Below are 57671 nucleotides of genomic sequence, written 5' to 3'. Positions count from 1 at the left end.
TTGCCAAGATCGTAATATGTAGCAACTTTGCTTAAAACCTGTGCTGTTTTTCCTTCAAATAAAAATCAACTCCCTAAAGGATATCTGAATATAATCCGAATTGATTAATCGAATGGCCTACTTCTAGTGTGTGTACTATGTTGGAAAAAGACGTATTTTTACGGCTTCCGTTTCCTTTTTAATTTTGTAGCGTATGAAATCTCTCCTTGGTATTTGTCTATTCTTTATTATGTTTATCAGCACTTGTTTTGCACAGCCCTTGACGGATTGGCAAGTGGAAAACTTGAAAGGTAAAGTCAAAACGCTAACGAGTATCGATCAGCCTCAGGATGGCAATGAAGCAAAAAAAGAAGTGATTTATTTCGATGAAAGTGGATTTTTCACCTATAAAATAGTGTATCGCGGAACACGAGCAGAAGGGGATGCGATGCCCGTAGATTATACCAAATTAGGTGAACTTCAGTATTTTGAATACCAAAACGATCAACGCCATGCGATGAGTCTAAATGCAGATGGAACTAAGGCAACGGATATTGTACAACTGTGGACTAATGCGCATATGTGCGAATTTACCTATATCTATTTTAATAAACCCGACAATAAAGGGAGCATGAGCTTGTCTTTTTCCAATCAAAATAAGGTACGCTCGATACACTTACTTATTTCGAATAAGGAAAATGGCGAAGTTCAACTAGAAACAAAGTCGCTCCATCAATACGATGCTCAGGGGTATGAAGTTCAACTAGAACAAAAAACACTGCAACCCTATGGAGATACTCGGGTATTGACCTTTCGAAATACCGTTTTTGACTCTCAGGGTAATATTGCTGAGAAACGAGTCTACGATGAAAACAATCAGCTGTGGAGTAAAACGACTTTTACTTATGAATACTACGAGTAGATCCGGTAGCATATAAAAGAAAAAACTTAACAGTGAATTAAAGCCAAAAGCATACTTTACCTCTACATTTGCTTGCATCAATCCATAAATGCAGATGCCCATGGTAAGCCATGCTAATGATTTTGATCACATCTTTCAAAAACACTGGGCTGAATTATACAGTTTTGCCTATAATGTGGTACGCGAAAAAGCCATCGCGGAAGATATCGTACAAGAAGTTTTTATCGATTTTTGGAATCGACAAGTCAGAGTCGAACACCCGCGCGCTTATTTGTTTCAGGCGATTCGAAATCAATGCGCCAAATCGTTGTACAATCGCCGTTTTGATTCGGTTCAGGTAGAGAAAATTGTCGGTTTAGTTCCGGATTTGGAAGACCTACCCGATGAAGATATTAAGACCCTCTTATTGGATGAAATCGAAAAAACAGCAACCGCCGTTTTACCCGATCGTTGCTTGTTGATTTTTAAAATGCGTTTTTATGAGCAACGCACCTATAAGGATATTGCTCATAATCTAGGGATTACCGAGAGTACCGTAGAAAACCAAATCAACAAAGCCCTAAAGTTATTAAGAGAATCTACCTCTTATATAGCGGATATCTCAGAGGCTATATGGATGATAACCCTCTTTAGTATTACCTAATTGTTTTGTAGTTTATCTAATCGTTAAGCCTTGTTTTTGGCGTAGGGGAAAGGGGGTGTTTCCCGTACTTCATTATAGTATTAGATCACAAGACTATAATGTATAAAAAATTTAAAACACTTTTATTGAAGTACCACAAAGGAACAGCTTCCTCAACGGAAGAAACTATAGTGGATCAATTTTTTAATGCGCTGCAAGTAGGTGGAGTTACAGCAGAAGAAACAAGACGAGATAGATCGCTATACCATCGTTTACATCGCGCACTACCCCATCAAACTAAACCAACTATTTTTAGAACAGCAGTCTTACGCTATACCGCACTTGCCGCTTGTTTGGCAGGAATTGGACTATTGTATTTTTTTGTTTTTGCACATCCAGAACCTCAATGGATAACGAAATCTGCCCAAAAAGGAGAGCAAATCGTTTTTCACCTGAGTGATTCTACTTTGGTGTATCTCAGTGGTGGAAGTTCATTACAATATCCCGCTCAATTTGAAGAAAATCAACGTATTGTTCAATTAAATGGCGAAGCTTTTTTTGAAGTAAAACGAACGCATTCTAAGCAATCTTTTCAAGTAAAAAGTGAGAACTTACATGTAAAAGTATTAGGGACAAAGTTTAATGTTAACGATGTAAAAGGAGAAACGATTAGTGTGAGTGTACACGAAGGAAAAGTTCAGGTGAGTGATGTCGAAGAAACGAAGAAGGTAATTCTACATGCAAATGAAAAAGTAGATTTTCTAACCAATCAACAACAATTTAAAGCTTATGCGATGGAAAAACAAGATTTAGATCAATGGCATAAGGGGAATTTAAAATTTAGACAAGCAAACATTCATGAGGTTATTCATGTGCTCAATAGAAGGTTAAACACCAAAATTAGGTGGAAAGGACAGGCAGTACCTACCTTGACCATATCTGGAGATTTTAAATACAATAGCATAGAGGAAATATTAAACAGTTTGAACTTTTTGTATGGAATATACCATGTGCAAAAGACAGATGGAACCATTGAAATAAGCGTAAAATAGAAAAAAACCTGCCTATAGTTGCAGCTATAAACAGGTCGATTATTTAAGTATCAACAAAATATTGATTAACCAAAAACCAAAGATAATAAAATGTATCTAAAATTATTTAAAAGTAGGAATATATCCTATCAAAAATGGATGTGTGTCCTAACGTTGAGTGGCACGTTCGGCACGGGGATTTACGCACAGCAAAATGCTATACTTCTAACAGGGGATGCTGATGGGCTGTCAATAGAAGAAGTTTTTGAAGATGTCAAAAAGCAAACCAATTACACAGTAATGGCCTCTGACGAAGTGTTGAAAACGAATAAGAAAATTGCTATTGCAGTAAAAGACCGAAACATTACCGATGTGTTAGATCAGGTCTCTAATGAATATGGATTGACCTACCAGATATCGGGTACGACAATCTCAGTAAAAGAACAACAAAACCACCAATTAATTAAAGGAGTGGTGAAAGATAAGGACGGCTTTACTGTACCAGGAGCAACTGTAACGATTAAGGGAACTGATAAAGGAGTTGCAACAGATGTTAATGGGGCATTTAGTATTACGGCAAACGTGGGGGTTGATGACATAGAAATTTCCTTTATTGGGTACAAAACTCAAATTGTACGAGCAGCGCAAAATATGAATATTATCTTACAAGATGATCAAACGAGTTTAGATGAAGTCATTGTTACAGCTTTGGGAATAAAACGAGAAGAAAAGCGCCTAGGGTATGCACAAGAAACAGTCAATGCGGAAAAATTAGCTACAGCAGTTGCAAATAACTGGTCTAGTGGATTAAAAGGAAAAGTTGCGGGGTTAAACATCGCTTCGGGAGGAACGGGACCTATTAACTCTCAACGTATTCAATTGAGAGGGAATACTTCTTTAGATGCCAGTAAAAACTACGCATTGATTGTAATTGATGGTGTGCCTATGGATCAGGAGATTAACTCAAATGGCTATAACAGTGCAGCATTTGGTAACGACTCTCCCGTAGATAATGGAAACGCTATTTCTGATTTGAACCAAGATGATATTGAAAGCGTAACAGTTCTAAAAGGACCAACGGCAGCGGCCTTGTATGGATCAAGAGCGGCAAATGGTGCATTGATTATCACCACTAAATCTGGAAAGAAAAACGATAAATTTGGAATCACTTATAATAGTTCAATCGCTTTTGATGTTATCAATAAATGGCCGGATTACCAGTATGAATACGGGCAAGGATCTGGTGGGTATTTCGATAAAAATGGGGAGGCCTATTATTCTTTCGGAAACTCTGCGGATGGACCAGATACAGGAAACCATCCTGAGGCTTGGGGACCGCGATTCCAAGACCAATACTTTTATCAGTATGATCCATTAACTCAGGGACAAACTGCTGAACGCACCTTGTGGAGACCTTATAAAAATAATAGAAAAGACTTCTTTGATACGGGAATTACTATAAATAATGCGGTTGCTTTTCAAGGTGGAAACGACAAAGGTTCCATGCGTTTAAATATTTCACATACTGATAACAAGTGGATTGTTCCTAATACAGGCTATAAAAAATATGGTGCGTCCTTCAATGGTAATTATCAGATTTCAGATCATATCAAATTATCCGCCGTCATGAATTACAACAACAGAAAGAGTGATAATTTACCTGTTCTAGGATATAATAACGGTTCCTTGGCTTATTTCATGATGTTCTTATTGCCTAATGTGGATATTAATTGGTATAAACCCACGTGGAAAGTAGGTAGAGAAGATAGAGAACAATTAAATCCTTTTTCTCCATGGTCGAGTAATCCCTATTTTATTACCAACGTAGATCAAAATACACTAGACAGTAATCAGTTTATCGGAAATGTAAAAGCAGATATTAAATTGACCGATAAGTTAGATTTTATGGGACGTTTGGCTATCAATAATCTAACACAATTTAGACAGACAAAACGTGGTTTTTCGAGCAAACGCCATGCAGAAGGTTTCTATGCGCGTCAAGATATATCAAGTAGAGAAATTAATGCTGATTTCTTATTAACTTATAGAGATAAGATTTCAGAAGCCTTGGATTATCAAGTGATGGCGGGAGCTAATCACATGTCATATACACATCGAAACTTGAGAACTTCGGTAGATGCTCTAGTAGTTCCTGGAGTTTATAAGCTCTCCAATGGTGTAAATAATCCTATTGTCAATACCTCAGATGCGTTGAAAAAAGTAAACAGCTTCTATGGTATGATGACATTTGGTTACAACAACTTTTTATTCCTAGACGTTACTGCTAGAAATGATTGGTCTAGTACATTACCTAGCGGAAATAATTCGTATTTCTATCCTTCCGTGAGTGCAAGTGCAATTCTGTCGGATATGTTTGTACTACCCACAACAATAGATTACTTAAAATATAGGGTGTCTTTTGCTAAAGTAGGAAGTGATACCGACCCTTATCAAATATCGAAATATTATGCGCAAAGTAATTTTCCAAGTTCAGCAACTATGCCAAGTACGCTGTACAATGCCGATTTGAAACCAGAAATTACTTCGAGTTGGGAAACAGGTTTGGAAATGAAAATGCTTCAAAATCGTTTGGGATTTGATGTCACTTTTTACAATTCAGATACTAAAAATCAAATATTGGTCTTACCAATGGATATTGCAGAAGGGTTTAGCTCTCAAGTGATCAATGCAGGAAAAGTAAGGAACAAAGGTTTAGAACTCGTTTTACATGGTACGCCAATTAAGAGCGGAGATTTTACATGGAATGTTTCTGCCAACTGGTCTACGAATAAAAATGAAGTACTAGAGCTAAAAGACAATTTGGAGGAACAAGTGTTAGCTACGGTAGTTAATGGCCGATTAATTGCTAGAGTTGGTGGAACAACGACTGCTCTATATGGACGCAATTTTATGCGTAGCCCAGAAGGGCAAATCATTTATAATAATGGAGTTCCTGTTCTAAGTGATGATCCTGAGTATATTGGTGATGTAGCGCCCAAATGGAAAGCAGGTTTAGTTAATACATTCAAATACAAAAATTGGCATTTTGGAGTGACGGTTGACGGATCTTATGGAGGAAAAATATACTCACATACCCATCACAAAGCCACAGAAGCAGGGCAGCTAAAGCATACACTCAAAGGACGTGAACAAGGAGAAATAATCGGGGAAGGTGTTGTGCTCCAGTCAGATGGTAGCTATGCACCGAATACAACCCCTATACGTGTAGACAATTACTACAGAAAATACTATGAATATCAGAATGTGGAGTCTAATACGTTTGACGCTTCTTTCTTGAAAATTAGAGAACTCTCTCTAACGTATGCATTTACTAAAAAACAATTGAAGCGCTTGGGACTAGAAGGCTTAAGCCTAACGGTATACGGACGTGATTTAAAAACGTTTACTGATTTTCCGATTTACGATCCGGAAGCCGCAACAATGAATGGTAGCGTAATTGTTCCTGGTATGGAAACAGGACAAATGCCTTCCACAGCTTCGTATGGTTTTAATCTAAAAGTAGAATTTTAATACACAATCTCTCAAATGAAAAAAATACTTTATATAGCCGCTTCGGTTTTCTTCTTCTACTCTTGTACAGAAAATTTTGAAGAAGTAAATACTAATCCCAATCTTATTGATCAAATTAGTTCGGGAACACTCCTCAACGAGATCCTTTACAATATGTCTAATAATAATGTTAGAAATTACTACGACATCACGGCAGAACTCATGCAAGTAAAACTGCCTTACCCTAGCTTTTATGGAGGTAGACATCGCTATGAAATTCTCGATAATACAGGTAATTCTCAATGGAATGCCAGTTATAAATGGGCTAAAAATATTAGAGAAATGTTAAGCATCGCAGAAGCCAACCCAAATGATGCAAACTACAAAGCCATTGGATTGACCTTACGCGCGTGGATTTATTCCAATTTGACTGATTCTTTTGGAGATATCCCTTTTTCTGAAGCATCCAAAGGAGATGAAGGTGGTGTAAAACCAAAATATGATACGCAGCAAGAAATCTACATGACCTTGTTGCAAGACTTAGAAGAGGCAAATGCACTCTATGCTCACGATAAACCGATGTTATACGGGAAGGAAATCTTATTTGACAATAACACAAGAAACTGGCAACGATTTACCAATTCCCTTCATTTGCGTTTGTTGTTGAGAATCTCCAATGTATATCCCGAGGCTTATACAAAAATGGTGACTTTATTGAGTCAAGAAGACAAATATCCCATCATACTAGATAATAGCCAAAGTGCAGCACTAAAGGTGACAGGAATCACCCCAAATTTATCACCTTGGTCTAGAGCCTTAGACTTTTCAAACGGTCAATCCGCTTCTGCCTTTTTTGTAGATCATTTGAATGAATTAAATGATCCTCGCTTAGAGATATATGCTACTGAAGCGAAAGATTTAGAAGGAAAGTCAATTGGGTATGTCGGAATTCCGAGTGCTTATGTTGGTGATAATTCACAGTTCAAGTTTTCTCCCTCCTATATGAATAATAAGCAAGTGGTCGCACCCATGAGTATTCCAATCTTGATGCACGCTGAGGTAGAATTTATCAAAGCCGAATTAGCTCAGCGTGGCTATTTCAACAGCAATAATGCAGCTCAGTATTATGTAAATGGAATTCGAAGTGCTGTTTCATATGTAACGGGAAAAGAAGTGCCTGCGTCTTACTTAGAGCAAGAAAAAGTGAAATACGATGGTAGTTTGGAGCAAATTATGCTACAAAAATATATCTCACTATACTTTACAGATTTTCAACAATGGTCTGAATATAGACGTACTGGCTTACCAGTGTTGCCTACCACTTCTTCTATGTTGAATGACGCTAAAATGCCTAATCGCTTATTGTATCATTCAGATCAAAAGGTATACAACCCAACGAACTATTCAGAAGCCAGTCAACGCATTGGTGGAGATAATATGAATGCAAAACTTTGGTGGACAAACTAGTGATGAAGAGAAGTGATTTTTTACGCACGATGGCTTTGGGGACTCTAGCCACGGCGATCCCTTTCGATATGCAAGCGAAAGGTACAGCAAAACCTAAGGCAGCAGATACGTTGAGCTTTGGAATTATTACGGATCTACATCAAGATCTAACCTTTGATGCTCCAGACCGTTTACAAGCGTTTGTCGATGAGATGAATCGAAAACAAGTAGATTTTATTGTTCAATTAGGTGATTTTTGTGTACCCAAGAAAGAAAACAAAATCATAGTAGATATCTGGAACTCTTTTCAAGGGGACGCTTATCACGTGATTGGCAACCACGAATTTGATGAAAATAAATCGTTGGAACAGATTATGGATTTTTTTGAATTAACAAAAAACTACTACAGTTTTGACCGCAAGGGGTATCACTTTGTAGTTTTAGATGCCAATGGAAAAATTCCGGGAAATGATAGTGTACGTTATCCTTCTTACTTTCATAAAGAACAGTTGGAATGGTTAGAACACGATTTGAAAACCACCCCTTTGCCAACGATTGTATTTATTCATCAAGGTCTGGATCACAATGGAGTACACAATAGAGAAGCAGTGCGTATTTTATTTGATAACTGCAATAAACAAGCGGGGTTTACCAAAGTAAAAGTTGTTTTTTCTGGGCATCATCACATGGATTATGCTAATGTTATCAATGGGATTCAGTATGTGCAAATAAACAGCGCAGTCTATCGTTGGTTAGGTGAACCCTATAACAATCAATCATTTCCACAGGAGGCGTATAAAAAATACCCGTATTTGCGCAATATGGGCTATTACAAAGAACCGTTATGGGCACATGTAGAAATAGAATCAGACGAATTGATCTTGACAGGAAAAGAATCCCCTTGGTTTGGAGATTCTCCCGTTGAATTAGGAGAACCTATTGTTTCGTGGAACTACGTTTCGGCCGCTAAAATATCAGATCGATTAATTAAGTTATAAGCAACATGAAAAAAATTATTCTAAGTATTGCCTTCTTATTCTCGTTGGCGGTTGGAGCACAAGATAAAGTAATTGGTTATGTCTATGAAGATGTCAACGCCAATGGCAAAAAAGATAAAAAAGATCGACCAATAGCCGAGGTCGCAGTGAGTAATGGAACAACGGTTGTATTGACAGACGAACAAGGAAAATATGAATTACCTCTGTCAGATGACAATCCAATATTTGTGATTAAACCCACTGGTTATCGCTTTGCTTTGGATGAGTACAATCTCCCAAAATACTATTATATGCACAAACCTAAAGGGGCTCCCAAACACTTAAAGTACAGTGGGATTGCACCAACAGGAAAGCTGCCAAAAGAAGTGAACTTTGGCTTGTTGCCTCAAACTGAATATAACGATTTTAAAGCCTTTGTCTTTGGTGATCCACAACCCTATACTATGGAAGAAATGGATTATTATAAAAGAGCTATTGTCGATGAGGCTAAGCAACATACAGCTGGTATTTCTTTTGGAATTAGTCTAGGGGATATTGTGGGGGATGATTTGAGTTTACATCAACCCTATAAAGAGGTAATGAAAGAAATTAACTTGCCGTGGTACAATGTGTTAGGTAATCACGATATGAACTACGATGTAGAAGAAGATCGTTATTCTGACGAAACCTTTGAACGCAATTTTGGTCCAGCTAATTATGCCTTTAATTATGGAAATGCCCATTTTATTGTATTGGATGATATTCTTTATCCACATCCAGTGACTAAAAAAGGATATTGGGGAGGATTTCGAAAAGATCAATTGGATTTTGTCCGTAACAATCTAAAGTTTGTAGAGAAAGATCGTTTAATTGTCGTGGCCTTTCATATCCCACTTTATGTAGGAGATGAAAAACACTTTGATGCACAAGCCAGGCAAGAACTACTCGATGCTCTGGCAGATTTTGATCACGTTTTGCTCTTATCTGCTCATATGCACATGCAAACCCATCAGTTTTATGGAAAAGAACATGGGTGGAACAAAGACCAATTACTACATGAGTACAACGTAGGAACCACTTCAGGAGATTGGTATTCAGGGGAATATAATGAAGATAATTTACCTGTATCTACCATGCGTGATGGAACGCCAAAAGGCTATGCTATCTTATCGGTTAAAAACAATGCGTATGTTTTAGATTACAAAGTAGCAGGAAAGCCCGATGATTATCGTATGGAAGTATTTATGCCTCAGGTTGTTGCAGATAAAAAAGGAGGAAACTCATTCGTTTATGCCAATGTATTTATGGGAACTGAATTTGATGTGGTCGAATATCGCATTGATCAACAAGAGTGGAAAAAAATGAAAAGAGAGGTAACCCTAGATCCTGCTTTGTATGCAAAAGTGCAAAAATATGATTTGTCTGATACACTTTTGGATGGAAAGAGACCTTCTAACCCTGTGAATAGCCCTCATTTGTGGAGTGCACGTATTCCGGCCAATTTAAGTATAGGAACACATCAAGTAGAAATTCGTACAAAAGATATGTTTGAACGTGTATTTTCTACTGTGAAAACATTTAGAGTGGAGTCAAGAACAAGTAAATAATACAAAAATAAGTCAAGATGAAGTAGAGTAATTTCATGAAGTGAAGTGTTAATTTGGTTGAGATAGGTGGGCATTTGCTCGCCTATCTTCGTTTGAGGGAGGCAAAAAAATAGTTGTGTAACAGTAGATATTCGAGTATTTTGCTACGATCAAATTAAAACCAGAAATCAATGAAGTTTACCAGCGCTTTTAGCCAATCAGTCAAATGCAGTTTATGGGCAATTGCACTAATGACCAGTAGCGTTAGTCTTGCACAGCAGCAAGATCCTATCGTAGAGGCCATCGTTAAAGAAGGAACCCACCACTCACAGCTCAAGGCGTATGCCTTTGAATTATTAGATGTGATAGGCCCGCGTTTAGTAGGGACACCTCAAATGATGCAGGCGCACAATTGGGTAAAAGAAGAATATCAAAAAATGGGATTGGAGGCTCGTAATGAAGCCTATGGAACCTGGAAGGCATGGGAAAGAGGAACGTCTCAAATTACGATGACCGCCCCTCGAATTAAATCACTAGAAGGTATGCAATTAGCTTGGAGTCCTGAAACGAAAAAAAATGGCGTTGAAGGAGAAGTCGTTGTCTTAGTAGATGCCCAATCGAAAGCCGATTTCGAAGCTTGGCTACCCTCAATAAAGGGAAAATATATATTGATATCTGCACTTCCCCCAAGTGGACGACCAGATTATCAATGGAAAGAATACGCCACGGCAGAGTCGTACGAGAAAATGAAAAAAGAAAGAGAAGCGATTGAACAAGCGTGGAACCAGCGCATAACCAATACAGGATATACGGCAAAGGAGCTACCTAAAATATTGGAAAAAGCAGGAGCTGCAGGTGTGGTAATGTCTTATTGGACAGGAATTATGGGCGCGAATCGAATTTTTGGCGCTCAAACCACAAAAGTACCTACTGTAGATCTTGCCTTTGAAGATTATGGTTTGCTTTATCGTCTTGCGGAAGGCGGAAAATCCCCTAGAATTAATGTCAATGTACAATCTAAAGACTTGGGAATCGCACAGACGTTTAATACAATTGCTGAATTAAAAGGAACAGAAAAAGCAGATGAATACGTTATTCTATCTGCTCACTTAGATAGCTGGGATGGTGGAACGGGAGCCACAGATAACGGAACGGGAATCATTACTATGATGGAAGCAACTCGCATTCTAAAACAAGTTTTACCCAACCCTAAACGCACCATTCTAATCGGAAACTGGGGAAGTGAAGAACAAGGACTAAATGGATCTCGTGCTTTTGTGGCAGATCACCCCGAGTTAGTAGATAAGATTCAAGTGGTTTTCAATCAAGATAACGGAACAGGTCGTATCGCTAATATAGCAGGACAAGGGTTTTTACATGCCTATGACTTTTTAGAACGCTGGCTTTCGGCAGTGCCTAAAGAATATAAAAAAGAGTTGAAGACCCATTATCCAGGGTCTCCCTCTGGTGGTGGATCCGACCACGTTTCTTTTGTCAGTAAAGGTATTCCAGGATTTATGATGAGTTCTCTCAGCTGGGGCTACGGAAACTATACTTGGCATACCAATCGAGATACCGCGGATAAAATCGTATTTGATGACGTGCAAAACAACGCAATTCTCATCGCTATTATGGCCTATAAAGCAAGTGAAGAACCTGAATTGGTGCCAAGAGAAAAAGTAAACCTTCCGATCAATGATCAAGGAGAACAGCAACAATGGCCCGTTTCAAAAGAACCACAACGCAACTCCAATAACTACTAGAAAAAATGCTTTTGCCTTTGGTAAAAGCATTTTTTTTACGCTTAATTTATAATGGTTTGTTAACGAATTGATTCGCGTTTTTATAACCTAGTGTTTTTTAGCAAGCAAACGACAGATATCATTGCGAATAGTTATATATTTATGCACCTAATTTTTTATTTCTTATGAAAAAATTAAATGTATATGTTATGATACTAGCTCCCATCTTAGGCTTTGCACAACAGCCTAATAAAAAGATCCAAGAGCTCTGGAAAAGTATCGAGCACAAGGAAGAACAGAGAGAAGTACAAAGTATGCTTCCAGAAGTACAAGAAGTGATCTCACTATCTCGTCAGTCAAAAGCCTACGCTAGTCTTTTGAAAGGAATGTTCTACGAAGCTAAAATCAATATTACAACCCAAGAGGATAAAGCGTATGACATCAATACTGTTTTACAAGCGTTTGAAGCGGAACTAAAAGCAGCATCAGGGGAGTACAAAGCTGTTCTGCAAGCGTATATAGCGCGGTTATATCAATTGTATTACGAGGAAAATGCTTATAAACTGAGCAATAGGACCACAGTTGAACAGCAAAAAGGCAACGACATTCGCTTTTGGACCAAAGAGGATTTTGAAAGAGAAAGTGCGGCTTATTGGAACGCAGCTTTGGAAACTGCAAAGAAAAATACAACGGCAACAGTAGGCGGTTGGAATGATGTATTTCTAACAACAGAACAGTACAACCTCGACTTTTCTAAACTTACTGTTTACGAGGCGTTGCGCATCGATTATGCCGCTTATCTAGCTGAAGGATTTGCCTATCGCGCTACTACAGAACAAAGAGAGCAAAAAAAGGCACAAGCCAAAGAAGTAGTTCAACAAGTGATTCAAGAGCTAACCAAAAAAGGACAAAGCGAATTAGCCGCTTATGTACAAGTGTATGCTTTGCACAATTTTGAACATCATCAGGAATTAGCTGAACGCAATAAGGTGTACCAAACACTGCTCAAACAAAACCCTAAGTCGGCTTTAGTCCACGAAGCAGTAGTTCAATTTATGTACTATGCCTACCAAGATAGTCAAGAACAAGAAGTAGAAGAAACTGCTGGAGCAACGCTATTGGCTTTTATTGAACAAACGATAGCGAAATTTCCTGGAACAGAAACCGCACAGCGACTAGAAACAATCAAAAAAGTAGTTGAAACCCCGTCTTTGGATGTGAGTTACAACGCATATGAATTACCTGAAGTGAGTTCTATTTTAGCGGTAACCCATAAAAATGTGTCAACGCTTCACTTTAAAATATTAAAATTTGAAGGAGATGATAAATCGTTTTCTATCAACGAGCCAAGCAATTTAGCAGGATACAAAAAAATTGCCTCCGATTACGAAAAAGTGACTGAATACACCATTGCCTTAAAATCTTTTACCGATTACAAAGCCCATACCACTCATGTGGAGTTAAAACCACTCCCTCCAGGACGTTATATCGTACTTTTGGCTAATCGCGATTTTGATTACCTCACAGAAGAAAAAGATGTGGTAAGCATGGCATTGATTAATAGTACCTCAAATGCCTTCTTGACCAATGGCAATAAGTTTAGATTATACGATCGTAAAACAGGACAACCCAAAGCCAATCAAGCGGTTTTCCTAGCGAATGGACCTAAAAAAGACCAGAGTAAAGCGTATTGGGAAACGATCATCAATACAGATGGTAATGGAGAGTTTACCGCTGATTTTATCAAAGAATATGCAAACTTATATTACGGAGTAAAAGGAGAATCGATCTTTTACTCAACTTATACCTTTCCAAAGAACAAAGAAACAGAAGATGGTACGGAAACGGTAAATTGGAATGCAAAAGTATTAACCGATCGAGCGATTTATCGCCCAGGACAAGTGGTGTACTTCAAGTCTATTGTCTTCCGTCAAAAAGGAAAAACTAGACAAGTGGGAGCCAATCAGTTGGTTACTGTTAAGTTAATGAATCAAGAAACCCAACAAGAAGTAGGGAAATTAGCTTTAAAAACCAATGAATTCGGATCGGTTCAAGGAGAGTTTATTTTGCCAACTACAGGTATGTTGGGCAGTTTTAACTTTGAGGTGCTGCTAAAAGAAGGAAATATAGAGGAATATGCCTCCATAAGTGTAGAAGAATACAAACGTCCGAAGTTTGAAGTTACGATGGATGAGGTGAAAGGTGTGTACTATTTCGATGAAAAAGTAGAAGCTAAAGGAAAAGCAATTGATTATTCAGGAGCTACTGTAGCCCATAGTACTGTTAACTATCGCGTTGTCCGAAACTCAGGTTATCGTTATGATATCCGAGGATATTATGGTAGACCTGGGCGTGAACAAGCTGTCACTGTTGCGCAAGGAGCAGTAGAAACAGATGCTACAGGAAATTTCACCATCACTTTTACTGCTACTCCAGAGCGAAAAGAGTACAAAGCAACTGATTTACGCGTGCATTCTTACACCGTTTACGCAGATGTGATGGATATCAATGGCGAAACACATAGTAGCACGCAAACGATCTATGTTGGCGATAAAAATATTAACCTTCAATTGCCAATCACGACTAATGAAATGGTATCAACCAAAGAGTTAGAGGCAATTAAAATTAAAACGAACAACCTCAATGGAGCGACATTCGCTGCCAAGGGAGAATTGAGTATCGTTGCCTTAGAAGCACCTTATGCTAGACGTATGTTATTGCCTTACGAAAACTATGCAAAAGAAGATTACGAATTGTATACCTATGAAGAATTCGTAAGTAAATTCCCTTATGTTGGCTATGGCGATGAAATTGATCATACCAAATGGAAACAAGGAAAAGTAGTATTTTCCAAAGACTTTGATACCGCAAAAGATAGTGAGGTGACTTTCCCTAATGCAAAAGCATTGACGTCAGGTTTTTACTTGTTGAAAGGTTTCGTTTGGGAAAAAGGTGAAAAAACAGAAGTAGAACAGTATTTCTACTATGACAATACCACAGAAGAACCAGGAGTAATCTATCAATTGCTCTCAGTAAAAGCAGATAAAGAAAAGTATAAAACAGGAGAAGTAGCTAAAATTAGATTACAGAGTGGTGAAAATCAAACTATTGTGATTGCTTCTGTGTTTGTAAACGGACACCTCAAACAAAAGAAAACGCTAGAGGTAAATCGAAAAGCCAGTTATTTTGAGTATCCCATGACAGGGGAAATGGGGGATGTAAGAGTGAGTTTTACCGCAGTTAAACACAACTTCGCCACGCAAAAATCAGCGCAATTGGTCTTGGATGCAAGCCAAGAAGAGTTGAAAGTGGAGCTTGTTACTTTTAGAGATAAGCTTACACCAGGACAAGAAGAAACATGGCGCTTAAAAGTATCGGGAAAATCAAAAGACAAATTCGCAGCCGAAATGGTGGCGGGAATGTATGATGCTTCCCTAGATCAATTCAGAAGTAATACCTCTTTCCATACAAACTTTGATTACTTCTTTAGCTATGGACAAGATTCTGATTTTGGAACCTACAATTTCAGCAGAAAAAGCTATGCACAAAATCTATTGAACCATTCTATTTACCCAAGTTTAGTGTCTTATGGAAAACCAATTGGGTTGAATGTATTCGGATTTAGTCCAAATGGAAGACCGCTTATAACCGTTCGCGGTGCCATGGCATACAAGAGTGAAAGCGCTAATTTAAGCGAGAATATGGTGGTTAGAGAAACTGCAGGAGAGGCAATGAAATCAGATGCAGCAGCACCAGCTCCACCAGAAGCCAAAGAAAAAACACTAGATAAAGGTGATGTTCAAATCAGAACCAACCTAAAAGAAACAGCCTTTTTCTATCCTCAGTTGCAAACGGATGATAAAGGAAATGTGAGCTTTACCTTTACCACCCCAGAAGCATTGACGCAGTGGAAATTTATGGCCTTTGCGCATACCAAAAACCTACAAAGCAACTACGTTGAGCAACTGGTGCGCACCCAAAAAGAATTGATGGTACAACCGAATATGCCGCGTTTTGTTCGCGAAGAAGATCAAATTACGGTATCGACAAAAATTGTAAACTTAAATACTACCGCATTAAGTGGAGAAGTAGAAATTCAATTCTTTGATGCGCTAACGGCGACACCGTTAACGGGATTAGTAGAAGAAGGAAGCACAGTAAAACAAAACTTTACCCTTGCTGCAACAGCCAATACAGAAGTTGCATGGACCATCAATGTACCGAAAGACATCGTAGCTTTAGGATACCGTATAATGGCCAAAGCAGGTGAATTTAGCGATGGTGAAGAAGCAGCGATTCCTGTGTTGTCTGGCCGTACCTTGGTAACCGAAACCATGCCGTTGTACATCAAAGAAGGACAAAATAAATTATTCACATTTAATGCTTTAGAACAACCGCTTTCAGCAACACGTGAAAACTATAAGCTGACGTTAGAAGTGACTGCGAATCCAATGTGGACCGCTATTTTAGCCTTACCATACCTCAAAGAGCATCCGTTTAAAGGAACAGAACAAACTTTTAGTAAAGTTTTTGCAAATACTGTCGCTACCCAATTGTTAAATAGCAATCCACGTATTCAATCCGTATTTGAATATTGGTCAAAACAAGGCGGAATACAGTCAAAACTAGAGCTTAATGATGAGTTGAAACAAGTATTGATCGAAGAAACACCATGGGTTCGTCAAGCCGCAGATGAAACAGAACAAATGAAGCGTTTAGCTGTTCTTTTTGATCTAAATAAAATGAAAACCGATTTGGATGCGCAGCTTGAGCGCTTGAATAACCAACAAAACAAAGATGGTGGATTTCCTTGGTTTAGTGGAGATCAATCAAACGTGTACATCACCCAAACCATTGTTGAAGGATTTGGGCAAATGAAACAAGCAGGAGGTATGCCACTATCAGAAAAGATTATGGCACTGGTAAAAAAAGCCTTTACTTATTTAGATGAACAACACTACGCAACCTATCAGAAAAACAAGAATGAGGATAAACGTTCAACCCTAGACTTGCACTATCTGTACGTGAGAAGTTTGTTTAAAGATGAAATTAAAATCCAAGATAAATACGCAAAAATGATTGCGGATTACCGCAAAGAATTAGCTGGGCAAAAAACATCGGACAACCTGTATACCTTAGCAATGAAGGCAATTGTACTACAGCGATTTGGCGATGCTAAAGCGGCAAATTCAACAGTAAAAACTATCCTAGAAACAGCAGTGCGCAGCGATGAAATGGGCATGTACTGGAAGGAAAATGCAGCAGGATGGTTGTGGTATAATGCGCCAATCGAAACACAAGTAATGATCATTGAGGCAGCACATGAAGTAGATGCAACAAAATATGCTAATGCAATTGAAGACATGAAAGTGTGGTTGTTGAAAAACAAACAAACAGTAGCCTGGAACTCAACCAAAGCAACAACACGTGCAGTATATGCGTTACTGTATTTAGGTAAAAATTGGATGCAGGCCGACCAAGGAGTTGATGTAAAAGTTGGCGGTTATCCCGTAGATTTTGCCCAATCAGAGCAATTCAATGCAGGATACTATAAAAAAGTATGGGACGGAGCTGATATTCAGCAAAAAATGGGAATCGTAGAACTAGATAAAAAGTCTGCGGGAGTTGCTTATGGCGCTATGTACTGGCAGTATTTTGAAGACCTGAACAAGGTGTCTAAGTCAGGTACTGGCATTGCCTTTGACAAGCAATTGTTCATCAAAGCGACTACAGACAGCGGACAAGTATTGCGCGAGATTACAAATGAAACACCAATTAAGGTAGGAGATGTAGTTACCGTGCGATTGGAAATTTCAGTTGATCGCGATATGGATTATGTTCACCTCAAAGATATGCGCGCAAGTGGATTCGAACCGATGAACGTTCGCTCTGGCTATAAGAGAAATGGCGAATTTGGGTATTACGAAGAAACCCGTGATGCAGCAACCAATTTCTTTATTACCCACCTTCGAAAAGGTACTTATGTTTTTGAATACGACCTACGTGCAAATAACGCAGGATACTTCTCAAATGGAATAACAACCCTTCAAAGTGTATATGCACCAGAAATGAATGCAACAAGCGAAGGAGCTGATGTGAAAATTTTAAGGTAGAAATAGTTAGTTGAGACGAGAAACCTAAACCAAGTAAAGGTTTTTTGAACACCCAAATAATTGAAAACCGCAAATAAAAAAAAGAGACTAAAACGAAGTTTTAGTCTCTTTTTTTTATCTAAAGCATTTCCATTCCTTCCATATCTCCTCCATCAGGACCACCTGGAGTCATAGCTTTGCGGTCCATTTTTTTCGGTTGGTTGAATCGATATGTAAACGATAAGTTGATTTGTCTACCTCTCCATTGCATTTCACTGTGTGAAATCGTTTGCGGTAAAACGAGATCTTGCTCTCTTTTTCTTGAGTTAAAGATATCACTTATGTTAAAAGTAATTGTTCCTTTGTCTTTTAGGATGTCTTTACTCAAGGCAAGGTTAGCTGATAAGTTACCTAAAACTTTTCCTTGTGCCGTATTGTATGGCGCGCGGTACATTCCGTTTAACTGCCAATCAATTTTATAAGGCAACGTAATTTTTGACGATACACGCGTAAACCAAGCATAGGTGTTTTTATCGAAGTTTTGTGTCTCTAATGTCCCGTCTAAATGCGTAAAGGTATAATCTCCTCTAGTCTCTGTTCGGTAGAAGTTGAAGTTACCGTTTAATCTCCACCATTTAAAAGGAGAGTAGTTTAATGTAATATCCAATCCATAACGGTGTTCTGTCGCTAAGTTAATCGGTGAACTAATCGAAATAGGTGTGCCATCTTCTGTTTCCCCTGCAATACGACGAACAAATTGGAACGTATCATCCGTTTTGTTGTAGTAAGCCGATGCACTCAAGGTAAAACCGGTCCAACGTTTCATAAAACCTAAATCAATTGCATCTGTTTTTGCAGGATCTAGATCTGGATTTCCTTGGAAAAAGTTGATGTCACTCGTGTAGTTTGAAAAAGGATTTAAGAAGAATCCACGCGGTCTATTTACGCGTCGACTATAGCTAATACTCGTACTTGTACTCTCGTTTATTTCGTAGTTTAAGAACGCACTAGGAAAGAAATCGTTGTACTTTTTGTTGTTGTAACTCTGTGAAGTAAGCTGGTTGACATCTATATTCGAATCTTCCCAACGCAATCCAACCATAAAACTTAATTCAGGTGTAATGCGATCGCCATATTGTGCGTAAAGGGCGTGAACATTTTCCTTGTACTCTAAGATATTAGATAAACGAGTGTCTGTATTCCAACTGTTTTGCTGCAAGCGCTGTAGGGCAAAATCAGTAGTGTTCGATTTAAAGGTTCCTAAATATCCCGCTTCAAAATTACCGTGTTCTCCAATAGGCAATGTGTAATCTAGTTTTACTAATCCACTTTTTTCCTTTTCTTTATTATTGGTACGCTCGTATGCCGTTTGATTTAAAAAACTGTTGATGTCGTCAATGGTTGCATTTTCGTTGTCGCGTTCTTGAGAAATTGACCCTTCAACAAGTAAAATATGCCCTTCTTTCTCAAATTTTTTCTCAAACGTAGTGGTATAATCTAGGTTGTTTCTCGTACTTTTTTTGTCTTCATTTCGGTATCTGTTGTATAAAAATACATCCGAAGCATCGTAGTAGCTGTAGTTTACACGGTTGGGGTTACCACCTGTATTACGTCTAGCCGTTACAGTATTTGTCCACGTAATTGAAGGCGTTAAATACCACTCTAGACCAAATGTACCATTATACCCTTGACGCTGTCTGATGTTGTCCTTGTATTCGTAAACGCGTTGTGTCGGCTCACCCGTTACTGGATCGAGATAGCGGTTGTCATTCAAGTTATATCCTTCTGATTCGCTGTCTCTATAACCCAAAGAAGTAAAGAAATTGTAGCTTTCTCCTCTCACATTGAACATAGTGTTCAACTCATAATTACGAGGATCACCTACGGTTCCAGTTATACTACCGTTAATTCCTTCTGCTTTTCCTTTGCGTAGGATAATGTTGATGATACCCGCACCTCCTTCTGCCTCATAACGAGCGGATGGATTAGTAATCACCTCTACGCGATCAATAGATTCAGCAGGTAATATGCGCATAGCCTCTTGGATGTTGTTCGCCAATCCAGTCGGTTTACCGTCAATCAAAACTTTTACATTTTCATTTCCTCTCAAGCTAATTGTACCTTCACTATCTACAACAACCGAAGGAACATTGTCCAAAACATCAGCAGCAGTACCTCCTTTGACAATCATGTCTTGGCCTACATTGTAGATTTTTTTATCCAACTTGATGTCTACCGTAGAACGTTCAGCGATAACAGTTACTTCTTCTAACATTTGAGAATCGTCCTGTACTTTTTGTACCCCAATATTAGTATCTCCTTGTACAGAAATACCGTGTAATTCTAAGGTTTTAAAGCCTAAAAAGTCAATTTTAATATAGTAGGTTCCATCTGGAACATCAAAAGAAAAGTGCCCTTTTGAATCCGTCATCGCGCCGGATACGATGTTGGAATTGCTCTCATTTTGAGCGTAAATACTAGCGTATTCTAAAGGGGTGTTAGTTGCCGCTTCAATGACTGTACCGGTGACTGTACTCTGAGGGCGGTTCTGAGCTGCTGTTGTTAGTGCCGTAAATAATACGAACAACAGCAGAAGAACTGATGTAGGCGTTTGTCTTTTCATTATAGTCGTTTAGTTTACTTATCATACACTTAGACTATAATTTTAACCTTTGGTTTAATAACTATTTTGTTAAAAAAAAGTTAATCAAAGAATTTGATGTATTTTTTCTGTAGGCCTAGCAACAATAGCTTTTGAGCCATTGACTACGACAGGGCGTTCTATGATTTGCGGATGTGCCACCATGGCCTGAATGATTTCCTCATCAGAAAGTGTTTGATTTGCAAAATTCTCCTGCCAGAATGCATCTTTAATGCGCACTAACTCAATCGGGGTGTAGTTTAACTTTTGTAAAAGCGCTTTAATGTCGTCATAGCCAAGATTTGCATCCAAATATTTTATAATTTTGTAGGCTACACCTTGTTGTTCCATAAACGCGATACTCTCTCTTGATTTACTGCAACGAGGATTGTGATAAATTGTAATCATAGTGTTAAGGTTTGTTCTCAAATATAGCAATTTTTTTGAAAAATGAAATACATCGACCACCTACTACATCAAGTAAATAAGAAGCAAATCCTGTATTATCTTCCGTTTACACTGTTTTATTTGATGATTATGCTTGTAAATGGGTTGATTGCAAAATATTCTTCGATCTCAACACAAGAAATAATCCAATCGCAAGTTGAGTTGTTAGGAAAAAATGCTGCTTTCTTTCAACTGATTTTTCCTTTCGCTATCTTTTTGGTATTGTTAGCTTTATGGGTGTTGTTTGTACATAAACAATCCTTGGTAAGCCTGACCACTTCGCGAACCAAAATTGACCTCAAGCGTTTTGGATTCGCCTTTGGCTGTCAAACCGCTTTGATTCTACTGAGCTTTATCATTAGTTACCTCTTCAATCCCACACACCTTGTTTTTAATTTTAATCTTACGGCTTTTCTCGGATTTTTTGTCATTGCCTTGATTTTTATTCCCATTCAAACGAGTTTTGAAGAGTATTTCTTTCGCGCTTATATGATGCAAGGTGTAGGCTTAGCTACGAGAAGTAGGGGCATAGCCCTGATTGTTACTTCCGTTGTCTTTGGTTTGTTGCACCTCGCTAATCCTGAAGTAGAAGTATTGGGTGGAGGAATTATGGTATATTATATTGGTACGGGGTTTTTCTTGGGTATTATGACGTTAATGGATGATGGGTTAGAGTTGGCGCTGGGTTTTCACGCGGCCAATAATTTGATCGGCGCTTTATTAGTCACCTCAAGTTGGACCGTTTTTCAAACGAATTCCCTATTTTTGAATACCACGCCTATAGATGCTATTTCCGTTTGGGAGTTTATTTGGCAGGTATTTGTTTTTTACCCTATTTTACTCGTTATCTTCGCCAAGCGATACAAGTGGACCGATTGGAAAAATCGCTTGTTAGGTAGGGTTGCTTAATTATTTTTGAATAGATATGTTATGGATCATTACGATATTCACCCTCAATTCAAACTAAATGGCGTGAGGCATACGCTCGACTCTCTTTTAAGTGAAGCAAACGCAATGCGAGCCACCTCAGAGGAGTACCTAAGAGAATTGGGACAGCTTATCTTGGATTGGTTTGACGAGAAGGAGTACGTTGTACAACGTACTTCAGGGACTACTGGACCACCTAAAATCGTCCACTTGCCCAAAAAAGCAATGGTAGCTTCAGCAACTGCAACGGTTACCTTTTTTGATGTTCCTGCTGGTAGCAAAGCGCTCTTGTGCATGGGACCTCAATTTGTTGGAGGGAAGCTAATGTTTATTCGTGCCTTGCTATTTGGATGGGAATTGGATGTTTGCAGGCCAACGGCTCGTCCGTTGGAAGGTCGCTCAACCCACTACACTTTCGTCGCTATGGTACCCATGCAGGTGGAAAATAGTGTAGACGTGCTAGAACAAATAGACATTTTAATCATTGGAGGAGCAAAAGTATCGCCTGTATTGGCACAAAAACTAGTTGGCTTACGTACACAAGTTTACGAAACCTATGGAATGACGGAAACAATTACGCATATGGCAGCAAAAAAAATAGGAAATCCCTATTTTGAAGTACTTCCACATGCCTGTATTCAAACCGATGATCGCGGTTGTTTGCTTATTGATATTCCCAGTATAAGCAGTACGCGCATCGTGACCAACGACTTAGTACGTCAAATTGATGATCGCCGATTTGAGTGGTTAGGGCGCTTTGACAATGTAATCAACAGTGGAGGAGTGAAACTATACCCAGAGCAAATAGAAGAAAAATTAGCGGCGAAAATACCGTCGCGCTTTTTTATTGCCGGAAAAGCCGATGCCTACTTTGGAACTATTGTTGTACTAGTGATTGAAAGTCAACCCTACACTTTAGCAGCTGATGTGTTTGACGACTTAACTAAATATGAAAAACCTAAAGAAATACAGTTTGTTCCGCTTTTTGTAGAAACGGCCTCTGGCAAGGTAATTCGATCAAAAAATATAAATGAATAACGCAGTAAAACGATGAATAGATTAAAATTACATAAAAGAGTACTATTGGTTATGTTGGTAGGAATAGGTCAGGTTAGTCCAGGTGTGGCACAAGAAAGTAAAACAGCGTTGGACACGCAAATTACAAAGGAGATGATGCAGCAAATTGCAAGTCAAAATCACCAGTATTACAAAGAAGGGAAAGTAGCAGATTATATTCCAGAATTGGGAAAAGCAAATGCAAAAGCCGTTGCTTTTTCTGTAGTAAAGGAGAATGGAGAAATTATCAATGTGGGTGATGTTGAAGCAAAATTCACTATTCAGAGTATTTCAAAAGTCATCGCTTTGATGATTGCCGTACAAGAAAAAGGCGAAAAAGCACTGTATGAACGCATTGGGTATTACGGTACTGAAAAAGCGTTTAATCACTATGCCAACTTGGAAACGGCAGGAAAACCCTTAAACCCCATGATGAATGCAGGGGCAATTTTAACAACCGCTTTCATTGAAGGAGAGGGAGATGTTGCCTACCAAAAGATTTTAAAGATGATTCGCTATATTACCAAAAACGAATCCATTGACATCAACCAAGCGGTTTACCTTTCTGAAAAAGAGACAGGACACCGCAACAGAGGAATTTTCTATTTATTGAAAAACAATGGTTTAATCGAAGGGGAAGAAACTAAATTAGACAACTATTTCAAGCAGTGTTCTATTGAAGTAACTGCAGAAGACTTAGCTAAAATTGGCTATTTCTATGCCAATGGTTGTACGCGTTTCGACGGAGATACAACCTATTACAACCGCGATTTAGCGCGTTTAATTCAAGCGCAAATGCTTATTGCAGGAATGTATGATTTTAGCGGTGAATATGCTAGAACAGTAGGGTTACCAAGTAAATCAGGCGTTGGTGGGGGAATTGCCGTTAGCGTACCTAATAAGATTGGAATCGGCGTGTTCAATCCTGCTTTAGATGAACATGGAAACTCTGTAGTAGGCTATCATATGTTGTATGACTTTGTCAATCAATTAGAGTTGAGCTTGTTTTAAAGGTTAGCTGAGATTTAATGAAAGTTTCTTAGTTTGTCAACTGGAAAGCAGTTGAGATACAGCGTTAACGAATAGTAGAAAAGGTCCTAGTACATAGTGTATTAGGACCTTTTTTATTGGAGATTCAGTATCGAATTAATTAGTCCTTAGTTTTTGCGTATGTTGTATGAAACGAAGGGTAAAACCAATTGTTAGGATGAGTATTAGTATTTGAACGACATAATCCTTAGCCGGAATCAGGAGAATGCTAAGAACAAAACTACCTACCGTTGCCCACATTCTATTTTTGTAATCGCTTAAAGTAATCTTGTCTTTTTCAAAAAGAAGAATTAAAAACGAAAGGATAGTTCCTCCTCCTAACAAGAATAAAATCGCTCTCCATTCGGTTTTACTATAGACGGAGTAGAACAATGTAATACTAGCTGTGAGTAGTCCGATATAAAGATTGGATTTGTCTAATCGAGCGATAGGAAGCCATTCCAGATGACTTTGATAGATTGTAGCACTAGTGCTATGTTCAAATTCTTCGGCTGTCACAACTTTACCTTGAATACAACGCGAATTTAGTGTTTTACGATACAGTTGGATGAGCCCTTTTCCTACATCCATAAACAGTAGGAGATAAATAGGATCTTGTTGTTGAGGTAAAGCAATCGTATTTTTAAAGTAATCGAGTTTCCAATGAATGGATGTTGCCTCATCAGGAAGGTAGATTTCAAGAGAATCACCATGCATAATGTAGGCAATTAATTCGCTTTTGTGATAAATCTTTAGCCGTCTGGCATGATACCAATTTCTAGGAAAAAAAAGCTTGAGGTGGACCGTTTTCATAATAGAAAATTTTGATTAAACGAAGAGTAGAGTAAAAATGAACTGCAACGCCTACATCAAAAAAAAGCTAAACCAACTCAACTAGAGGGAATAGAGTAAAGCTTATTTAAAGTTTGTAATAAAATACATGCAGTACGAATATTTTTGTTTCATTATAAAATAAATTGAACAATTGATAAATCAATCTAATATAGTTTTAGGAATTGATATATGAAAAATATTCGTGTTAAAATATTATTTTTTTATTGAAACAGGTGGTTCATTTAGGCATGTATATGGCTGTATTTTTTTGAGAGGATAATCACCTGGACTTGAATGAAATGAGATAAGCCATGTGCAGGTAGTTTTATAAAAAGAATGGTAAATACGGTATAGCTTTTGGTTTTACTCTATTGGTTAGTACTAGTTTAAGATATACAAAAAAATAGAGGGTGACCTTTTGGGACACCCTCTATCTTATTTTTTATTCTAAACGAATTAGAATTGCTCTCTACCAGAGAAATGGAATGCACCTTCGATTGCTGCATTTTCGTCACTGTCAGATCCGTGAACAGCGTTTTCTCCAATTGATTTAGCGTATTTTTTACGGATAGTCCCTTCCGCTGCCTCAGCAGGGTTAGTTGCTCCGATTAATTTTCTGAAATCTTCAACAGCGTTATCTTTTTCTAAAATAGCTGCTACGATTGGTCCTCTTGACATGAATTCAACTAATTCACCATAGAAAGGTCTTTCAGCGTGTACTTCGTAGAATTTTTGTGCGTCTCTAACAGTTAACTGAGTTAACTTCATTGAAACAATTTTAAATCCTGCTTCTGTAATCATGTTAAGGATTCCACCGATGTGACCTGCTTCTACTGCGTCAGGTTTAATCATTGTAAAAGTTCTGTTCGTTGCCATTTGTTCTAAAATTAAATTTTTTGCAAAAATAGACTTTTATGTCTAATATATTGTATTTTCATTCAAAATCTTCACAGTCAAAGTGAAGTAATTGCTTTATGCGGTTGGAATATCCAATAAACGCTGAGCGAGATCAATCATTTCAGGGGTTCCTGTATGTTTTTTTGGTTCATCAGATAGCTTGACTACATCAGTCCAAGGCCCGCCTTCTGGATAGGCTTGCGTCATTTTTATAACGATGTTCAGAGCGGGTAGGCCTGCATCATTGGTGAAGTCGGTACCGATACCGAAGGACATCCCAATGCGATTTTTGCAATAGGTCGCGATGCGCTCTACTTTTTCAGGGTTTAATCCATCCGAAAAAATAATGGTTTTCGACAGCGGATCGATATTCATCTTCTTATAATGTTCGATGGTTTGATTTGCAAAATCAATCGGGTCCCCACTGTCGTGGCGTACTCCATCAAATAATTTGGCGAATTTTTTGTCAAAGGATTCAAAGAACACCTTACTTGTATAGGTGTCGGTCAAGGCGATTCCCAAATCGCCTCTATAGGTATCTACCCAATGTTCTAATCCCATGGAATTAGCCATTTTAAAGCCGTATTTAGCAGCGTGGAACATAAACCATTCATGTGCATGTGTTCCAATGGGTTTGGTGCCGTATTTCATGGCTAAATGCACATTGCTCGTTCCGATAAAGGTTCCACCTCCATATTGTTGTAAGGTTTCTACTACGACTTGATGCACGCCATACGAATGCCTGCGTCGCGTACCAAATTCGGCAATGGTAATGCCTAGCTTTTTGTAGTTCTCAATTTTCTCTTTGGTCTTTGTGCGAATGATGTCGTCTGCCTCGCGCACTAAGCCCGTCATTTTGTAATATAGTTCACAAATGATTGACATTAAAGGCACTTCCCATAGAATCGCGCGATACCAATAGCCTTTGATCGCTACTTCTAAGTCCTCTCTATCTTGGGTGATCTCTACTTCAGACGGATCGAAGTGGTACCCCTGTAAAAAATCCAAATAGGTCGGATCCAAATACGGACAAGTCACCTGCAGAAAAGTTTTTTCTTGTTTGGTTAATTTGAGTTTTGCCATTTCATCAACAGCTAGGCGCAACGCTTCTGCAAAGCCCGCAGGATACTTATGTTGACCGCGATTGATGAAAATATAAGCAGCTTTTGCATAGGGAAATTGTTTAATTACCGCATGCTGCATCGTGAATTTATAAAAGTCATTGTCTAAAATAGAGGGAATGACTTGAGGGGAATGTAGTGTTTCCATAGCATTATTGGGTTAATCGATCGACTTGTACATCAGATTAAAGCGCAAATATACAAGGTACGAAAAGTCCTAAGGATATCTCTTAAAATTGAGATAAAAAAACAAACCCGCTGTTAAATGATATAAAAGCGGGTTGATTTAGGTTATTTATTCAAAGGATTGCAGGGATACGAGTTTCGTATACGTGCCATTTTGTTTCATCAATTCTTCATGTGTGCCTTGTTCGACAATTTTTCCTTTCTGCATCACAACGATTAAGTCTGCGTTTTGAATAGTAGACAAACGGTGTGCAATAACAAGGGAAGTTCTGTTTTTCATCATGTTCTCTAAAGCGTCTTGAACCAGTTTTTCGCTTTCCGTATCCAAAGCCGAAGTTGCCTCGTCTAGCACCATAATCGGTGGGTTTTTCAAGACCGCTCTCGCAATCGATAAACGCTGTTTCTGCCCTCCAGATAATTTACTTCCTGAATCTCCTATATTGGTGTCAATTCCTCCAGGTAAGTTTTGGACAAACTCATAGGCATTTGCGACTTTCAAGGCAGCAATGATTTCCTCATCTGTCGCCCCTTCATTGCCAATTAACATATTGGCTTTGATTGAATCGTTGAATAGAATACTGTCTTGGGTTACTAAACCAATCAAGCTACGCAAGCTGTGTAAATCCATGTTGCGAATGTCCTCGTTGTCAATCTTAATGGCTCCTGTATTGATATCCCAAAAACGAGTCAATAAATTGGCTAATGTGCTTTTTCCACTTCCAGATTGTCCAACTAAAGCTACAGATTTTCCCTTGGGAATCGTTAAACTGAAGTCTTTTAAAACCAAGTCATCTTCGTACTTGAAGCTGATGTTTTCAATGGAAATCTCCTTGTCAAAACTCGCTTTTTGTATAGCATTCTCCGGGCTAGTAATTGGATTATGCTCTTCTAAAACTTCCAACACTCGTTCTGCCGCCGCATTTCCACGTTTTAGTGAATAGGACGCCTTTGACATGGCTTTGGCTGGTGTTAATATATTATACGCCATTCCAATATAAGCGATAAAAGCAGAACTAGTTAACGTTTTTTCTCCCAATACAAGATGTCCCCCATAAACTAACAAGACAGCAATCGTCACAATACCTAAGAACTCACTTAAAGGAGAAGATAAGTTTTGACGATTTAAGATTGTATTGTTTAATTCATAGAACGATTGCGTAGAATCTTGAAATTTTTTATTGAACTTTTTCTCCGCATTAAAACTTTTAATCACCTTTAATCCAGAGAGTGATTCTTCAATAATAGACAAGAAATACCCCTGTTCTTCTGAAGCTTTTTGTGAACTTCTCTTCAGTGTTTTTCCAACCTTGGAAATGATAATTCCCGAAATAGGGACAAAGATAAAAACGAAGATGGTCAATTCAGTACTGATGGCAAACATACCAATAATAGTGAATACAATCGTTAGGGGTTCTCTAACCAACACCTCTAGTATCGATAAAAAGGAATGCTGAATTTCCAATACGTCAGACGTCATTCTTGAAATTACATCTCCCTTGCGTTTTTCAGAGAAAAAAGACAACGGAAGATCCACTGACTTTTTGTACATCGCATTGCGGATATCTTTTAATACGCCATTGCGCAGGAATGTAATAAAATACATCGCCCAATAGTTGAATAAGTTTTTGAGTAAGAAGATAGAAATGACAACAAAGGCCATAATCATCAAGGTATATTGAGCACCGTGCTCTGAAGTATATTGCGTGAGATAAAAAGACATGAGGTCTGAGCAATATTCTTTTAAATGACCTATTCCTGTATAAATTGGTTTTTCAATGACTTTTTTTCCATCGTCAAATAAAACAGTTAACATGGGAATCAACGCCAAAAAACCTAAGGCACTAAAAAGGGCATAGAGGATATTGAATACAACGTTCAGATAAGCGTACGATTTATACGGCTTAGCGAAGTGGATGATCTTTTTAAAATATTGGTTCATATAGGGTAAATATAAAAAGCAAAAATAAAGAAAAGACTGGTTTTTTTACCAGTCTTTCCTATGCTGTTTAGTTCAGTTTCATTTCGTCTATGATAGACTGAATTTTATCGGATAAGAATTGCTCAACTGCTTTGATATCTTCCAAGCGATCCAACCATTCGTTTACACTGAAGTAGAATTTAATCTTCGGTTCGGTTCCACTAGGACGTGCCGCTATCTTTGTGCCGTCTTCGAGGTAGTAAATCAATACATTTGATTTTGGAATGTTGATGGATTCCGTATCGCCTGTGATTAAATTTTTCGCCTGACTACTTTGGTAATCTTCCACACATACCACGCGTTGACCAATAATTTCTGTCAATGGATTTTCGCGTAATTCTACCATCATCTGTTTGATTTCTTCCGCTCCTGAAATTCCTTTTTTTACAAGGGAAATCAAGTGCTCTTTGTAGTAGCGATGGTCGATGTATAAATTCATTAACTCTTGGTAAAACGAGCTTCCTGCAGCTTTAGCAAGCGCTGCAATTTCACAAACAAGTAGAGCAGAAGCAACGGCATCTTTGTCGCGTACATTGTCGCCAACCATATAACCAAAACTCTCTTCTCCACCACCTATAAACTGTTGATTTGGAAATTCTTTAATGAATTTGGCAATCCATTTGAAGCCTGTTAATCCCACTTTACATTCCACACCATAGCTCTCTGCTAGATCGAGCATCATAGGAGTAGAAACAATGGTAGAACCTATAAATTCATTGCCTTTGAAGCCTTTGTTTACTTTCCATTGTTCCAATAAGAAGGCGGTCATCATCACCATGGTTTGGTTTCCGTTTAGCAAAATCATTTGTCCATCCAAATCGCGAACACCAATACCAATACGGTCTGAATCAGGATCTGTACCAATAACGATATCGGCTCCTTTTTCTTCTGCTAAGGCCAAGGCCATCGTTAAGGCTTCTGGTTCTTCGGGGTTGGGTGATTCTACTGTCGGGAAATCTCCATTGGGCTCCTCTTGTTCTTTTACAATATAAACATTGTTATAGCCCGCCTCTTTTAAGGTTCTAGGAATTAATTTTATTGACGTTCCGTGAAGAGAGGTATACGCGATTTTTAATTCGTCTTTTACCGCTTGAGCCGTGTTGAAACTCGCATTTTTTATCGTTGATTCAATAAAAGCACGATCTAATTCCTCTCCTACGGTTGTGATTAAAGCATCATTACCTGCGAAATTGACTTGTTCATACGTCAAGCTGTTGATTTCATCAATGACTGCTCCGTCTTCTGGGGGTACAATTTGACCTCCATCAGACCAATATACTTTGTATCCGTTGTATTCTGGTGGATTGTGAGACGCCGTTAAAACAATCCCTGCCTGACATCCATAGTAGCGAACCGCAAAAGATAATTCGGGCGTAGGACGCATATCGCCAAACAAATACACCTCGATACCATTTGCCGTAAATACATCTGCTACTACTTTTGCTAGCGACTGACTGTTGTGACGGCAATCGTAATTGATTGCTACTTTTAAGGGTAGATTAGGAAAAGATTTTTTAATAAAATTAGATAAGCCCTGTGTGTTTTTTCCTAGGGTGTATTTATTGATGCGGTTGGTTCCCACACCCATAATACCTCGCATTCCTCCTGTACCAAATTCTAAGTTTTTGTAAAAACTATCTTGCAGTTGGATGGGATCTTGGTCAAGTAATTGTTGAACAATCGCTTGGGTTTCAGTGTCAAAGGGTTCTGTTAACCATTGTTCTACCTTGGCTAAAATTTCTTTATCTATTTGCATCTTCTTTTAATTTAGCGTTCTGTTTAAACCACTGTAAGCAGCAATTTTATATCGACTTGTATTTGATTTTGTTTTTAAAATAAGCTCGCCCACAAAGCCAGCTAAGAACAATTGTGTTCCGATGATCATCATGGCTAAAGCAATGTAAAACCAGGGATCTTGTGTAACCAAGATGGCTGGCTTGTTTTGGTATAACTTGATTAATTTATTCGCGCCAATGCAACTAGCAGCTATAAAACCAATAAGGGAGGTTATCACACCTAAGGTGCCGAATAGGTGCATGGGACGTTTGCCAAATTTAGATAAAAACCAAATGGTGATTAAATCCAAAAAGCCATAAATAAAACGGCTCATACCAAATTTTGTGGTCCCGTATTTTCTCGCTTGGTGTTGAACTACTTTTTCGCCAATTTTATCAAAACCTTCATTCTTAGCTAAAACTGGAATATAGCGGTGCATCTCACCTGAGACCTCGATGTTCTTGACCACTTCATTGCGATAGGCTTTTAAGCCACAGTTGAAATCGTTTAAGCGAACACCTGACGTTTTACGCGCTGCCCAATTGAATAATTTTGAAGGAAGATTTTTCGCTAATACCGAATCATATCGTTTTTTCTTCCATCCTGAGACCATATCAAAGTGATCTTGTGTAATCATCTGATACAAAGCAGGTATTTCATCCGGACTATCTTGTAAATCGGCATCCATGGTAATGACCACATCGCCTTCTGCTTGTGCAAATCCCGCGTGTAACGCCTGCGATTTCCCATAGTTGCGCTGAAATTTAATGCCTTTAACACAAGGGTCCTGCTCGGATAAAGCGCTAATGATTGTCCAGGAGGAATCACTACTGCCATCATCGATAAATAAAATCTCATAGGTATAGCCATTTTCCTGCATGACCTTGCGAATCCAAGCGTATAGCTCCGGAATCGATTCTGCCTCATTCAGCAAAGGAATAACAATGGATAGTTCGATACTCATATTTTAGTTTTTTGGAGCAGCTGTCGCCTGTTCTTCCTCTTGTTGTGGAGGAGTAAATTCGGATTTATTCTTGAAAATTGCAGCCAATAACAACCCTAATATAGAGTTTCTCAAAATACTACCCGCCCACATAAATAGCTGTGATTTTGGTTCAAATTGATTCAGCTCTTTAGCCTTGGCGAATTGTTCGTCAATCTGTGCTTGCGGTAGACCCGAATTGTTCAGGGTTTCCACTAACATATCGTGTAGTACTTTATTGATGACATCTTTAGCTGATGGGTCAACTAGTTGAAACAATACATTGTACAAAACGAAATTCATCGTAACTCCAATGGCAATCATAATCAAAAAAGGCGTAAACGCTTCTCGAAAAGTCAAATAACCCCCCATTTTTCGCTTTGCCGCAAATACGCATAATACGCCAATAATGATGATAATGGCCATATTGAAAAAGCCAACAAATTTATTGGCAAATAGCGTTTGGTCAGTAAAAAATAAGGTGCAGTTAAATAGGATGTAATACAATGCTAATACAATCCCAAATGTTATGCCTACTTTGTTGAGCGGGTTCTTCATCAGTGTGTTTTCAAAAAAATGTAAGATACAAATATACTAAAATACCCCTTTAGTTTGTTGTGTCAGGACAATAAAGGTGAAAGATCAATCGCGCTAAGCTCATTTTATACAAAAACAACGCTTTGACAAGTGTTTGTCTCGTAAACAACGGACGAGCTTCTTTTTTTAGGTCAGTTGTTTTTGCTACTTTTACCTTTGGAAAAAAAGGAAAGGACTCAACTAAGAATAGGAGAATATGGAAGTATTGTATATCAAAAATATGGTGTGTCACCGTTGTACGTTAATGGTTCAAAACGAAATTGAAGCATTGGGATTGAAGAGTACATCCATCAAATTAGGAGAAGTCGAGTTGGAACAAGAACTGAGCACTGCTCAAAGAATTGCGCTAACACAGCGTTTAGAGGCTTTGGGATTTGCATTGATTGACGACAAAAAGAGTCAGTTGATCGCCCAGATCAAAACAACTATTGTGGAACTTGTCCACTATCAGAATAATGAGCTTCAAATGAATCTCTCAGATTATTTGAGTCAAAAACTCGGACATGATTACAACTACCTCTCTAGCTTGTTTTCCGAAGTTGAAGGTAAGACAATTGAAAAGTATTTCATCGCTCAAAAAATTGAAAAAATTAAAGAACTCTTGGTATACGACGAACTTTCTCTCAGCGAGATTGCCCATCGACTCAACTATTCAAGTGTGGCCTATTTGAGCAACCAATTCAAAAAAGTAACGGGCTTAACGCCCAGCTATTTTAAAAAAATACGCGACAACAAAAGAAAACCCCTAGACGAGGTGTAGCGAAAAGTTACAAATTAATCCCGAAATTACATAACACTTTACTGGCCAATAGTGACCAAATTTGTACCATACAAATACAAGGAAAATTATGACCAGTACAAGTAAACATAAAATAGTATATCTACCGTTAGAGCAAGTGAACAGTGAGCACTGTGCCCTAGTGGTAGAAAAGGGACTGACCCAAGTTAGCGGTATTGACAGCCCCAAAGTGGAACTCAATAACCAACGTGTAGCACTTGCTATTGCGGATGCTGAAGTGATTGGACAAGCGGTGAAAAAAGTGCGCGACTTAGGCTATGAAGTACCTACGGTAAAGCAAACGTTTCCCGTTTTAGGCATGACTTGTGCCTCTTGTGCGGGAAGTGCAGAAAGCATTGTTAGCTTTGAAGAAGGTGTCGTTCACGCTGCTGTAAATTTTGCCACAGGAAATTTAACTGTTGAATATGTACCCACGTTAACCAATGCAACCCAATTGCAAAAAGCAGTACAAGGGGCTGGGTACGATTTATTAATTGTGGATGAAGCCGAACAACAAGAATCACTAGAAGCAATACAGGCCGAAAAATTCAAAAAACTCAAACGCAAAACATGGGGCGCTGTACTCTTGTCGATTCCCGTGGTGGCTATCGGAATGTTCTTTATGGATATCCCCTATGGCAATGAAATCATGTGGTTGTTTTCAACTCCTGTTTTGTTGTACTTCGGAAAAGATTTCTTCGTAAACGCATGGAAACAGACGAAAAATCGTTCTGCTAATATGGATACCCTAGTGGCGTTGAGTACAGGGATCGCCTATGTATTTAGTGTCTTTACTATGTTGTTTCCCGAATTTTGGGCACGTAGAGGATTAGAAGCTCATGTGTACTTCGAAGCAGCTGCCGTGATTATCGCTTTCATCTTACTCGGTAAATTGTTGGAGGAAAAGGCAAAAGGCAATACGTCTTCCGCCATTAAAAAGCTCATGGGACTTCAACCTAAAACGGTTGTGGTTCTTCAAGCAGATGGAACAGAAAAGCAAATTCCCATCGAAGCCGTAGAGGTCGGTGCAGTAATCTTAGTAAAACCAGGAGAAAAGATAGCCGTGGACGGTATGGTACTCGGAGGAAACTCCTATGTTGACGAGAGTATGTTGAGTGGTGAACCCTTACCAGTATTGAAAAAAGAAGGGGAAAAAGTGTTTGCTGGAACAATTAATCAAAAAGGAAGCTTTCGCTTTGAGGCAGTCAAAGTTGGCAAAGAAACGATGTTGGCACAAATCATTCGCATGGTGCAAGATGCCCAAGGAAGTAAAGCCCCCGTGCAAAAATTAGTCGATAAAATTGCAGGAATATTCGTGCCTGTCGTAATTGGTATCGCTGTTTTGACGTTTGTGTTGTGGTTAATCCTCGGAGGTGAGCACGGTTTAGTACACGGTCTATTGGCCGCTGTAACGGTACTGGTGATCGCGTGTCCTTGTGCCTTGGGGTTGGCAACGCCAACGGCTATTATGGTGGGCGTGGGTAAAGGTGCAGAAAACGGTATTTTAATCAAAGATGCAGAAAGCTTAGAATTAGCCAAAAACGTTACGGCTATTGTTCTCGATAAAACGGGTACTATTACCGAAGGTAAACCACAGGTAACGGGAGTGAAATGGCTGGAGAACCAAGACGAGAGAAAAGACGTTTTACTCAGTATAGAAAAACAATCCGAACACCCATTAGCAGAAGCTGTAGTAGCGTATTTTGCAGGTGAGAAGTCAACGGATCTAACTGCTTTTGACAGTATTACAGGAAAAGGAGCTAAGGCAGATTATCGTGGAGAAACCTATTTTGTTGGCAATAAAAAGTTAATGCTGGAAAATAAAGTGACGATTGCTCCAAGCCTACAACAACAAGCCGATCAATGGGGGAGAGATTCCAAAACCGTGATTTGGTTTGCCAACAGCCAACAAGCTCTTGCTGTTATTGCTATTGCAGATCAAATTAAGCAAACTTCTGTTCAGGCGATTCAAGAGTTGCAAAACATGGGCATCCAATTGTATATGCTAACGGGAGATAATGAAGCAACGGCTCAAGCTATAGCCAAACAAACGGGTATTCAACACTATAAAGCGGAAGTATTACCACAAGATAAAGCTGATTTTGTTAAAAACCTGCAACAACAAGGACAAGTAGTTGCCATGGTAGGGGATGGAATTAACGATAGCACCGCCTTAGCTACAGCTGATGTTAGTATCGCCATGGGCAAAGGAAGTGATATCGCTATGGATGTAGCCAAAATGACGATCATCTCTTCGGATCTAACCAAAATTCCACAGGCGATTCGATTGTCAAAACAAACCGTTACCACCATCAAACAAAACTTATTTTGGGCCTTTATCTATAACTTAATCGGAATCCCCATTGCTGCAGGTATTTTGTATGCGATCAATGGATTTTTATTGAACCCTATGATTGCAGGAGCTGCCATGGCACTGAGTAGTGTGAGCGTGGTGAGCAACAGCTTACGCCTGAAGTGGAAAAAGTAATCCAACGAGAAATTTGACAAAAGAGAGTAAGAATACTATAACAAATTTAACGGCAAACCAAAGAACTTTGCCATAGTAATAACCCATAAAAAATAATAAACATGGACCATACAACAAATCAATTCAAAACGAATTTAAATTGCTCAAGCTGCGTAGGAAAAGTAACTGCAGACCTAAACGAAGCTCTAGGTGAAGGACAATGGACAGTAGATACTTCAGTGAGTGATAAAATCCTAACGGTGAAAAACACGAATGTCCCGGCTGAAGAAGTGGTGAATGTCATCAAGAAAAAAGGATTTAAGGCGGAAAGTCTTTAGTGGTGAATAGTGAGTGGTGAATAGTGACACTTACCACTTACCACTCACTAAAAAAAACAAGAAATAATATTTGTAAATTCAAATAAAATTGTAAATTTGCATGCTTAAATAAAATAAGTATAACCCAAAAGTTATTCAACGTTTACACCTTTCTTGAGAACAGAAAGCTTCGGAATAGAGAATAGCTCAATTTTTAAAAACAGATTTATCATGAAAAAAGGTATTCACCCAGAAAATTACAGATTAGTAGCATTTAAAGATATGTCAAATGAAGACGTATTCATTACAAAATCAACAGTTGAAACAAAAGAAACAATTGAAGTTGATGGAGTAGAATACCCAGTGTTTAAAATGGAGATTTCTCGTACATCTCACCCTTTCTACACAGGTAAATCTAAACTTATTGATACTGCAGGACGTATCGATAAATTTAAAAGCAAATATGCTAAATTCAACAAATAGTCTGAATTTACTTCAAATAACAAAAAACCTTCCAAGTAATTGGGAGGTTTTTTTTTGTATATCTGTCAGGGATATTGTGATTTTTAGATGAGATTCTCTTAACTTTGGATAATCTATGAACTGATATGTATTGCTATGAATTATATTTTATTTGACGGGGAAGTAAGAAATTCCCTATTGCCTTTTACCTTTACAAGACCAGTAGCGGATATACGCGTTGGGATTTTGACCATTCGTGAAAAATGGGAAAAACATTTGGGGTATACCACAACAACGGTAACGGAAGAATACTTGGAAGCTAAGTTTCCCATGGTTGAAGCAGAGCAAAACATTATGATTAATAGCGCGTTCTTGCCAACAGCAGAATTAGTAGAGCGTATTCAAGAGTTGAAACCTAATCAAGCGATTGTTTATCAGGATGATATTGTTGCTTTCTTTACAGAAGAGGAACAAGAAGAAATCGATTTTGAGGAGTATGAGATGATTGATTTTACGGCTACCCTACTAAAAATCGCACACAAATGGGATATTTTTCAGTTTAACGATGCAGCTATTCGTCAGGATTACGCCTTGTTAACAGAAGATCGCCAATCAGAACCGATTCCCTCAACAGTACAAGCACTCGGACGTGAACAAATCTTTATTGAAGAAGGAGCAGTGCTAAACTTCGTTACACTGAATGCGACTACAGGCCCTATTTACATTGGTAAAAATACCGAAATTATGGAAGGCGCAATTATTCGCGGACCATTTGCTCTTTGTGAAGGAGCTCAAGTGAAAATGGGAGCTAAAATATATGGTGCAACTACTGTAGGACCTGAGTGTAGAGTAGGGGGAGAGGTAAGTAACTCCGTATTGTTTGGCTATACCAACAAAGGACATGATGGTTTTTTAGGAAACTCTGTTTTAGGGGAATGGTGTAACCTAGGTGCTGATACCAATAACTCCAACCTGAAAAATAACTACGCAACAGTGAAACTGTGGAACTACGAAACAAATGCACAAGAAAATACAGGATTGCAGTTTTGTGGCTTAATGATGGGAGATCACAGTAAGAGTGGAATCAATACCATGTTTAATACCGGAACAGTCGTAGGAGTGGCATGTAGTATTTTTGGAGGTGGATTCCCTAAAACGTTTTTACCAAGCTTTACTTGGGGTGGTAAAGATTTAGATGATGTGTATGACGTTTCTAAAGCAATTGAAACCATGAAGATTGTAATGAGTCGCCGCCACGTTGAATGGACACAAGAAGAAGAAAATATTATCCGTCACCTGGCAGAAGAAAATCGCTTGGAGCGCTTTCAAGCGAAACTGAGTCGATAGATTTCTCGCTATAAAAGCATTTTATTTGACCTAAACAAAAAGGGTTTGCAACTGCAAACCCTTCTTGTTTATATGTATTGTTCGCCTACTTTAATAATAAGAAACAGTCTGTGGTCTATCGTAGTTAAAATTAGGTAAGTCCATGTTATATTGCACAGAGTTTGCACGGAATACACTTCCTCCCGAATCAGGCATGGTCGGATAGTACACCAAGGAAATAGTCACTTTACTAAAAACGAGATAATCGTTATTTGCGACGAGACCTAAGCTAAATCGAGAGTAGAGCTTAGGATCGAGCAGTCGATTTTTACTGTCTCCAATAAAGGCGCCTTCAAAACTGAAATACGGATTAAAACGGAACCCTTTCCACTCGTATGGAGCATAGGACTGCCATTGATAGGCCAAGGAAAGTCGTTTGGTACCCGTAACTTTTTGTGCGCGTATTCCCTGAATAATACCCTCTATCTTCAGTTCATCACCAATGTGATCATAGCGGTGGGAGCCGAGTACCATTTGGGGGACGAAGAAATGTCGGAATCGCCAATTACCCCATACAAAGAGTCGTGTAAAATAAGTACCTTCCAATCGAAAAGCTGCTTGTTCGGTTTTACCACCGTCAAAATGACCACCCCATTCTATATTCCCGGCAAAATACCCTAATTTGGTATAGCCACCCATTGAAAATCTAGCGCCAAAATAGGCCCTTCGCTTGTTGTATCGGTCGCGCATTCCCCCCGTAAAAGCTAAGATTTTACCTACTTGAACGTCTTCAATAATGTCGTAATTAAAGATAAATCGATCTTGAATATAGTTGGTAGAACTCAAGCTGATGGAAGCTAAATATAGGCGTTGATCGCGGTAATAATTATAGAGATCGTATTCAGGTCCTGGTGTTTTGTGGTAGTTTTCCTTTACAAATCGAAGCGACGTGCGCAAGTTGGTAATGGTAGGACTTTTGGTATATAGCGGAATAGAATACCCCGCCCAATAGTCATAGGTATTGTACTTGATCGATTCTAAGCTGTATTTCATGTTTTGATCAGGGAGGGAATCTCGCCTAAAGCGCTGCTGTGCGCTAACCCCCCCTGCCCATTTAGCATAGGGAGAGTAAAAGGGCCTGTTGAGTGAAACTCCTTTGACATAGTTTCCCCAAGCGTCTTGATTGAATAATACATTGGAGCGAATAAACGTATTTTGGATGTTATTCACTGCATAGCTAAAATAAGCACCTTCTCTGTTTTCGCTAAATCTCCTAATATATTGAACGGTTACATCATGTCCGAATCCACCAAAATTTCGATCTGTTAGTTTTATGCGCATAGATGAAGTAGAAATCGAACCACTAGGATAAATGGTCCATGAATCTAGTTCGCGGATTGCTATATCTACAGAATCAGGAGAGGAGGTAGGAAGTGCTGTAATCAAAACCCGACGCACATAGCGTTGCGTACGGATTAAACGCTCGGATTCTTTGACTTTTAACGAGTCGAAAACATCGCCTTCTTTAAAGAGTAAAAAATTGCGAATTGTAAATTTTTTCGTTTTTAAATGGGCGCGGTTTCCCCATACTTCCAACGCTTTCTCAGGCTTTTTTAGGGTGTCTTTCTCCGAATATCCAAAGGGATCAAGCGTGGTAATCTTGATGTTTCGAATAATCTTTCCTTCGCCTTGATCCAACTGACGGTTTACTTGTACTTCCGGAGCATGAGCTACCAAACGCTTGTTGTTTTTATACACCAGCTTGTTGAATAACCGACCTAGTTTACTGTGCTTGTTTTTCTCCTTGAGGTTGGAAAAAATCTCCGTCGTATCTTTTTGCTCCTGAAAAGGCAATTTCTTGTACTGTACGCTGTCAAATTGCGGCACCGTATCCATTTTCATTATAGGCTTCGTTTGTGCGCATGTCAGTTGCACAGCAAAACAAATGAAAAATAGAAAAGGGACCTTTTTTAGCATTGATTTTTTATCAAAGGAGATTAGTTGATTACAACGGAAAAGTTAAGTATTTATTTCTAAATCTCGGATATAATCTTCGTATTCATAGAAGAAAATTTCAAATGCCGTCATTTTTTCATTAAAAAAATCGAAAATTGCGTCCCACGTTTTAGGGTTATTAATAGATACGCCCTCCATAGAAACCCATATACGGCTGATTAATTTTCCGTTTTCCAGGTAGTAATTGCGCTCAAAAATCGCATCAGGTACATGATCTTCCAACAAAATGCCTTTGAGGGATTCTACTTTTTCGTAATAGATGGTTCTCTTCTCTTCATCTCGAGGTTCTATATCTAAAAGAACTTCTGCTTTTTTGTTATCGGCGTAGAACTTAAAGGTTACATCCTTGATTTTGGTGTTGTGTAACAACCACTTTCGAGGATAGGTTTCTGCAAACTGAATCCAGAATTCTTTTTTAATTCTTTTAGCATCTTCTTTACTATACATTGTTGATAAAGTCGTATTTTTAGGTACATGTTAATTTGATAAAGCAAAGCTATGACTTTTGATTCTTTTTTGCATAAGATTGAGCAAATTAAAGGTGCAAAACCCGTTGGAATTGATGCACATCGCAAGATGATCCCCCAAGAAAGGATCCCTTATTTGTATGCGGAAGATTTTAGCGAGCGAAATCCAAAGGAGTCGGCTGTCATGATGTTGCTGTATCCCAAAGAACAAGAAACCTACGTGCTCTTAATTGAACGGGCAACCTATAAAGGGATTCACTCCGGACAGGTGGGGTTTCCCGGAGGAAAATACGAACTCAACGATCAGAATCTACAGCATACAGCCCTGAGAGAAACGCATGAAGAAGTGGGAATCGTCGAACAAGACATTCAAATTATTCAGCCGTTTACCAAAATTTACATTCCACCAAGTAATTTTTATGTACAACCGTATTTGGGCATCGCACAAAAAGAACTGTTGTTTGTGCCCGATGCTTTTGAGGTAGCTAGTATTATCGAATTGCCATTACACGTTTTACTACACGAACACATTGTTAAAGAAGTAGAGATGAAAACCAGTTATGCCTCTTGGACGCATGTACCTGCCTTTATTTACAATAACTATACCATCTGGGGTGCAACAGCAATGATGCTGAGTGAACTCAAGGAAACACTGAAAAACGCATTTAAAACATATAAATAAGGCGTTGTTAGCAAATTTTAACCTATTGCAAGTAGTAAAAGCATTAAATTTGTAAGTTATTAATCAGGATGTAGGAGTATGGGATTATTTAAGAGAAATCCATTTGGACATATATTGTGGCTAAAAAAATGGATCATTCGAACCTTTGGTTTCTTAACGCATCAGCGATATAGAGGGTTTAACGATTTACAAATCGAAGGATCGGAGATTTTACGTCGTTTACCCGATAAAAATGTATTGTTTATTTCGAATCACCAAACGTATTTTGCTGACGTAGTGGCCATGTACCACGTGTTTAATGCCAGTTTAAAAGGGCGAGATAATTCGATTAAGAATATTATGTATATCTGGAAACCCAAGCTCAATTTGTACTATGTCGCTGCGGCAGAAACAATGAAGGCGGGCATTTTACCGCGTATTATGGCTTATGTAGGTGCAGTGAAGGTCGATCGAACGTGGAGAAGTAAAGGAGTGGATATTGATGAAAAAAGAGAAGTAGATCAAGGTCAAGTCGAAAATATAAAAATTGCACTAGATGATGGTTGGGTAATTACCTTTCCGCAGGGAACGACTAAATCGTTTAAACCCATTCGAAAAGGTACCGCTCATATTATCAAAAACTACAAACCTATTGTAGTTCCCATCGTAATTGATGGCTTCCGACGCTCTTTTGACAAAAAGGGCTTACACCTAAAAAAGAAGGGAATCTTGCAGTCTATGGTCATTAAAGAGCCTCTGCAAATTGACTATGAAAATAGCAGTATCGATCAAATCGTTGAACAAATCGAAATGGCTATTGAACAACATCCTTCTTTCCTTAAAGTTCTGCCACAAGAATTTGTCGAAGAACAGAAAGAATTGAACGAAAAGAGAACCTATGATTATTATAATTCATCCAAAAACTATTAGGTTATAGGAAAAAAAAAGGGAGACGTAAATGTCTCCCTTTTTTTAATATAGTGAATGATAATCGTTATACGGATATAAATTAGTGCTGTCAATTCTATTTTGGAAAACAGGATTGTTTTCCATCTTTCCTTTTTTCAGCTTACTCACTAATTCAAAAACAACTTTTTTGGTTTCCAGGTCAATGCGTTGAATTGTCATGCTATTTTTTTGTAAGGTACACACAAGGTAACTGCTTTCATCGTAATCAGCATAGCTATAGGTATCTCCCCAGGCTTTTAATGCTACAGTACCTTCTACAAAACGTCCATCCTCAAAAGTGCTTTTGTATTTCACTTTCCCGTTTTCGTAATATGTACAAGTTCCGTGTAATGTGTAATCTTTTAGCCCATATTGGTATACTAAAGCTTCATTGTCGTCGTATACACTTTTCTGCATACTGCCATCTTCTAAGATTGTCTCCTCAGCTAACAATAAACCTGTGTAAGCGCTTACCGTTTTTTCATACGTGATTAATCCATTGGTATACGTGGTGTAGACATTGCTTTCATATCCATATGAAATAGAGGTTCCGTTATGTGCATACCCATTTTTGTACTCTAAAGTGGCAAGTAACTCACCTTCTTCATCGTAAAACTTAGCAGGCCCATGTAACTCCCCATCTTTATATGCTCTAGACGATTGCAAGTAGCTGTCCACATAGTTTTCTTCTCTGGTAATTTGATCTGCTTTGTAGTATATTTTGGTAGCAATATAATCTGCATAATCACTTTTGAAGGTTTCGAGCCCCTCTTTTAATCCATTTTCATAGGTTGTGATTGTAGTAGAATACCCATCATAAGTACTCACTGTTCCAGTATAAGGCTTTCCTGCTTTGTACGAAGCTTTTGCTGTTTGATTGCCTTCCATATCATAGAAAACCCCTTCCTTGTTGTAGTTGATTTCTGAAAGTAAAAATGGTTCTATTTCAGTACTGTACGATCCATTTTTATTGGCGTATTCTTTTTTGTAGATCAATTGTCCTTTGCTATAGGTACTCATGGATTCAACGACATCGTTGTCAAAAAACGTATAGTGAGTCCCCTCTTTTTCAACGTTGTCAAAAACGCCTGTTACTTTGCCCTTGGTATCAAAGTAGGTTACTTTTAAGATGGTTTCGTCGTAGTCATTCTTAGTGAATAATTCTTCTCTACTTTTTTTACCTTGTCTAGAATAGTAAATGCGTTTCGATGTTCCATTCAGAGGAGTGAAAATCTCTTCTCTTAGGATGGGTTTGCTATCGTAAGAAGGATAAGGCTCATAGGTTGCAGTATACACAACTCGACCTGCCTCATATTTAATTTTCGATCCAATTTCATCATTGCTTAAGGTAATAAAATCCCCTTGAAAAGGCTCGATATACCCGTATACCCCTTTTTTAGATTGTAATTTACCAAGTATTGCTCCTTTTTTGTCGTAGTAAACGGAAGCATATTCTGTAGCTTCTTCAAAAAGCTCCCCTGTTGTATAGTAGGACGTCTTAGCAACTAAAACACCATCTTTATACGTTGTAATTGACTCATCGTCATACAAAATACCATTTTGAGGCGTATATCCATCCTCATTGTATACTAATTCTCCTTTTTTACTTCCATCCTCGTTGAAATACTCAATTTTTTCTAGGTAATAGTCGCCTTTGTAATATTTTGTCGATTTGGGAGCAAAAGCAGTTGTAGTATAAAAAATAGTTTCCTTAACTAAACTTCCTTTTTTGTATTCGGATTGACTTATTGGCGTGTCCGGTGTATCGGTATATTCGTTATAGAATACATAGATTCCCTCTTGGTTGGATTCTGTTCCATATTCTGCTAAATCCGCTTTGTAGGTGCCTACCACTTTGCCGTGCTCATCATAAAAAACAGTAGTTGTTAGTGTGGCAGTAGCTGTAGTTTTGTGCTTTATTTGTCCTGATCTAAAATAGTTAACTGTTTCAGTTTGCACTCCATCAACATAGGTGCTCGTTGTAGTTGGTTGGAACGTATCGTAGTCTAAAATAATAGATGTTCCGTTTTTAATCAATCCATCTTCATAATTTGCTGCGAAAATAACGTTGCCTTTTTCATCAACATATTGCTCATCCAGGATGTTGTTCAGCTCATCAAAAGTAAGGGTGTATTTTTGCTCAGGCTTATTTTTATTGACATAGATGTAAGATTCATAGCTTCCTTCGCTCATCACAATATAGAAATAAGCATTTTTGTACAATTGAACCATTTTTCCATCATATGGATATCCACTTTCATAGGTCAAGTTGTATGCCTCTTGTGTGAAAGGATCCGTTGAGGTAATATTGATGGCATTTCCTTCCTCAAAGAACATATCGAAATTAAGCGATCCATCTGGGTTGTAATACGAAACTTTTCCGTCGTACGTAATGGTGTTCGCATGATCAAAACTTCCAATCCCCTTTACTTCAATTGCATTTGTCTCTTTGTTATACGTCGCGATTTCTCTATATCCCTCTTTGTTTTTTACGGGTTTAGAAATTTTAAACGAGCTAGCTAATGCTTTGGTCGTCACTTCGTCATATGTGTTTACCCATAAGGTATCTTTTACTGTCTGGCTGTAGATTGCAGAAGAAAATAACAAGGCAATAGGTAATAATTTTTTGTACATCGTCCTATGTGTTTTTATTGTACAACAAATGTAGATAAAACAGCAGAAAAACAATATCACTACTTCTAGTGAATGTGAATTTTTTAGGCGGAAAAATAAAAAAGTCTTTGCAGTTGATACAAAGACTTTTATGTGATAGTGATGGATTAATTTCTTAGGTTATAGCCTGTTTTTTCTTGAAAATAAGCTGGCTATTCATCAAAAAGATGGCGCTTAAAATCAGTAGAATGCCTAGCCATTGGATCAAAACAACTTGTTCTTGTAGGACCATATAGGCTACGGTAACGGAAACAGGCAGTTCAATAGAAGCGATAATACTTCCTAAACCAACTCCTGTATGAGGGAATCCCATATTCAAGAAGATTGGAGGTAATATAGTTCCGAATAAGGCTAACAACAACCCCCAAGAGTAAAAAATACTCCAATCAAAGTCGCGAATACCGCTTGTATTGGTTGTAAACTGTTGGTAAAAAGACAACATGATGTCTGAATTATTCGGTCCGATTTGGGTAATAAAACAAAAGATCAATACAATGGTTGTAGCCCCACATAACATAAATAAGCTTCGCTTAGGTGCAGGGAGGTGATTGGCCACTACGTTGGAGGCAAACATGGTTGTCGCAAAAGAACAAGACGCTAAAAATCCGAAGATCAGTCCGCGGTAATCGAGTTCGATTTCATTGGCTAACACATTAGTTGCTAATACGGTACCAAATAGAATTAGAGCTACCGCTACAATTTTTAATAGGCTTGGGAATTGTTTGGTTACCACACTTTCTATGACTACGCCAATCCATACCGATTGCATCAACAATACAACGGCAATAGAAGCGTCGATATAACTCACCGCCATATAGTACAAAACAGAAGTGAATCCCATAGAGGTACCCGCTAAGATTAGGTTGCGGATGTCTTTTTTACTCGCTACAGCATCCGTGGTTTGTTTTTTTCGAATCCCATTGATGATGAACATGCCAATAAGTCCGAGTAAGACTTGAGATAAGGTAACTTCAGCTGTGGTATATCCATGCGAATACGCCAATTTTACAAAGGAAGCCAACATTCCAAAGCTAGATGCTCCAATGGCTACTAACAAGACGCCTTTGATCAAATTTTGTTCTTTCATTGCTCTACGTTTAACCGCGCAAAGGTAGGTATTATTTTTTTGGAGGTATAGGACAAATGTCTAATGCTATAGCTTTTGTATTTGAAGCAACAATTACTCATGTATGTGTTGCTTCAACATTAAAAATACCCCTGATTTAGCTTATACGAATGAAATTAAAAACAGTGTGACAAAAGTTGTACCTTTAGGTGCAGTTGATGGAGGGATTCAAGGCGGTCCATTGCGTATACCCAATACAACAGGTTCTACTGTTTTAGAGGAGATTACGATTAATTCAACAGGTTCACCTAAATTATTATCTCAAGCATTTAATAGATTTTCTAGATTTGATTATCATTATGGAAAACATGCGGAAAAATGGGGAGCAATAACTAAAGATGCCTATTATAAAAGATCTCTTTCTCTTTTTGATAAGCCAATGAATAATAATATTAAAGGGTTTACAAATAGTTCAGGATATAGCTTTAGAATGAATTTGCGTACAGGAGAATTTGGAGTAATGAGACCTAATGGTGTAATAGAGACCTTTTTTAGAAGGACGATAGAACCAGAGCAATATTGGCTCAATCAAATAGCAAAATGGGGAAATTAAAGATAATGAGAAATAAAATAAGATGTGCTTGTTGTGGTTTTAGAACTATTGAAATAAATAGTATAACGGATATTTGTCCCGTTTGTTTCTGGCAAAAGGACGATTTTCAAGAAGAACATGATTGTGATGCTGGAGGTCCTAATGGAGTAAGTTTACGCGTTGCAAAAGAAAATTATATTCAATTTGGAGCAAGTGAACGGGAATTCTTACAATATGTTCGACCGCCTTTGAAAGAAGAGAACTAATTTTTTTTGCGGAGGTAAAAGGATATCAATTGTCATAATCTAATGGAAAAAGACAAAGAAGTAGAGCTGAAAATCAGAAATAGAATCGCTCAATTAGTAAAAAAAGTGGAGGATGTTCCAGAAGAATTTATTCCTCAAATCAATGTATCTAATGATTTTGCATCCCCTTATATTGATATTGGTTTTGGAGGGGCGGTGTACTTGGTTGTTAGAGAAAGAGGAGTAGAATATGAACGAACATATTATCCCGAAGTAGATTTGCTTATTAAGGAAGTGTTTAGAAGAATAGCTTTTCAGTTAGCTGTTCGTGACGAAGCGGAACATAGAAAAAACGAAGCGGCTTACTCGTTTGAAAAAATAGAAAAATTACAACTGGATTATTTGAATAAATTTAATTTAGGGTAATACTTAAAAAAATAAAACCCCGCCTTTTTTGAGACGGGGTTTTTAATGAAGTATACTTAAAAATAGTTGGTATCAACGACTTACAGTTTTTCAAAATTTCTTTTCACGAAAGCCGTAAGGTTCTCAGTAATTAGGGTATATCTTCTTGATTTGGTTTTAAAACGAATGGAGTCAAAATTGTACCTTTAGGTGCAGTTGATGGTGGCATCCAAGGCGGTCCGTTGCGTATACCCAATACGACGGGTTCTACTGTTTTAGAGGAGATTACGATTAATGTTGTAAAAGGGCCTAGTGGAGCACAATATTCCGTTGCTTTTGAAATGAGCTTAACAAAGAATTTATATCCTGGAAAAGGTTATTATACTCATTTTAAAGCTGCAAATGTAGCACTTAATAACACTATGGCTTCTGATGCTGCTTTTGCGGGTTCAATATCTAAAATGGGGATTTCAATTCCACGTTCATCTACTGGAAATATCTTAGGTCAGTCTCCAAGAAATTGGGTATGGCATCATGATATAGGATCTGGGGTCTTGCAGTTAGTTCCGAAAACACAACATACACCAGGAAGTGTTTATTGGAACACAATGCATCCAAATGGTTTAGGCGGAATGGCAATTTGGGGTAGATAATAATAAATAATAGAAATTATGAAATTAGTAGAATTAATAAATTACTTGATGAATCCTAAGTTATTAGTAGGACTATATCAAGAACAGGGATTAAATAAACAATCAGAAGCGTTGCTTATATACATGCAAGAAACGTTGAGTTTAGAATCCTCTATTGTTATTTTTGAGATAGAAGAAACTGATGATGATCTTGTTTTTGAAAAAGAAGGAATACAATATGTTCAGCTGTTTCCTGTTGACTATGCAATAACATTGATAGATTTCGATTTAGAACTGAAAGATAAAGGATATTCTAATCTGAAAATCGCTCAAATGCTTTTGGAGTATAGGAAAAAAGATGCTTAAAAGGACAGCATTGGTTTTTACTGTGAGGCAATCGAAGTTTTACGCGTTTTTCCAAGAACGTTGCTAAAGCTATAAAGAAATTATAAAAATAAACCCGCTTGTATGTGTTTGATATAAGCGGGTTTTGTATTAAAAAGAATGGAGTCAAAATTGTACCTTTACGTGCAGTTGATGGAGGGATTCAAGGCGGTCCATTGCGTATACCCAATACAACAGGTTCTACTGTTTTAGAGGAGATTACGATTCGAACTAAAGGCTTAAGTGATTGGTTACAAGGAGGTAAAACTTTTTCTCAATATAAAATAGCGAGAGGAGGAACTGAGACTCTAGCTCATATTCAAACATCGACAGGAGTTCAGAGGATAAGTACAGAATTTCATCATGCGATTATCTCTCAGAGCATGCAACGCAACTATAACTTGCCAAATTGGATGGTTAACAATCGAATTAATGTGTGGAAAGTAAATACGATACAGCATTCCTTAATTGATTCATATCGGTATAATTTTTTACGTGCTGGTATAAAAAATGATGTTGGATGGTTTGGCAAATACAATTGGTTTACTAAATTTTAAAAGTTAAAAATGACATGTTTAGATTCTTCAAAAGAACAAAAATTGAAATTTGGGAGATAGATTTTTTAGAAGAAGTTTTTTTAAAACTCGCTGACCAAATAGGAATTTCATATTACAACCAAGTTAGAGCAGGATTATTGAGAAGTGTGATGCTAAATAGTGGGGATATTCCTAACTATGTAGGTTTTACATATCATAGCGCTGTATATAAAAGATATTACAAGCCTATGGAAGAGAATTATAAAATTTCAAATATTCTAGTCAAAGATTTTTACTCAGGTAAGTTTTTAAAAGTTTCAATCTATATGGCATATGGTATTGTTACAGGGTACGCGATTGATCAAAATCATTCAAAATACAAATTTATTACTGCGGATATCGATATTCATTCGGTTAAGAAAATGAATATTGGTGAAAATGATAATGTGAAAATCTATGCTTTATTAAGCAATGAGGAACAGAAATTTGTGAATAAAAATGATCTGTATGTTATAAGTGTTAAGGGGAAAGAGTATTATCATTTGAAAGAATTAGAAGATGGAGATTTTTTGGGAATTGATAACAATGGAGAGAGTTATAAAATCACACATGATCCATTGGAAATTACTTTAGTTAGCCTAGAGGAACGACTTAAATTATTAAAAGAACAAAGTCACTAAAGAGTATTTAGAGTAAAGATTTAACATTGTACCTTTAGCACTAACAAATGATGAGATTTGCCACATTAATATCTTATATAATTATAAAATGTCGACTTAAATAATGAAAATAGAACATGAAATCGCAGTGAATAAGTATGGGCAAGGACTTGTTGAAGTAGAACAACTCATGGACTTATTTCAACGTTTTGATTTTGATTTCCAGCAGGTATTTTTAAATGAGATAATATTTCTAATTCTTCAATCCGAGCCGAAAGAAGAAGATATTGAATCTGCTATACTACATAGTGGACTGAAGTCTACGTTTACGCCTTGTGTTTTGCTAAAAGAAGGTATTGCAATGCATAATCTAGAAAAGCTTATAAATCTTCCCGAAAATGAACGAACAAAAGTGTTTGTATTACTATTGAGTTTGTTCAAAATCGCTTACATGAGAAGGTTTGTATTGGAAAAAAATAATCCTGATAAATGGTGGTATTGGGATTTATCTGATGAAACTAATATTAATAGGATATTACAAGATAGATTATAACAAGTAGTGGGCTGTCTTATTGCAAAATGAGATAGCCCTTTTTAATTAGTTATATTTGAAACTGGGTTTACAGTTTTTCAAAATTTCTTTTCACGAAAACTATAAGGTTCTTAATAATTAGGGTATATCTTCTTGATTTGGTTTTAAAACGAATGGAGTCAAAATTGTACCTTTAGGTGCAGTTGATGGTGGCATCCAAGGCGGTCCGTTGCGCATACCCGATGCAGGAGCAACAGTGTTGGATGAGATTACGATTAATTTATATGAGCTCTTATGGCGCAATCTGTGCCTTTATATTTTGTTGACATTGTGGTATAGATGTAAACAAACATTTTTACCTTACGATTAAAAATTTAACGCCTTAAGATCTAACGCATGGATTGCCACGCGATCGGGTTGATAAGGGTTTTATAGGACATGAGTCCATAATGAGTCCATAGTGCGTCCATAGTGTGTCTATTAAAAAGTCGTGTTTTAATAGACACACTATGGACGCATAAGGCAAGGAGTATGCAAACAGCTAAAAGAAGACCCCTAGTAAAGACGAAGGATTGACAGTTCTTAGTTAGCAATAGATGAGGTAGGTGGTAGGGGACAAAAAGGGGGGGATGATAGAGGATGAGGTGATGATATAAATAAAATCATTAGAGCAATTAATAAAGCGAGCGAAGAACAAAGCGCAAACAGCGTAAACAGCAGAGATAAAATAAAAAAGGCTGCCTCATGGAGACAGCCTTTTTTGATGATTTGTTATATGCTTGACAAATTGTCTTGTCTTACAATTTTTCGAAATTTCGCTTTACGAAAGCCGTAAGTTCCTCTCCTTTCAACAATCCTTGCGATAATTTGGCTAAATCTAAGGCTTGGTTGAAAGCCGTTGTACGTGCTGTTTCGTCTGTATTGTTCAGGATTTTAGAAGCAAATTCCGAATTGGTATTCACCACTAAATTGTACATCTCTGGGAAATTACCCATACCGAACATCCCACCACCACCTGATTGGCTCATTTCTTTCATACGACGCATGAATTCTGGCTGAGTTAAGATTAATGGCGCATCTTGGCTATCCATTGATTCTAGTTTTACCGTGTATTTTTCTTTTGGTACCACTTGTTCAATAAACGATTGTAAAGTTGTTTGCTCTTCTTCTGATAGTTTAGAAATGGCGTTTTCTTCTTTCTTAATCAAGTTATTGATGTGATCCGCATCCACACGGGCAAAAGTCATTTTTTCATTTTCGCTCTCTAATTTTTGAATCAAGTGTGAAACAATAGGAGAGTCCATAACGATTACTTGGTATCCCTTTTCTTTGGCAGCACTGATATAGCTGTGTTGCGCATCTTTGTTTGAGGTATATAAAACAACAAGGTTACCGTCTTTGTCTGTTTGTAAGTCTTTCGTTGCTTCTTTTAATTCCTCTAGGGTATAGAATGTACCATCCGTTGTAGGGTAAAGCATAAAAGCACCTGCTTTTTCAGCAAATTTCTCCTCAGACAACATACCGTACTCTAAAACAACTTTAATGTCGTTCCACTTGCTTTCAAAATCAGTTCTGTTCTCGTTGAACAACGATTTTAATTTATCCGCAACTTTACGCGTAATATAGTTGGAGATTTTCTTTACATTTCCATCTGCTTGTAAGTAAGAACGCGATACGTTTAACGGAATATCTGGCGAATCAATCACCCCTTTCAACATCGTTAAGAAGTCAGGAACGATTCCCTCTACATTATCCGTTACGAATACTTGATTTTGATACAGTTGGATTCTGTCCTTTTGCATTTGCATATCCGCACTTAACTTAGGGAAATACAAAATACCAGTTAAGTTGAATGGATAGTCCACATTCAAGTGAATGTTGAATAGAGGCTCTTCAAATTGCATCGGATATAACTCGCGATAGAAGTTTTTGTAATCTTCATCCGTTAAATCAGCCGGCTGTTTCGTCCAAGCAGGATTTGGGTTATTGATGATGGTATCAACTTCTACTTTATCATCGCCTTCTCCCTCTTCATGTGTACCAAATTTAATAGGCACTGGCATGAATTTATTGTATTTCGTTAAGAGTTCACGGATTTTGTAATCCTCTAAGAACTCAAGAGAATCTTCAGCTATATGAAGAATAATTTCTGTTCCTCTTTCTTGTTTATCCGATTCTTCTAAGGTGAATTCAGGGCTACCATCACATGTCCAATGTGCCGCAGGAGCATCTTTGAACGATTTTGTAATGATTTCTACCTTATCCGCTACCATAAAAGCCGAATAGAACCCCAATCCAAAATGCCCGATGATTCCTGTGTCTTTGGCGCTGTCTTTGTATTTTTCTAAGAATTCCTCCGCACCAGAAAAAGCAACTTGGTTGATGTATTTTTCCACTTCCTCTTTGGTCATCCCTAGCCCTTGGTCGATGATGTGGAGCTTTTTGTTGTCTTTGTCAATTTTAACCTCAATAATAGGATTGCCATATTCCACATTCGCTTCCCCAATACTAGTGAGGTGCTTTAACTTTAATGTAGCATCAGTTGCATTTGAAACTAACTCTCTTAAGAATATCTCGTGATCACTATACAAGAATTTTTTAATCAGAGGAAAGATATTCTCTACAGTCACATTAATTTTTCCAGATGTCATAATTATTTTGGTATTATTATTTTTAATATTTTTATATAGAATTGAGTAGGCAAAAAAGATACCAACCTAATTATAGATGTCAATTTGTCATTTGTCGCTTTTTTGTACACTAAAATATTGTAATAGCTAGAAAGTTTGTATTATTGTAAAAAATAGAAGAAATATTATGAAAAAGTTAGTCTTATTAAGTTTTATTGGCTTAGCGTTAGCCTCTTGTAAACCGACGATGGATAGACAGTCGCAATACGGAATCAAAGGAGATTGGACATTGACTTCTGTTTCTCATATTGGCGGAGAGTTTGTAAAAGTAACTTCTTTTAACATTGCCGATGCACATTGCTTCAACGGGAGTCAGTGGAAATTTGTTTCGAACAACAACACGGGTGTTGTGAACCTACAAGGCGGAAATTCGTGCCCAATGTTTGAAAGTAGTTTTAAGTGGTTCGTCAATCCAAACGGAGAATTTGAGTTCAAATTCGTCGATGCAGGATTAAAAGCAAAAAATGTAACTACAGGTTATAAAATGAAAGTGAAAAATCAAACCGCTAACAGTTTTGATTTGATCGATATTTTTTATGTGGATGGACAAGGATATGATGTGACATATCACTTTGTAAAGAATTAAGAAACAACAAGAAGGTAATATTATGAAAAAATCAACTACAACTTTATTAGCAGGAGTTTTGCTAGTAAGTTCTTTATCGCTGACAAGCTGTGACTCTGTCAAAAATGCGAATAATACACAGAAGGGAGCTACCATAGGAGCTGCCGGAGGTGCGATCATTGGTGGAATCCTTGGAAATAACATCGGAAAAGGAGGAAATAGTGCATTAGGCGCAGTATTAGGCGGTGTGATTGGTGGTGCTGCTGGTGGTGTTATTGGAAACAATATGGACAAGCAAGCGCGCCAAATTGAACAAACGGTTCCAGGAGCTCAAGTGGAACGCGTAGGGGAGGGAATTAAATTGACTTTAGGAGAGAGTTCTGTCAACTTTAACCTGAATCAAGCAACTCTAACAGATAAAGCAAAACAAAACTTAGATAAATTAATCATTGTATTCAAAGAAAACCCAAATACCAATATTAGTATTTTCGGTTATACAGACAATACGGGTAGAGAAGAATATAATTTAAAGCTGTCAAGACAACGTGCAAACGCAGTGAAAACCTATTTAATGCAAAACGGTGTTTCAAACAAGCGTCTAGCAACAGAAGGTATGGGAATTGCTGATCCTGTGGCAAGTAATGATACAGAAGCAGGAAGAGCAAAAAACCGTCGCGTTGAGTTTGCTATTAAAGCAAATGAGCAAATGATTATCGACGCTCAAAACGAAGCAGCTACGATGTAGTATAGGGGTAACGGTTGACAGTTAACAGTCGACGGTTTACAGTATAAAAAAAGGGAGCTTTCAAGCTCCCTTTTTTAGTTACAGTCGGTGCAAGTCAAACTAAAATTGTCTTGCATCAAATACCAGTGATCCCCAGCTTTCATATCCTTTTGGGAGGATTGAAATAAATAAGGCTGTACTTCTTCTTTTATAAATATTTTTTTTCCTATCGGCAAGTAGACCGTCATCGGTTGATCAGAATTAAACAGCTCCTCTGTCAGAGTTATGACAAATTGTGCGTCTTCTTCTACAGTCTCAATCAGGTTTGTCTCGCTCTTTACTTCAGTTCCAAATCGCGCATAGGCATTGTCCTGATAGGACGGAACTATTTCAATCTTATTGTTGATTGAATCTGTCGCAGTACTAGGATTTTTTAGTTGTAAAACCAAATCTTTATTCGTGCTAAAATACGTTAGATCTTCAGCTGTATCGTCTTGTTTCTTCGTAGAATAAGTAACCGTATAGCCATATCCCGTTTTGTTGCGAATAAAGTGATCTGCATCCCCATTAATAATTGTAACGGATAATCCGATTAAGCTACCAATCCACAAAACAAAAATGGCAATTGCCGTAATCCAAATGTACTTCATGTTCGTATAGAGCAATTTAAGCCCTAACAACAGCATAATAATAAATGGCAAGAACATAATCAGACTTAGACACGTATGCAAAATCCATCGGGGTATGTTGGGATCAATGAGAAGATCAGGGAGATCCAATTGATTGACGATAAAACTAGTGTTGACAATGATCATAAGGTTGATAAAAAAACTAATCAACATCCCCACAACAGCAACGACAATAAAGCCAATTCCAAAAATATAACGCATCACTTTAGCCCCTTGATTGGTTGCGCGTTGTGTTTGTGTCTTGAACTTGTCATAGTCCATAGAATTGATTTTATTCGTAGTATAATCAACCCCTTCTTTAATTTTTCGTTCAATGGTTTCTATATTGACGGGCTCTCCCATCATGTCTAATTTTTCACTGGTTGTTTTAGCACTGGGAATGATAATCCACAACACAAAGTACAGCAAAATGCCCGTACCATAGAAGAAAACCAAAAAGAGGAAAATTAAACGCACCCAAACCGTGTCAATCTTAAAGTAATGTGCCAATCCAGAAAGGACTCCTCCTAAAATTCGACTGTCCGTATCGCGGAATAATTTTTTCTCTCTGTAATATGTCTGTTCTGTATAGTGCTGTGCACTGCCATCATCGTCTAACGAATAGTCTTCTGGACGACCCATGATGCGAATCACCTCTTCTACATCTTCTGAGGTAATAACCTGTTTGGTGGTCGTTATTTTAGAATTGAATATTTCAGCAATGCGCAATTCGATATCTTGTACCACTTCTTCTTGCTCTTCGATAGCAATCGAGCGGCGAATCGCTTTGATGTATTGATCCAGTTGTTGGAAAGCCTGCTCTTCAATGTGAAAAACTAAACCACCGATATTTATAGTTAACGTTCTATTCATGGTCTTGATTTTTTGTGGTTATCTCTTGTACTGCATGGGCTAACTCTTCCCATGTTTCTGCCAATTCAGTTAAGAATTCCTCTCCTTTTGGCGTTAGTTTGTAGTATTTTCTCGGAGGTCCTGCATTGGACTCCTCCCAACGATAGGTTAACAAATCTCCGTTTTTGAGTCTTGTTAGTAAAGGGTATACTGTTCCTTCTACCACTAAAAGCTTTACTTTTTTAAGTTCTTCTAATATTTCAGAAGTATAATAATCGCGTTCTTTTAGAATGGATAGAATACAGAACTCCAAGATACCCTTGCGCATTTGAGCTTTTGTATTTTCACTATTCATAGGTTCAATGATTTATCTTATGCAAAGATATAGCTAAAGGCATGTACTATGTATAGCAAAGTACTCGAAATTAACTTTAATTTAACATTATAGACAAAAGGGATTTTAGTTTAAATATGGGTTAACTCCTTTGTTTATTGGTGTTTATGTCTTTTTGGGGTGGAAGTACAAAAGAGAATAAGATAGTCGTCTAGGCGAGGGAGAAATAAAAAAAGACAGCTAATTCGGGCGGAATAATACTGGCGAGCAGGTAAATAACGGTATAATTTTGTATATTTAGGGGAAAATAAAATAGCTACAACATGAAATTTTCAGTTTCGTCCATCAATAAATTTTTATTCTTTAAGTTGCCATCTGCTTATTGGACAGGGGTTCGATTAAGCCGTATTTCAGAGACAGAAGCAACGACGACGGTTCGTCATAAATGGGCAAATCAAAATCCTTTTCGCTCGATGTATTTTGCGGTACAGGCCATGGCGGCAGAATTGTCTACTGGAGCGTTAGTTATGAAAAAAATTAGCGAAAGTGGTCAGCGTATTTCGATGCTAGTGGCGCAGAATAATTCTATTTTTGTAAAAAAAGCAACGGGTAAGATTTCGTTTACCTGTGTGGATGGGGCGTTATTAGATGAAGCTATTCAGCAGGCAATTGACACCCAAGAAGGCGTGACCATTTGGATGAAATCTGTGGGAATTGATGAAAAGGGCGATGAGGTTTCTACGTTTAATTTTGAGTGGACCTTAAAAGTAAGAACCAAAAAATAAGCTAAAAACACAACAAAAGAGTAGTATATGAGAGTTTTAGTTACAGGAGCAACGGGATTAGTTGGGAAGCAGTTAGTACAACAGCTGCAGGCAAGTGGTATTGAGGTTGCATTTGTAACAACAGCCAAAGACAAATTAGGGGCATTGGCAGGCTGTCAGGGTTATTTTTGGAATCCGCAGCAAGGAATAATTGACCCTTTGTGTTTGTCGGGGGTGGAGGTTATTTTCCACCTTGCTGGTAGCTCGATTGATGGGGCTTGGTCTTCCCAAGGCAAACAGTTGATCATCAATAGTCGAGTAGAGGCTTCTCAAACCCTTTATCAGCTTTTAGCACAACAGCCACACCAAGTGAAACAAATCATTTGTGCTTCAGCTGTTGGGATATACGATACTCTTGATACAGTACAATCTGAAGATAATTACACGCCAGCGACCAATTTTTTGGGGAAAGTCGTCCAACAATGGGAAGGAGAAAATCGACGTTTTGAAGATTTGGGAATATCCGTAGCTTTTTTGCGCATCGGTTTAGTACTCTCCCGAGATGGAGGGGCTTTACCTCACATTGAACGAATGGCAAAATACTATCTCGCCTCGCCCTTAGGTTCTGGTAAACAGTACTATTCGTGGATTCATATCACAGATTTAGTTCGCTTGTTTCTCTTCGTTATGCAGCGTGGATTGTCGGGTGAATTTAATGCAGTAGCCCCAAAACCCGAAACAAACAAGGCTTTTACCCGAGCACTCTGTCAGGCTTTAAACCGAAAAATGATCCTACCTGCTGTACCCGCTTTTGTCCTGCGCTTAGTCTTAGGCGAAAAAGCACTTCTTGTAACCGAAGGTCAATATGTTAGTTGTCAGAAAGTAGTACAATTAAACTTTACTTTTCAATTTGTTAGCTTAACTCAAGCTTTTGAAGATTTGTATGATTGATGTTCTTTGTGCGGTTTATCTCACCTAGTTTATATTGGTTTTGGTGTTCGATGAATCTTCACTTCGCGCGGTTTGTTCTTTGCGCGGTTTGTTCTTTGCGCGGTTTGTTCTTTGCGCGGTTTGTTCTTTGCGCGGTTTGCACGGTTTGTTAGTTGAACGGTTTGTAAGATAATTGTACTTTACAACGAGCAACGAGCGACGAGCGACGAGCAAAGAAATCTGTTCGGTTTATCTCACCTAGTTTATATTTGTTTTGGTGTTCGATGAATATATCTCACCTAGTTTATATTTGTTTTGGTGTTCGATGAATATATCTCACCTAGTTTATATTTGTTTTGGTGTTCGATGAATCTTCACTTCGTTACGATTTTCGCTACGCTACGATTTTCGATTTGTTATTCGTGCGGTTTGTTCTTTGCGCGGTTTGCACGGTTTGTTAGTTGCACGGTTTGTAAGATAATTGTGCTTTACAACGAGCGACGAGCGACGAGCAAAGAGCAACGAGCAACGAGCAACGAGCAACGAGCAACGAGCAACGAGCAACGAGCAACGAGCAACGAGCAACGAGCAACGAGCAAC

The 57671-nt window shown here is 37.9% G+C and carries 48 protein-coding genes; 31 read left to right on the top strand and 17 right to left on the bottom strand.

Translation table 11 applies throughout. The features are described from left to right. Positions 1–193: 193 nt before the first annotated feature. The 9 genes from HX062_RS06505 (at position 194) to HX062_RS06465 (ending at position 17928) form a co-directional block, all read left to right on the top strand. The gene (locus HX062_RS06505) at positions 194–901 is read left to right on the top strand and encodes a hypothetical protein (protein ID WP_286466845.1); all 708 of its coding nucleotides are present in this window, start codon (positions 194–196) and stop codon (positions 899–901) included. A gap of 94 nt (positions 902–995) precedes the next feature. After that, complete coding sequence (locus HX062_RS06500) at positions 996–1544, top strand: RNA polymerase sigma factor (RefSeq protein ID WP_286466844.1); 549 nt, start codon at positions 996–998, stop codon at positions 1542–1544. A gap of 98 nt (positions 1545–1642) precedes the next feature. Continuing rightward, positions 1643–2575, top strand: a complete 933-nt coding sequence (locus HX062_RS06495) for a FecR family protein (protein ID WP_286466843.1) — start codon at positions 1643–1645, stop codon at positions 2573–2575. A gap of 90 nt (positions 2576–2665) precedes the next feature. After that, complete coding sequence (locus HX062_RS06490) at positions 2666–6085, top strand: SusC/RagA family TonB-linked outer membrane protein (protein WP_286466841.1); 3420 nt, start codon at positions 2666–2668, stop codon at positions 6083–6085. Positions 6086–6100: 15 nt separating this feature from the next. Beyond that, positions 6101–7531: a SusD/RagB family nutrient-binding outer membrane lipoprotein gene (locus HX062_RS06485; protein WP_182627089.1), complete on the top strand. Its 1431-nt coding sequence runs from the start codon at positions 6101–6103 to the stop codon at positions 7529–7531. Further along, positions 7519–8508 (top strand): metallophosphoesterase family protein, encoded by a 990-nt coding sequence (locus tag HX062_RS06480; RefSeq protein ID WP_286466897.1) that lies wholly within the window; start codon positions 7519–7521, stop codon positions 8506–8508. The genes HX062_RS06485 and HX062_RS06480 overlap by 13 nt, the downstream gene beginning before the upstream one ends. A 5-nt stretch (positions 8509–8513) precedes the next feature. Beyond that, positions 8514–10094, top strand: a complete 1581-nt coding sequence (locus tag HX062_RS06475; RefSeq protein WP_286466840.1) for a calcineurin-like phosphoesterase C-terminal domain-containing protein — start codon at positions 8514–8516, stop codon at positions 10092–10094. Positions 10095–10324: 230 nt separating this feature from the next. Further along, complete coding sequence (locus HX062_RS06470; protein WP_430530222.1) at positions 10325–11836, top strand: M20/M25/M40 family metallo-hydrolase; 1512 nt, start codon at positions 10325–10327, stop codon at positions 11834–11836. Between the two features lie 188 nt (positions 11837–12024). Further along, positions 12025–17928 (top strand): alpha-2-macroglobulin family protein, encoded by a 5904-nt coding sequence (locus tag HX062_RS06465; RefSeq protein WP_286466838.1) that lies wholly within the window; start codon positions 12025–12027, stop codon positions 17926–17928. A gap of 118 nt (positions 17929–18046) precedes the next feature. Here HX062_RS06465 and HX062_RS06460 read toward each other — a convergent pair whose 3' ends face one another. After that, a complete protein-coding gene (locus HX062_RS06460; RefSeq protein ID WP_286466837.1) occupies positions 18047–20530 on the bottom strand; it encodes a TonB-dependent receptor in 2484 nt (827 codons plus the stop codon). 84 nt (positions 20531–20614) lie between these two features. Next, entirely contained in the window at positions 20615–20956 is a 342-nt protein-coding gene (gene arsC, locus HX062_RS06455; RefSeq protein ID WP_182627189.1) for an arsenate reductase (glutaredoxin), read from the bottom strand. A gap of 42 nt (positions 20957–20998) precedes the next feature. Between arsC and HX062_RS06450 the strand changes: the two genes are divergently transcribed. The 3 genes from HX062_RS06450 to glsA are packed head-to-tail and all read left to right on the top strand — an operon-like array spanning position 20999 to position 23989. Further along, positions 20999–21904: a CPBP family intramembrane glutamic endopeptidase gene (locus tag HX062_RS06450; protein ID WP_182627078.1), complete on the top strand. Its 906-nt coding sequence runs from the start codon at positions 20999–21001 to the stop codon at positions 21902–21904. A gap of 21 nt (positions 21905–21925) precedes the next feature. Continuing rightward, on the top strand, positions 21926–22960 hold the full coding sequence (locus HX062_RS06445) for an AMP-binding protein (RefSeq protein WP_286466836.1): 1035 nt from the start codon (positions 21926–21928) through the stop codon (positions 22958–22960). Positions 22961–22972: 12 nt separating this feature from the next. Further along, positions 22973–23989, top strand: coding sequence for a glutaminase A (glsA, locus tag HX062_RS06440; RefSeq protein ID WP_286466835.1), 1017 nt, complete (start codon positions 22973–22975; stop codon positions 23987–23989). A 135-nt stretch (positions 23990–24124) separates the two neighbouring features. Here glsA and HX062_RS06435 read toward each other — a convergent pair whose 3' ends face one another. The 7 genes from HX062_RS06435 to HX062_RS06405 all read right to left on the bottom strand — a co-directional run bounded on the left by HX062_RS06435 (position 24125) and on the right by HX062_RS06405 (position 32339). After that, complete coding sequence (locus tag HX062_RS06435; RefSeq protein WP_286466834.1) at positions 24125–24820, bottom strand: hypothetical protein; 696 nt, start codon at positions 24818–24820, stop codon at positions 24125–24127. A gap of 477 nt (positions 24821–25297) precedes the next feature. Beyond that, a complete protein-coding gene (locus tag HX062_RS06430) occupies positions 25298–25717 on the bottom strand; it encodes a nucleoside-diphosphate kinase (protein WP_002986848.1) in 420 nt (139 codons plus the stop codon). Positions 25718–25813: 96 nt separating this feature from the next. Next, a complete protein-coding gene (gene pncB / locus HX062_RS06425) occupies positions 25814–27007 on the bottom strand; it encodes a nicotinate phosphoribosyltransferase (protein WP_286466832.1) in 1194 nt (397 codons plus the stop codon). A gap of 147 nt (positions 27008–27154) precedes the next feature. Then, complete coding sequence (locus tag HX062_RS06420) at positions 27155–28984, bottom strand: ABC transporter ATP-binding protein (RefSeq protein ID WP_286466831.1); 1830 nt, start codon at positions 28982–28984, stop codon at positions 27155–27157. Positions 28985–29051: 67 nt separating this feature from the next. After that, positions 29052–30779, bottom strand: a complete 1728-nt coding sequence (locus tag HX062_RS06415; protein ID WP_286466830.1) for a phospho-sugar mutase — start codon at positions 30777–30779, stop codon at positions 29052–29054. Positions 30780–30785: 6 nt separating this feature from the next. After that, complete coding sequence (locus HX062_RS06410; protein WP_286466896.1) at positions 30786–31757, bottom strand: glycosyltransferase family 2 protein; 972 nt, start codon at positions 31755–31757, stop codon at positions 30786–30788. A gap of 9 nt (positions 31758–31766) precedes the next feature. Then, positions 31767–32339 (bottom strand): DUF4199 domain-containing protein, encoded by a 573-nt coding sequence (locus tag HX062_RS06405; protein ID WP_182627059.1) that lies wholly within the window; start codon positions 32337–32339, stop codon positions 31767–31769. A 235-nt stretch (positions 32340–32574) separates the two neighbouring features. On the opposite strand from HX062_RS06405, the gene HX062_RS06400 reads away from it, so the two are divergent. The 5 genes from HX062_RS06400 to HX062_RS06380 all read left to right on the top strand — a co-directional run bounded on the left by HX062_RS06400 (position 32575) and on the right by HX062_RS06380 (position 37749). Then, positions 32575–33138 (top strand): helix-turn-helix domain-containing protein, encoded by a 564-nt coding sequence (locus HX062_RS06400; protein ID WP_182627057.1) that lies wholly within the window; start codon positions 32575–32577, stop codon positions 33136–33138. Between the two features lie 88 nt (positions 33139–33226). Then, entirely contained in the window at positions 33227–35644 is a 2418-nt protein-coding gene (locus HX062_RS06395; RefSeq protein ID WP_286466829.1) for a heavy metal translocating P-type ATPase, read from the top strand. 101 nt (positions 35645–35745) lie between these two features. After that, a complete protein-coding gene (locus HX062_RS06390) occupies positions 35746–35961 on the top strand; it encodes a heavy-metal-associated domain-containing protein (RefSeq protein WP_182627053.1) in 216 nt (71 codons plus the stop codon). 210 nt (positions 35962–36171) lie between these two features. Further along, a complete protein-coding gene (locus HX062_RS06385) occupies positions 36172–36423 on the top strand; it encodes a type B 50S ribosomal protein L31 (RefSeq protein WP_182627051.1) in 252 nt (83 codons plus the stop codon). A 135-nt stretch (positions 36424–36558) separates the two neighbouring features. After that, positions 36559–37749 carry a GlmU family protein gene (locus HX062_RS06380; protein WP_286466827.1) on the top strand — a complete coding sequence of 397 codons (1191 nt, stop codon included), beginning with the start codon at positions 36559–36561 and terminating at the stop codon, positions 37747–37749. Positions 37750–37839: 90 nt separating this feature from the next. On the opposite strand, the gene HX062_RS06375 is transcribed toward HX062_RS06380, so the two are convergent. Continuing rightward, complete coding sequence (locus HX062_RS06375) at positions 37840–39630, bottom strand: BamA/TamA family outer membrane protein (RefSeq protein WP_286466826.1); 1791 nt, start codon at positions 39628–39630, stop codon at positions 37840–37842. Between the two features lie 117 nt (positions 39631–39747). Beyond that, a complete protein-coding gene (locus HX062_RS06370) occupies positions 39748–40191 on the bottom strand; it encodes a DUF4268 domain-containing protein (protein WP_182627046.1) in 444 nt (147 codons plus the stop codon). Between the two features lie 51 nt (positions 40192–40242). Here HX062_RS06370 and HX062_RS06365 point away from each other — a divergent pair, with 51 nt between their 5' ends. Further along, positions 40243–40893: an NUDIX hydrolase gene (locus tag HX062_RS06365; RefSeq protein WP_182627044.1), complete on the top strand. Its 651-nt coding sequence runs from the start codon at positions 40243–40245 to the stop codon at positions 40891–40893. A gap of 78 nt (positions 40894–40971) precedes the next feature. Then, positions 40972–41802, top strand: a complete 831-nt coding sequence (locus HX062_RS06360; protein ID WP_182627042.1) for a lysophospholipid acyltransferase family protein — start codon at positions 40972–40974, stop codon at positions 41800–41802. Between the two features lie 42 nt (positions 41803–41844). Here the strand turns inward: HX062_RS06360 and HX062_RS06355 are convergent, their stop codons facing one another. Together HX062_RS06355 and HX062_RS06350 are read right to left on the bottom strand one after the other, a co-directional pair. After that, positions 41845–44454, bottom strand: coding sequence for a toxin-antitoxin system YwqK family antitoxin (locus HX062_RS06355; RefSeq protein WP_286466825.1), 2610 nt, complete (start codon positions 44452–44454; stop codon positions 41845–41847). A 154-nt stretch (positions 44455–44608) separates the two neighbouring features. Then, complete coding sequence (locus HX062_RS06350; protein ID WP_182627039.1) at positions 44609–45580, bottom strand: EamA family transporter; 972 nt, start codon at positions 45578–45580, stop codon at positions 44609–44611. Positions 45581–45746: 166 nt separating this feature from the next. On the opposite strand from HX062_RS06350, the gene HX062_RS06345 reads away from it, so the two are divergent. From HX062_RS06345 to HX062_RS06310, 8 genes are all read left to right on the top strand, one after another. Continuing rightward, positions 45747–46172 carry a hypothetical protein gene (locus HX062_RS06345; RefSeq protein ID WP_286466824.1) on the top strand — a complete coding sequence of 142 codons (426 nt, stop codon included), beginning with the start codon at positions 45747–45749 and terminating at the stop codon, positions 46170–46172. Positions 46173–46177: 5 nt separating this feature from the next. Continuing rightward, a complete protein-coding gene (locus tag HX062_RS06340; RefSeq protein WP_286466822.1) occupies positions 46178–46417 on the top strand; it encodes a CPCC family cysteine-rich protein in 240 nt (79 codons plus the stop codon). 42 nt (positions 46418–46459) lie between these two features. Then, positions 46460–46822, top strand: a complete 363-nt coding sequence (locus HX062_RS06335; protein WP_283827978.1) for an Imm63 family immunity protein — start codon at positions 46460–46462, stop codon at positions 46820–46822. Between the two features lie 221 nt (positions 46823–47043). Beyond that, entirely contained in the window at positions 47044–47454 is a 411-nt protein-coding gene (locus HX062_RS06330) for an HNH endonuclease family protein (RefSeq protein WP_255492411.1), read from the top strand. Between the two features lie 18 nt (positions 47455–47472). Next, the gene (locus tag HX062_RS06325) at positions 47473–47799 is read left to right on the top strand and encodes a hypothetical protein (protein WP_182627028.1); all 327 of its coding nucleotides are present in this window, start codon (positions 47473–47475) and stop codon (positions 47797–47799) included. Positions 47800–47903: 104 nt separating this feature from the next. Next, positions 47904–48374, top strand: a complete 471-nt coding sequence (locus HX062_RS06320) for a hypothetical protein (RefSeq protein WP_286466820.1) — start codon at positions 47904–47906, stop codon at positions 48372–48374. Between the two features lie 14 nt (positions 48375–48388). Then, complete coding sequence (locus tag HX062_RS06315; protein WP_182627024.1) at positions 48389–49033, top strand: hypothetical protein; 645 nt, start codon at positions 48389–48391, stop codon at positions 49031–49033. A 103-nt stretch (positions 49034–49136) separates the two neighbouring features. After that, positions 49137–49565, top strand: coding sequence for a DUF5958 family protein (locus HX062_RS06310; protein WP_286466818.1), 429 nt, complete (start codon positions 49137–49139; stop codon positions 49563–49565). Between the two features lie 117 nt (positions 49566–49682). Here HX062_RS06310 and HX062_RS06305 read toward each other — a convergent pair whose 3' ends face one another. Both HX062_RS06305 and htpG read right to left on the bottom strand, forming a co-directional pair. After that, positions 49683–49847 (bottom strand): hypothetical protein, encoded by a 165-nt coding sequence (locus tag HX062_RS06305; protein WP_286466817.1) that lies wholly within the window; start codon positions 49845–49847, stop codon positions 49683–49685. A 494-nt stretch (positions 49848–50341) separates the two neighbouring features. Further along, a complete protein-coding gene (htpG, locus tag HX062_RS06300; protein WP_182627019.1) occupies positions 50342–52195 on the bottom strand; it encodes a molecular chaperone HtpG in 1854 nt (617 codons plus the stop codon). Positions 52196–52361: 166 nt separating this feature from the next. On the opposite strand from htpG, the gene HX062_RS06295 reads away from it, so the two are divergent. Beyond that, the gene (locus tag HX062_RS06295; RefSeq protein WP_182627017.1) at positions 52362–52820 is read left to right on the top strand and encodes a lipocalin family protein; all 459 of its coding nucleotides are present in this window, start codon (positions 52362–52364) and stop codon (positions 52818–52820) included. Positions 52821–52842: 22 nt separating this feature from the next. Beyond that, positions 52843–53544, top strand: a complete 702-nt coding sequence (locus HX062_RS06290) for a YiaD family glycine zipper/OmpA-like lipoprotein (RefSeq protein ID WP_182627015.1) — start codon at positions 52843–52845, stop codon at positions 53542–53544. Positions 53545–53618: 74 nt separating this feature from the next. Here HX062_RS06290 and HX062_RS06285 read toward each other — a convergent pair whose 3' ends face one another. Both HX062_RS06285 and HX062_RS06280 read right to left on the bottom strand, forming a co-directional pair. Continuing rightward, on the bottom strand, positions 53619–55064 hold the full coding sequence (locus HX062_RS06285) for a PspC domain-containing protein (protein WP_182627013.1): 1446 nt from the start codon (positions 55062–55064) through the stop codon (positions 53619–53621). After that, the gene (locus tag HX062_RS06280; RefSeq protein ID WP_182627011.1) at positions 55057–55398 is read right to left on the bottom strand and encodes a PadR family transcriptional regulator; all 342 of its coding nucleotides are present in this window, start codon (positions 55396–55398) and stop codon (positions 55057–55059) included. The genes HX062_RS06285 and HX062_RS06280 overlap by 8 nt, the downstream gene beginning before the upstream one ends. Positions 55399–55700: 302 nt before the next feature. Here HX062_RS06280 and HX062_RS06275 point away from each other — a divergent pair, with 302 nt between their 5' ends. Continuing rightward, entirely contained in the window at positions 55701–56162 is a 462-nt protein-coding gene (locus tag HX062_RS06275) for a DUF4442 domain-containing protein (protein ID WP_182627009.1), read from the top strand. A 27-nt stretch (positions 56163–56189) separates the two neighbouring features. After that, positions 56190–57092: a TIGR01777 family oxidoreductase gene (locus HX062_RS06270; protein WP_182627008.1), complete on the top strand. Its 903-nt coding sequence runs from the start codon at positions 56190–56192 to the stop codon at positions 57090–57092. Positions 57093–57671: the final 579 nt, after the last annotated feature.

This window comes from Myroides sp. DF42-4-2 (assembly GCF_030326445.1).
Taxonomy (GTDB): domain Bacteria; phylum Bacteroidota; class Bacteroidia; order Flavobacteriales; family Flavobacteriaceae; genus Flavobacterium.
This window is presented reverse-complemented; position numbering and strand designations above follow the sequence as displayed.

Coding starts and splice junctions, on each gene's coding strand:
- HX062_RS06355 (WP_286466825.1), bottom strand. CDS start 44,454: ATGTACAAAAAATTATTACCTATTGCCTTGTTATTTTCTTCTGCAATC.
- HX062_RS06385 (WP_182627051.1), top strand. CDS start 36,172: ATGAAAAAAGGTATTCACCCAGAAAATTACAGATTAGTAGCATTTAAA.
- HX062_RS06285 (WP_182627013.1), bottom strand. CDS start 55,064: ATGAATAGAACGTTAACTATAAATATCGGTGGTTTAGTTTTTCACATT.
- HX062_RS06460 (WP_286466837.1), bottom strand. CDS start 20,530: ATGAAAAGACAAACGCCTACATCAGTTCTTCTGCTGTTGTTCGTATTA.
- glsA (WP_286466835.1), top strand. CDS start 22,973: ATGAATAGATTAAAATTACATAAAAGAGTACTATTGGTTATGTTGGTA.
- HX062_RS06380 (WP_286466827.1), top strand. CDS start 36,559: ATGAATTATATTTTATTTGACGGGGAAGTAAGAAATTCCCTATTGCCT.
- HX062_RS06325 (WP_182627028.1), top strand. CDS start 47,473: ATGAAATTAGTAGAATTAATAAATTACTTGATGAATCCTAAGTTATTA.
- HX062_RS06390 (WP_182627053.1), top strand. CDS start 35,746: ATGGACCATACAACAAATCAATTCAAAACGAATTTAAATTGCTCAAGC.
- HX062_RS06400 (WP_182627057.1), top strand. CDS start 32,575: ATGGAAGTATTGTATATCAAAAATATGGTGTGTCACCGTTGTACGTTA.
- HX062_RS06430 (WP_002986848.1), bottom strand. CDS start 25,717: ATGGCAACGAACAGAACTTTTACAATGATTAAACCTGACGCAGTAGAA.
- HX062_RS06315 (WP_182627024.1), top strand. CDS start 48,389: ATGTTTAGATTCTTCAAAAGAACAAAAATTGAAATTTGGGAGATAGAT.
- HX062_RS06445 (WP_286466836.1), top strand. CDS start 21,926: ATGGATCATTACGATATTCACCCTCAATTCAAACTAAATGGCGTGAGG.
- htpG (WP_182627019.1), bottom strand. CDS start 52,195: ATGACATCTGGAAAAATTAATGTGACTGTAGAGAATATCTTTCCTCTG.
- pncB (WP_286466832.1), bottom strand. CDS start 27,007: ATGGAAACACTACATTCCCCTCAAGTCATTCCCTCTATTTTAGACAAT.
- HX062_RS06290 (WP_182627015.1), top strand. CDS start 52,843: ATGAAAAAATCAACTACAACTTTATTAGCAGGAGTTTTGCTAGTAAGT.
- arsC (WP_182627189.1), bottom strand. CDS start 20,956: ATGATTACAATTTATCACAATCCTCGTTGCAGTAAATCAAGAGAGAGT.
- HX062_RS06470 (WP_430530222.1), top strand. CDS start 10,325: ATGACCAGTAGCGTTAGTCTTGCACAGCAGCAAGATCCTATCGTAGAG.
- HX062_RS06375 (WP_286466826.1), bottom strand. CDS start 39,630: ATGAAAATGGATACGGTGCCGCAATTTGACAGCGTACAGTACAAGAAA.
- HX062_RS06350 (WP_182627039.1), bottom strand. CDS start 45,580: ATGAAAGAACAAAATTTGATCAAAGGCGTCTTGTTAGTAGCCATTGGA.
- HX062_RS06370 (WP_182627046.1), bottom strand. CDS start 40,191: ATGTATAGTAAAGAAGATGCTAAAAGAATTAAAAAAGAATTCTGGATT.
- HX062_RS06500 (WP_286466844.1), top strand. CDS start 996: ATGCCCATGGTAAGCCATGCTAATGATTTTGATCACATCTTTCAAAAA.
- HX062_RS06360 (WP_182627042.1), top strand. CDS start 40,972: ATGGGATTATTTAAGAGAAATCCATTTGGACATATATTGTGGCTAAAA.
- HX062_RS06340 (WP_286466822.1), top strand. CDS start 46,178: ATGAGAAATAAAATAAGATGTGCTTGTTGTGGTTTTAGAACTATTGAA.
- HX062_RS06310 (WP_286466818.1), top strand. CDS start 49,137: ATGAAAATAGAACATGAAATCGCAGTGAATAAGTATGGGCAAGGACTT.
- HX062_RS06365 (WP_182627044.1), top strand. CDS start 40,243: ATGACTTTTGATTCTTTTTTGCATAAGATTGAGCAAATTAAAGGTGCA.
- HX062_RS06420 (WP_286466831.1), bottom strand. CDS start 28,984: ATGAACCAATATTTTAAAAAGATCATCCACTTCGCTAAGCCGTATAAA.
- HX062_RS06415 (WP_286466830.1), bottom strand. CDS start 30,779: ATGCAAATAGATAAAGAAATTTTAGCCAAGGTAGAACAATGGTTAACA.
- HX062_RS06475 (WP_286466840.1), top strand. CDS start 8,514: ATGAAAAAAATTATTCTAAGTATTGCCTTCTTATTCTCGTTGGCGGTT.
- HX062_RS06490 (WP_286466841.1), top strand. CDS start 2,666: ATGTATCTAAAATTATTTAAAAGTAGGAATATATCCTATCAAAAATGG.
- HX062_RS06505 (WP_286466845.1), top strand. CDS start 194: ATGAAATCTCTCCTTGGTATTTGTCTATTCTTTATTATGTTTATCAGC.
- HX062_RS06485 (WP_182627089.1), top strand. CDS start 6,101: ATGAAAAAAATACTTTATATAGCCGCTTCGGTTTTCTTCTTCTACTCT.
- HX062_RS06295 (WP_182627017.1), top strand. CDS start 52,362: ATGAAAAAGTTAGTCTTATTAAGTTTTATTGGCTTAGCGTTAGCCTCT.
- HX062_RS06275 (WP_182627009.1), top strand. CDS start 55,701: ATGAAATTTTCAGTTTCGTCCATCAATAAATTTTTATTCTTTAAGTTG.
- HX062_RS06395 (WP_286466829.1), top strand. CDS start 33,227: ATGACCAGTACAAGTAAACATAAAATAGTATATCTACCGTTAGAGCAA.
- HX062_RS06465 (WP_286466838.1), top strand. CDS start 12,025: ATGATACTAGCTCCCATCTTAGGCTTTGCACAACAGCCTAATAAAAAG.
- HX062_RS06405 (WP_182627059.1), bottom strand. CDS start 32,339: ATGAAGAACCCGCTCAACAAAGTAGGCATAACATTTGGGATTGTATTA.
- HX062_RS06495 (WP_286466843.1), top strand. CDS start 1,643: ATGTATAAAAAATTTAAAACACTTTTATTGAAGTACCACAAAGGAACA.
- HX062_RS06280 (WP_182627011.1), bottom strand. CDS start 55,398: ATGAATAGTGAAAATACAAAAGCTCAAATGCGCAAGGGTATCTTGGAG.
- HX062_RS06270 (WP_182627008.1), top strand. CDS start 56,190: ATGAGAGTTTTAGTTACAGGAGCAACGGGATTAGTTGGGAAGCAGTTA.
- HX062_RS06335 (WP_283827978.1), top strand. CDS start 46,460: ATGGAAAAAGACAAAGAAGTAGAGCTGAAAATCAGAAATAGAATCGCT.
- HX062_RS06435 (WP_286466834.1), bottom strand. CDS start 24,820: ATGAAAACGGTCCACCTCAAGCTTTTTTTTCCTAGAAATTGGTATCAT.
- HX062_RS06450 (WP_182627078.1), top strand. CDS start 20,999: ATGAAATACATCGACCACCTACTACATCAAGTAAATAAGAAGCAAATC.